This window comes from Pseudomonas sp. A-B-19 (assembly GCF_019947515.1).
Classification (GTDB): Bacteria; Pseudomonadota; Gammaproteobacteria; order Pseudomonadales; family Pseudomonadaceae; genus Aquipseudomonas.
Genome location: NZ_JAGYGN010000012.1, coordinates 1 through 57671, shown reverse-complemented (window position 1 = coordinate 57671; position 57671 = coordinate 1). Strand labels below are relative to the sequence as shown.

46 protein-coding genes and 1 pseudogene are annotated in these 57671 nt (G+C 58.4%); 26 read left to right on the top strand and 21 right to left on the bottom strand.

Annotated elements, in window-relative coordinates; translation table 11 throughout:
• The first annotated feature begins 61 nt into the window (after window positions 1–61).
• Entirely contained in the window at window positions 62–253 is a 192-nt protein-coding gene (locus KGA81_RS15305) for a ribbon-helix-helix protein, CopG family (RefSeq protein ID WP_223547034.1), read from the top strand.
• Between the two features lie 16 nt (window positions 254–269).
• On the opposite strand, the gene KGA81_RS15300 is transcribed toward KGA81_RS15305, so the two are convergent.
• Complete coding sequence (locus tag KGA81_RS15300; RefSeq protein WP_223547033.1) at window positions 270–1931, bottom strand: SulP family inorganic anion transporter; 1662 nt, start codon at window positions 1929–1931, stop codon at window positions 270–272.
• Between the two features lie 175 nt (window positions 1932–2106).
• Between KGA81_RS15300 and KGA81_RS15295 the strand changes: the two genes are divergently transcribed.
• Window positions 2107–2337 (top strand): hypothetical protein, encoded by a 231-nt coding sequence (locus tag KGA81_RS15295; protein ID WP_223547141.1) that lies wholly within the window; start codon window positions 2107–2109, stop codon window positions 2335–2337.
• Window positions 2338–2383: 46 nt separating this feature from the next.
• Window positions 2384–2586 (top strand): annotated as a pseudogene (locus KGA81_RS15290) (integrase); the annotation flags it as partial.
• Between the two features lie 138 nt (window positions 2587–2724).
• Here KGA81_RS15290 and KGA81_RS15285 read toward each other — a convergent pair.
• The gene (locus KGA81_RS15285; RefSeq protein ID WP_223547032.1) at window positions 2725–3030 is read right to left on the bottom strand and encodes a hypothetical protein; all 306 of its coding nucleotides are present in this window, start codon (window positions 3028–3030) and stop codon (window positions 2725–2727) included.
• A gap of 389 nt (window positions 3031–3419) precedes the next feature.
• Between KGA81_RS15285 and KGA81_RS15280 the strand changes: the two genes are divergently transcribed.
• Complete coding sequence (locus tag KGA81_RS15280; protein WP_223547031.1) at window positions 3420–4136, top strand: class I SAM-dependent methyltransferase; 717 nt, start codon at window positions 3420–3422, stop codon at window positions 4134–4136.
• 113 nt (window positions 4137–4249) lie between these two features.
• On the top strand, window positions 4250–4636 hold the full coding sequence (locus KGA81_RS15275; RefSeq protein ID WP_223547140.1) for a YkvA family protein: 387 nt from the start codon (window positions 4250–4252) through the stop codon (window positions 4634–4636).
• Between the two features lie 52 nt (window positions 4637–4688).
• On the opposite strand, the gene KGA81_RS15270 is transcribed toward KGA81_RS15275, so the two are convergent.
• On the bottom strand, window positions 4689–5009 hold the full coding sequence (locus KGA81_RS15270) for an isochorismate lyase (protein WP_223547030.1): 321 nt from the start codon (window positions 5007–5009) through the stop codon (window positions 4689–4691).
• A gap of 316 nt (window positions 5010–5325) precedes the next feature.
• Between KGA81_RS15270 and KGA81_RS15265 the strand changes: the two genes are divergently transcribed.
• Entirely contained in the window at window positions 5326–5877 is a 552-nt protein-coding gene (locus KGA81_RS15265; RefSeq protein ID WP_223547029.1) for a VOC family protein, read from the top strand.
• 61 nt (window positions 5878–5938) lie between these two features.
• On the opposite strand, the gene KGA81_RS15260 is transcribed toward KGA81_RS15265, so the two are convergent.
• Complete coding sequence (locus KGA81_RS15260) at window positions 5939–7888, bottom strand: sigma-54-dependent Fis family transcriptional regulator (protein WP_223547028.1); 1950 nt, start codon at window positions 7886–7888, stop codon at window positions 5939–5941.
• 940 nt (window positions 7889–8828) lie between these two features.
• On the opposite strand from KGA81_RS15260, the gene KGA81_RS15255 reads away from it, so the two are divergent.
• From KGA81_RS15255 to KGA81_RS15225, 7 genes are read left to right on the top strand one after another with little or no spacing between them, the layout of a single operon-like run.
• The gene (locus KGA81_RS15255; protein WP_223547027.1) at window positions 8829–9347 is read left to right on the top strand and encodes a transcriptional initiation protein Tat; all 519 of its coding nucleotides are present in this window, start codon (window positions 8829–8831) and stop codon (window positions 9345–9347) included.
• A gap of 50 nt (window positions 9348–9397) precedes the next feature.
• Complete coding sequence (locus KGA81_RS15250; protein ID WP_223547026.1) at window positions 9398–10978, top strand: GMC family oxidoreductase; 1581 nt, start codon at window positions 9398–9400, stop codon at window positions 10976–10978.
• A gap of 12 nt (window positions 10979–10990) precedes the next feature.
• The gene (locus KGA81_RS15245) at window positions 10991–11980 is read left to right on the top strand and encodes a thiamine pyrophosphate-dependent dehydrogenase E1 component subunit alpha (RefSeq protein WP_223547025.1); all 990 of its coding nucleotides are present in this window, start codon (window positions 10991–10993) and stop codon (window positions 11978–11980) included.
• A gap of 56 nt (window positions 11981–12036) precedes the next feature.
• Complete coding sequence (locus tag KGA81_RS15240; RefSeq protein ID WP_223547139.1) at window positions 12037–13116, top strand: 2,3-butanediol dehydrogenase; 1080 nt, start codon at window positions 12037–12039, stop codon at window positions 13114–13116.
• 24 nt (window positions 13117–13140) lie between these two features.
• The gene (locus KGA81_RS15235) at window positions 13141–14166 is read left to right on the top strand and encodes an alpha-ketoacid dehydrogenase subunit beta (RefSeq protein WP_223547024.1); all 1026 of its coding nucleotides are present in this window, start codon (window positions 13141–13143) and stop codon (window positions 14164–14166) included.
• Window positions 14167–14170: 4 nt separating this feature from the next.
• Entirely contained in the window at window positions 14171–14404 is a 234-nt protein-coding gene (locus KGA81_RS15230) for a lipoyl domain-containing protein (RefSeq protein WP_223547023.1), read from the top strand.
• A gap of 3 nt (window positions 14405–14407) precedes the next feature.
• Entirely contained in the window at window positions 14408–15112 is a 705-nt protein-coding gene (locus tag KGA81_RS15225) for a 2-oxo acid dehydrogenase subunit E2 (RefSeq protein ID WP_223547022.1), read from the top strand.
• A 197-nt stretch (window positions 15113–15309) separates the two neighbouring features.
• On the opposite strand, the gene KGA81_RS15220 is transcribed toward KGA81_RS15225, so the two are convergent.
• The 9 genes from KGA81_RS15220 to KGA81_RS15180 form a co-directional block, all read right to left on the bottom strand.
• The gene (locus tag KGA81_RS15220) at window positions 15310–15762 is read right to left on the bottom strand and encodes a chromate resistance protein ChrB domain-containing protein (protein ID WP_223547021.1); all 453 of its coding nucleotides are present in this window, start codon (window positions 15760–15762) and stop codon (window positions 15310–15312) included.
• Window positions 15763–15845: 83 nt separating this feature from the next.
• Complete coding sequence (gene chrA, locus KGA81_RS15215) at window positions 15846–17204, bottom strand: chromate efflux transporter (RefSeq protein ID WP_223547020.1); 1359 nt, start codon at window positions 17202–17204, stop codon at window positions 15846–15848.
• Window positions 17197–18141: a chromate resistance protein ChrB domain-containing protein gene (locus KGA81_RS15210; RefSeq protein ID WP_223547019.1), complete on the bottom strand. Its 945-nt coding sequence runs from the start codon at window positions 18139–18141 to the stop codon at window positions 17197–17199. The genes chrA and KGA81_RS15210 overlap by 8 nt, the downstream gene beginning before the upstream one ends.
• Window positions 18142–18432: 291 nt before the next feature.
• Window positions 18433–18921 carry a GNAT family N-acetyltransferase gene (locus KGA81_RS15205; RefSeq protein ID WP_223547018.1) on the bottom strand — a complete coding sequence of 163 codons (489 nt, stop codon included), beginning with the start codon at window positions 18919–18921 and terminating at the stop codon, window positions 18433–18435.
• Window positions 18922–19034: 113 nt separating this feature from the next.
• Window positions 19035–19778, bottom strand: a complete 744-nt coding sequence (locus KGA81_RS15200; RefSeq protein ID WP_223547017.1) for an SDR family NAD(P)-dependent oxidoreductase — start codon at window positions 19776–19778, stop codon at window positions 19035–19037.
• A 279-nt stretch (window positions 19779–20057) separates the two neighbouring features.
• Entirely contained in the window at window positions 20058–20888 is an 831-nt protein-coding gene (locus tag KGA81_RS15195; RefSeq protein WP_223547138.1) for an alpha/beta fold hydrolase, read from the bottom strand.
• Between the two features lie 214 nt (window positions 20889–21102).
• Window positions 21103–22017 (bottom strand): MBL fold metallo-hydrolase, encoded by a 915-nt coding sequence (locus KGA81_RS15190; RefSeq protein WP_411736559.1) that lies wholly within the window; start codon window positions 22015–22017, stop codon window positions 21103–21105.
• A gap of 93 nt (window positions 22018–22110) precedes the next feature.
• Entirely contained in the window at window positions 22111–23313 is a 1203-nt protein-coding gene (locus KGA81_RS15185; protein WP_223547015.1) for an NAD(P)/FAD-dependent oxidoreductase, read from the bottom strand.
• 217 nt (window positions 23314–23530) lie between these two features.
• On the bottom strand, window positions 23531–23923 hold the full coding sequence (locus tag KGA81_RS15180; protein WP_223547014.1) for a response regulator transcription factor: 393 nt from the start codon (window positions 23921–23923) through the stop codon (window positions 23531–23533).
• Window positions 23924–24351: 428 nt separating this feature from the next.
• Here KGA81_RS15180 and KGA81_RS15175 point away from each other — a divergent pair, with 428 nt between their 5' ends.
• The 6 genes from KGA81_RS15175 to KGA81_RS15150 all read left to right on the top strand — a co-directional run bounded on the left by KGA81_RS15175 (window position 24352) and on the right by KGA81_RS15150 (window position 33924).
• Window positions 24352–25287, top strand: a complete 936-nt coding sequence (locus tag KGA81_RS15175; RefSeq protein ID WP_223547137.1) for a LysR family transcriptional regulator — start codon at window positions 24352–24354, stop codon at window positions 25285–25287.
• Window positions 25288–25392: 105 nt separating this feature from the next.
• Window positions 25393–25833: a MerR family transcriptional regulator gene (locus KGA81_RS15170; protein ID WP_223547013.1), complete on the top strand. Its 441-nt coding sequence runs from the start codon at window positions 25393–25395 to the stop codon at window positions 25831–25833.
• A complete protein-coding gene (locus KGA81_RS15165; protein WP_223547012.1) occupies window positions 25814–26563 on the top strand; it encodes an SDR family NAD(P)-dependent oxidoreductase in 750 nt (249 codons plus the stop codon). Before KGA81_RS15170 ends, KGA81_RS15165 begins: the two co-directional genes overlap by 20 nt.
• A gap of 367 nt (window positions 26564–26930) precedes the next feature.
• Window positions 26931–32402 (top strand): AAA family ATPase, encoded by a 5472-nt coding sequence (locus KGA81_RS15160; RefSeq protein WP_223547136.1) that lies wholly within the window; start codon window positions 26931–26933, stop codon window positions 32400–32402.
• Window positions 32403–32558: 156 nt separating this feature from the next.
• Window positions 32559–33164 carry a lecithin retinol acyltransferase family protein gene (locus tag KGA81_RS15155; RefSeq protein ID WP_223547011.1) on the top strand — a complete coding sequence of 202 codons (606 nt, stop codon included), beginning with the start codon at window positions 32559–32561 and terminating at the stop codon, window positions 33162–33164.
• A 103-nt stretch (window positions 33165–33267) separates the two neighbouring features.
• Entirely contained in the window at window positions 33268–33924 is a 657-nt protein-coding gene (locus tag KGA81_RS15150; RefSeq protein WP_223547010.1) for a response regulator transcription factor, read from the top strand.
• Between the two features lie 141 nt (window positions 33925–34065).
• Here the strand turns inward: KGA81_RS15150 and KGA81_RS15145 are convergent, their stop codons facing one another.
• The 3 genes from KGA81_RS15145 to KGA81_RS15135 form a co-directional block, all read right to left on the bottom strand.
• Window positions 34066–34272 carry a co-regulatory protein PtrA N-terminal domain-containing protein gene (locus KGA81_RS15145; RefSeq protein ID WP_223547009.1) on the bottom strand — a complete coding sequence of 69 codons (207 nt, stop codon included), beginning with the start codon at window positions 34270–34272 and terminating at the stop codon, window positions 34066–34068.
• 81 nt (window positions 34273–34353) lie between these two features.
• A complete protein-coding gene (locus KGA81_RS15140) occupies window positions 34354–35007 on the bottom strand; it encodes a hypothetical protein (RefSeq protein ID WP_223547008.1) in 654 nt (217 codons plus the stop codon).
• 267 nt (window positions 35008–35274) lie between these two features.
• Complete coding sequence (locus KGA81_RS15135; RefSeq protein WP_223547007.1) at window positions 35275–35553, bottom strand: DUF2790 domain-containing protein; 279 nt, start codon at window positions 35551–35553, stop codon at window positions 35275–35277.
• Window positions 35554–36209: 656 nt separating this feature from the next.
• On the opposite strand from KGA81_RS15135, the gene KGA81_RS15130 reads away from it, so the two are divergent.
• On the top strand, window positions 36210–36902 hold the full coding sequence (locus tag KGA81_RS15130; RefSeq protein WP_223547006.1) for a response regulator: 693 nt from the start codon (window positions 36210–36212) through the stop codon (window positions 36900–36902).
• A gap of 63 nt (window positions 36903–36965) precedes the next feature.
• Here KGA81_RS15130 and KGA81_RS15125 read toward each other — a convergent pair whose 3' ends face one another.
• Window positions 36966–38462, bottom strand: coding sequence for a sensor histidine kinase (locus KGA81_RS15125; RefSeq protein ID WP_223547005.1), 1497 nt, complete (start codon window positions 38460–38462; stop codon window positions 36966–36968).
• Between the two features lie 72 nt (window positions 38463–38534).
• Here KGA81_RS15125 and KGA81_RS15120 point away from each other — a divergent pair, with 72 nt between their 5' ends.
• The 5 genes from KGA81_RS15120 to KGA81_RS15100 all read left to right on the top strand — a co-directional run bounded on the left by KGA81_RS15120 (window position 38535) and on the right by KGA81_RS15100 (window position 52263).
• Window positions 38535–38879 (top strand): hypothetical protein, encoded by a 345-nt coding sequence (locus KGA81_RS15120; RefSeq protein ID WP_223547004.1) that lies wholly within the window; start codon window positions 38535–38537, stop codon window positions 38877–38879.
• A gap of 298 nt (window positions 38880–39177) precedes the next feature.
• Complete coding sequence (locus KGA81_RS15115) at window positions 39178–49992, top strand: peroxidase family protein (RefSeq protein ID WP_223547003.1); 10815 nt, start codon at window positions 39178–39180, stop codon at window positions 49990–49992.
• 621 nt (window positions 49993–50613) lie between these two features.
• Window positions 50614–50889 carry a hypothetical protein gene (locus KGA81_RS15110; protein ID WP_223547002.1) on the top strand — a complete coding sequence of 92 codons (276 nt, stop codon included), beginning with the start codon at window positions 50614–50616 and terminating at the stop codon, window positions 50887–50889.
• 53 nt (window positions 50890–50942) lie between these two features.
• Entirely contained in the window at window positions 50943–51473 is a 531-nt protein-coding gene (locus KGA81_RS15105; RefSeq protein WP_223547001.1) for a hypothetical protein, read from the top strand.
• Window positions 51474–51726: 253 nt separating this feature from the next.
• The gene (locus KGA81_RS15100) at window positions 51727–52263 is read left to right on the top strand and encodes a GNAT family N-acetyltransferase (protein ID WP_223547000.1); all 537 of its coding nucleotides are present in this window, start codon (window positions 51727–51729) and stop codon (window positions 52261–52263) included.
• Between the two features lie 16 nt (window positions 52264–52279).
• Here KGA81_RS15100 and KGA81_RS15095 read toward each other — a convergent pair whose 3' ends face one another.
• The 4 genes from KGA81_RS15095 to KGA81_RS15080 all read right to left on the bottom strand — a co-directional run bounded on the left by KGA81_RS15095 (window position 52280) and on the right by KGA81_RS15080 (window position 56343).
• The gene (locus KGA81_RS15095; protein WP_223546999.1) at window positions 52280–53176 is read right to left on the bottom strand and encodes a DUF2950 domain-containing protein; all 897 of its coding nucleotides are present in this window, start codon (window positions 53174–53176) and stop codon (window positions 52280–52282) included.
• A gap of 26 nt (window positions 53177–53202) precedes the next feature.
• Window positions 53203–54693: a DUF3300 domain-containing protein gene (locus KGA81_RS15090; RefSeq protein WP_223546998.1), complete on the bottom strand. Its 1491-nt coding sequence runs from the start codon at window positions 54691–54693 to the stop codon at window positions 53203–53205.
• Window positions 54694–54858: 165 nt separating this feature from the next.
• Entirely contained in the window at window positions 54859–56136 is a 1278-nt protein-coding gene (locus KGA81_RS15085) for a tyrosine/phenylalanine carboxypeptidase domain-containing protein (protein ID WP_223546997.1), read from the bottom strand.
• Between the two features lie 69 nt (window positions 56137–56205).
• Complete coding sequence (locus KGA81_RS15080) at window positions 56206–56343, bottom strand: hypothetical protein (RefSeq protein WP_223546996.1); 138 nt, start codon at window positions 56341–56343, stop codon at window positions 56206–56208.
• 253 nt (window positions 56344–56596) lie between these two features.
• Here KGA81_RS15080 and KGA81_RS15075 point away from each other — a divergent pair, with 253 nt between their 5' ends.
• Window positions 56597–57169, top strand: a complete 573-nt coding sequence (locus KGA81_RS15075; protein ID WP_223546995.1) for a hypothetical protein — start codon at window positions 56597–56599, stop codon at window positions 57167–57169.
• Window positions 57170–57671: the final 502 nt, after the last annotated feature.

Below are 57671 nucleotides of genomic sequence, written 5' to 3'. Positions count from 1 at the left end.
GCACCGGACAAGGCAATTACAATTTGATTAACATCCAGCGACTTGAGCGATTGAATACTCCATGGAAAGCAAGACTGCGCGCCTCACTGTGCTCATTGATCCCGTCAAGAAAAAAGCGTTCGAGGAGCTCTGTGCAGCACAAGACCTGACGTCTTCGCAAGTTGTCCGTCAACTGATTCGTGACTACCTGGACACCCACGGTGCCAGCTATTCGACCAAGAGTAAGCATGCCGCCAGCACCAGGATGACCTGACACGGGCGGTAAGCCTCTAGAGCGTTGACGGACCCTCTGCAAGACTGACCGCTTTAGCCAGCGCGCTTGTGAAGTCGGCGTGGTAATGCTCCGTGCCGATTTTTTGCAAGATCCCCACCCTGTCGAGCTTGTTGAGCACCTTGGTGTTCGCTTCGCAGAGTTTCACCACGATATTGCGCTCGTGCAGCTGCTCAATGACCTCCTCCAGCACCTGCAAGCCAGTGATGTCCATAAACGGTACACGATTCAAGCGAATAATCAGCAGACGTGGGTCGGTATGGGTCTGTGCCAACACACGTTCAAAGGTCTCGGCCGCGCCAAAGAACAATGGCCCTTCAATCGTATAAATCAATGTCCCTGGCGGCAGGCGAGTGTGCCCGTTGGCCCTCAGTTCTTCTTCAAGCTCGTGCTCGACGACCTGTTGCACCTCCACAGAGGAGGCCATGCGACGCATGAAGTGCAGCATGGCAAGAATGACACCGATATTCACGGCGATCACCAGGTCGCTGAACACGGTGAGGCTGAAGGTGATGAGCAGGATAGCTACGTCTGCGCGTGGAGCCCGTTGGACCATGCGCTTGAAGTGCTTCAACTCGCTCATGTTGTACGCGACCACGAAAAGAATGGCGGCCAGGGCGCACAGCGGGATGTTTGAGGCCAGAGGTGCCAGGAACAGCACAATAAGCACCAGGGTGACCGCGTGCGTAATGCCGGCCAGCGGGCTCGTGCCGCCGTTACGGATATTGGTTGCAGTGCGGGCAATGGCCCCGGTGGCTGCGAAACCGCCAAACAATGGCGTGACCAGATTAGCCACTCCCTGACCGATCAGCTCCTGATTGGAGTCGTGCTTGGTGCCCGCCATGCCATCGGCCACCATGGCGGACAGCAGTGATTCGATTGCTCCAAGCATGGCGATAGTGAATGCCGGACCAATCAAATCGACGACGCGAGACAACGTGATTTCAGGCAGGCTTAACGCTGGAAGACCTTGGGGTATGCCCCCAAATGCACTGCCAATCGTGGCGACCCCCTCGAAATGAAAGGTTGACTGTATCGCTGTAGCGACTGCCATTGCGATCAGCGGGCCAGGTACCCGTTTGAATCCGGGAATCCTGGACGCGGTGATGACCAGCAAAAGACTAAGCACTGCCAGCAGGGTCGTGGCCATGTGAAGATCCGGCAGGGCCTGGAGCAGATGCCAGAGCTTTTCATGGAAATGCTCTCCACTGATCTTCGGTAAACCGAAAAAGTCTTTCCACTGTCCGACCCAGATGATCACGCCGATGCCCGCAGTGAATCCGACAATCACCGGGTCAGGGATAAACTTGATGATTGCACCGAGGCGGGCCATCCCCAGCAATAACAACATGGCCCCCGCCATCATCGTGGCGATTTGCAGACCGTCAACACCATGCTTGGCCGTGACCCCCGCCAGAATCACGATGAACGCACCGGTCGGCCCGGCAATCTGCAAGCGGCTTCCGCCAAAGAGCGAAACCAGCAGGCCACCGATGATTGCGGTATAGATGCCTTGCTCAGGCTTGACGCCAGATGCAATGGCAAACGCCATTGCAAGGGGGAGCGCCACGACCCCGACGATCACGCCAGACACCAAATTGCGGAGCCAATGCTCTCGCCTCAACAACCCCGCCTTCCATGCCTCACCTATCGCAATCATGGCTAGCTCCTCAGTCGATGCATGTGCATAATATTAACATACAGTGATAATTGAAATGCCCTTGATCCAGCGCTTCGTGCGTTTGGAGATGTTTATCGTGAAAGTTCAGATGGAGCTGGGCGGGCATGCACTGCAAATAGAGAATCTTGAGAACGCGCGTAGCGTGGTGACGGACATGAATCGTAAAACTGTGAAATCCAAACATGCCGAAGGCGTGACCTTTGACACCCATGTGATCGCAAACCCGACCAACCCCAAGGAGTGGATCGTGTTTTTCAAGAAGGACGCCGGGAGAAGCTATTTCCTGGTCGATGACAACGAAGAGGTCGAGTCTTTCGGGCATCTGGATGACCTGATCGCCGAGCTTCGAGAGCTGGGTCTCAAGACTGCTGAAATCCACTTTTAACCCTTGGGTCACACTCTGCAGACATGATCATGTCAGTGAGGGTCGAGTAACCAAGCTGCGAGTCCGAGACATCGCCCAGGGGAACATGTGTCGTCACGGGCCAACGTGATGCGGTAGAAAACCCGGCACCCAGTGCAATTTGAAATCACTGAGCAAACCCGAACGGTTCTGGAGGCCTGGATGCAAAAGGCCCGCCTTCGCAGCGAGGATTTCTTGTTTGCGTCCCGATTGCACGACTCAAACCACCTATTTGAATGCTTTGAGGAAGCGTGGGCCATCGCTCCTCAAGAGTCTTGATTCAGGTTAACTGACTTCCTCAGGGCGTGAGGCGGTCATTCGCGCAATCGTTGGATCGGTGTCCGAATACTCGTGGAATGAGTGTCCGGATCAGCGTGGAATCAGTGTCCGGATGTTGGTGGAATGGGTGTCCGGATGGTCGTGGAATCCGCACCATTTACCTTGGGTAGCAACCTTTGCTTCGTTAAATACGGGAATGGTTTCGGGCGAAGTATCCCACTTTTTTTCCCAATCGGGATCGGAGGTGATTAATAGTGAGCCACCAAACTCGCCGACGGATCGTCTTGATTCAGTGTCTGGGTGTGGATTGCCATTTGAATCCTTCCAGTAACCGGCATGCAGATTTGACCATGAAAGTGACATCGCGATGAAAGCGCAGAGCAATCGACGGTTCATGGGCGACTCACTATAAGTGGACGATATAAGTTGCGTAATGTTTGCGCCATTTGTGTCTGATGACGCGCCTTGTCCATGTGCAATGCCTTGGTCCGCTTGAGTGTAGCGGCAGAAAACGCAACATAGAGTCACGAGAACGAGTGACATGATTTTTGTGTTCGTAAGGTGCCATGAACAGGGTGTTCACGGTCCGGTCTTGGCCGATTTTTGACTATCGTGATCGACAGAGATCGACCCTTAGTTGACTGTCATTACAAGGCGGAACCAGTCTGAGAGAGGTGAGTTGATTTGAACCATTCATTCCTTGTAGGAATGCAATATATAAAATTAATGAATTTTTATTATTTCTGAAGGTGGCGTAGCTTGATTTGAGGACATGGAGAACCGCCTTGAAATCATCCCCTCTCAACTCAGCTGAAAAATTTGATACCTCACGGGCCAATGAGTACGGCCGTCAGAGCCGCATTGCACTAGCAGGATACGACGCTTGCCAAGACCTGGCGGCGTGCATGCTGGCGGCAAGCCTTGGCAATGTGGGATCGGCAAAAATACTTGTGGTGGGCGCTGGCGGTACTGCGCAGGAGATCATTGCAATGGCTAAGCTTGAGCCGGGCTGGCGTTTCACTGCCGTTGATCCATCCGGGCCTATGCTGGAAGCAGCGAAACAGCAGTTAGACGCAAACAATTTGCTCGGAAGAACGGCCATGCATCTTGGGCATGTTGAAGACTTGGCAGCAGGCGAGGCATACGACGCAGCCACTTTGATCGGTGTACTCCATCATCTCGATGGGGATGATGCCAAGCGAAGAATATTACGATCCATTCAGGCTCATCTAAAGCCGGGGGCGCCGCTGATTGTCGCAGGGAATCAATATGCGTATGCCAGCCAGCCGTTACTCCTCGCTGCCTGGGGGCAACGGTGGCGGCAGCATGGAGCCAGCCCGGACGAAGTGAAGGTCAAACTTGGGAAAATCCTTCAAGGCGCCGACCCTCCACATTCCGAAGCAGCGGTTCAAAAGCTGCTGAATGAAGCAGGATTCGGGAACGCTACCCGTTTCTTCAGTAGCCTTTTCTGGGGAGCCTGGTTGACGTGCAAAATGGCCTGAACATGGACGCGTAAGGGTCGCTTTTGGCCGTTTTCCGCCCGTCTCGACAGGCAAAAATCGACCGATTCAATCACCCAGAGCGCTACGCTCCTTCAGGTACTGACAATTACGACATGAAACGCATACTTGATCGTTTACGTGGCTGGGCCAGAAAGCTGAAACGGCAAACCATGGTTCTCTGGTTTTGCTATCAGCATCCGCAAACACCCTGGTTGCCCAAATGGATTTCGGTTTTTGTCGTGGCGTATGCGCTGAGTCCCATCGACCTCATTCCTGATTTCATTCCTGTGCTTGGATACCTGGACGACGTGATCATTTTGCCGCTTGGCATTCTGCTCGCGATTCGGCTGATGCCGGCGCAGGTGCTCGAGGACTGTCGGCTCGAAGCGAGTGAGTGGGAGAAAAGCCAAGTGAAGCGGCCAGCGAACCGATTTGCTGCAGTGATCGTTGTATCCGTCTGGCTCGTTGCTGCGGGTATTTTGGGGGCTTACTTCCTCTGATTGGAAGTCAGCGCCCCCACCGAGCGGTCAGTTTGAATGACGTCCCCTGGAGTCAGGTGTCGGATTGATGGGCCGCCCAGTGTTTCATCTCTTGTGCAATGAAGTAGTTCACCAGGTCACTGTACATTCTCTCGATCGCATCCGGGCTCAGGCCCTCAGCCTCGGCCCACTCGCGTCGTGTCGCCAGCATGGCCTTGAAACGCTCCGCAGCTCGCACCGAAGTCGCTGAAGTCTTGTACTTCGAGGCGGCCAGTACGTAGTGAAAACGTTTGCCCAACAGTTTGATGACAACCTGATCAAGGGCATCGATTTCGCGTCGAATATCCTCCATGCCTGCACACTCTTCGGGCTGCAACTGATTGATGACGTCCATGTGGGTGACTCCGTTTGCTGAAAAAATCGTGGGCCTTCGCAAGAAGTACCAGCGCGCTGTCTTCCATGAGTGATACAGCCTGAATACCATAAAATTCGCAGTCCGCCGCACGATGGGTGGTTTTTTTGGCTACGGCGGATCGGCTAACTGTTTGTTGTAACGCCTTGCAGTTGTAAAGGCCTTTACACCGCTGCTGACTACGGCGGGAGGGACTGCTATTCAAATCAATGGGTTAGTTTGTGGCATCGGGTGTGCAGCAGGGAATGTGTCAGCACGAAGCTGGCAAATCTCGTACAACAACAAGTGAGACTCCCTCATGACCCACAAGAACAACCTGAATGACGCTCTGCCGGGAATGCGTGGCATGCAGCATATCGGCATCACGGTGCCGAACCTGTCTAAGGCTGTTGCCTTCTTCGTCGAGGTGCTTGGCTGCGAGCCATACTTCACCTTTGGCGAGTTCCGTTTTGATGACGACTGGATGGAGCGGCACCTCAACGTGCATCCGCGCGCGTCTATTCGCGACTTCCAGATGGTCCGATGTGGCAACGGCACCAACCTGGAAATATTCGAGTACACAGCTCCCGACCAGAATCGTCGGTTGCCCCGCAACAGCGACGTCGGCGGGCACCATTTGGCGTTCTATGTGGACGACATGGCGGCGGCGGTGCAGTACTTGCAGTCTCGTGGCGTGCAGGTACTGGATGCTCCATCGACCTTCACCGATGGCCCGGCCAAGGGCCTGACCTGGGTGTACTTCCTGGCGCCCTGGGGGTTGCAGCTGGAGCTGGTGAGTTTCCCGGACGGGATGGGCTACGAGAAAGGCGTGACGCGCCTTCTCTGGGACCCGCGCACGCCTGAGCACTGATTCGACTTGAAAGCCCGGCCGGCCCGGCTCGGGCCGGTTACAGGCATCTGAAACTTTTGGTTTAGCTGTCCAGGGCGTTGGGAGGAACGATGTTGTGAAGCTTCATCCAGCGATATAGGGTCGGGCGTGACATGCCGAGCTCGCGTGCCGCGGCGCTGACATTCCAGCGCTGCCTGCGCAAGCAGTCCTCGATTTCGCGTGCGTGGGATGTCTGTTGTTCCTGTATGGGAACCGAATTCCTGGCCTGTTTTTGATTGACGCTCGGCAGGCATTCTTCGGGCAGGTCATTCACAGTGATTTCGTCCGTCTCCGCGGTGGCCAGCGCGTACTGCAACGCATTGCGCAGCTCGCGGATATTGCCTGGCCAGGCGTAGCCGAGCAGAGCGCTCATGGCGTCGCCCCGGATTCGTGCGGGAGATTGGCGCTGTTCACAGAGCTCTCTGAAAATGCGTTCTATCAGGTAGTTCTTGTCGGCCCGTTCGCGCAACGCCGGCAGGCGCAGGATCGCGCCGTTGAGGCGGTAGTAGAGGTCTTCGCGGAACTCGTTTCGTTCAATCAACTGTCGCAGGTCGCGGTGGCTGGCCGCGATGACGCGGATATTGACCTTGATCGGCTTTTCGCCGCCCAGTGGCATCACTTCCTGCTCGGCAAGCACGCGCAGCAGCCGCGTCTGCAGATGCAGCGGCATGTCACCGATTTCATCGAGGAACAGTGTGCCGCCATCGGCCTGCTGGATCAGCCCTCGCATACCCTTGCTGCGTGCCCCGGTGAAGGTGCCTGGCTGGTAGCCGAAGAGTTCGCTCTCTATCAATGACTCAGGCATTGCTGCGCAGTTGATGGCGACGAAGGGGGCCTTGCGCCTGTTGCTGCTGTCGTGCAAAGCGCGGGCAAGGCGTTCTTTGCCGGTACCGGTTTCGCCATTTAGCAGTACGTTCAGCGGCTCGCTGCACAGCCGCTTGGCACGGGCGAGCATCTTGCGCATGGCGGGGTCATCGTCGGAGAGGTCATCCAGCGGGCAGCGTTCCTGACTCGAACGTTGAGCTTGAGGGGCAACGGGCGCTCGGCTGGGCTCCATCAACGCGGCGAAGAACAGGGCGTTTTGACGGTGGGTACGGAAGGCGCGTACCTGGTCGGGGCTGGCGCGGGGGATGCTGAAGATGTCTTCAGGTTCGCAGTCGAACAGATCCTGGATACCGATCCGACGCGCCAGTGCCGAAGGCCGCTCCGGCAGCTGCAAGCCACATTCGGCGAGCAGTACACGGGCCGCGGTATTCGCCGCCAGGAGACTGCCGTCCCCGGCAATCGCCAGCAGGTACTGGCGATTGATCAGGACGAACTCGCGGGAACGGTCGAAGCAGAGGATATGAGCTTCACGGTAGCGGCGCAGGAAGTAGGCATCCTCGATCATTCGTGCGTACTGCTTGACCAGTTGCAGGGCGAATTGCTGGGAGTCCTTGGACGGTGGTGAATTCAATGCCGAGATATCCAGCACGGCCAGCAGTTGCCCGTGGGGATTGAAGATGGGCACTGCGGTGCAGGTCAGGGCGATGTGATGGGCGCTGAAATGATCATGGTGGTGGCAGGTCAGCGGCAGTTGCTCCTTGATACAGGTCCCCACTGCGCAGGTTCCTGCGTGGTTCTCGCTCCAGTCGGCGCCCAGGTACAGGCCGGTCTTGCGATGCGCCACCTCATCCAGAGGATCGCCGAGGAACTGCACGGTGATCCCTCGGCTGTCGGTGAGGAGAATGACGTACCCCAGCTCGGCGATGTGGCGGTACAGCTGCTCGACGCCTGCACGGGCCACGTTGATCAGCTCGTCCGCGTGATCCTGGTGTTCGCGCAATACCTGACGCGGAACAAACCGCGGTGGCGCGGGCTTGGCCGGATCCAGACCGTAATCCTGGATACAGCGCTTCCAGGAACGGGTGATGATGGATTCGTGCCCGGCGTTATCGCTGGCGTAGGACAGCACAGTGTCGATGTGCAGGCTGGGGGTCGAAAGGGTGCTCATGCGGCCTCCCGGACACGGGATGAGGGGCCCGTGACGATCTTGTTCTTGTTTGGCATCAGCACGTGGGGGGCGGGCTGGCACGGTTGCAATCACATTACGAGTTTAGCCCTGCGCTGTCACTTCTCCCGTTGAGCGCGGCTGAAGCACCGCCAGAAGACAGGTAAAGGGTCCTAATGCCGATCAGTTAAGCCGAGACACTGAACCCGTGGCGAGGGAGCTTGCTCCCGCTGGACTGCGCAGCAGGCCCATTTGTTGGGGCCGCTTCGCTGCCCAGCGGGAGCAAGCTCCCTCGCCACAGGTTAATCAGCGCTGGTCGATCCCTTAACTGACTGGCATTAGTAAATGGTCCCCCTTATTTGTGGTTCTTCATGCAATCCCGGGAAACACCGATAACGCAATACCTGTAGGAGCCGGCTTGCCGGCGATGGACTCAAGTACGCCGCGTTTATCCGGTTTACACGCGTTATCGTTAACGACCTTCGCTGGCAAGCCAGCTCCTACAAGAGCCGGGTTGCCGGCGATGGACTCACGTGCGCCGCGTTTATCCGGTTTACACGCGTAATCGTTGACGACCTTCGCTGGCAAGCCAGCTCCTACAAGGTGGCGTGCCCACGCTTTTTTTTGGTTCCTCACGGATTACCGGGAAAGACGCTGCGATCTCGCACTCAGTTCAGGTATCGCCAGCCTTTACGTATGTAAAACGCCTGGACGGATGCTTACAGGTGTAAAGCCTTCGCTTTACAGGTCATACGCGAATGAAGTTTTTTAAATTCTAAAAAGTCATTTAAAAACAGTTAGTTAAGATTGGTTTTTGGCATTGGCACACAAGTTGCCCCTTCACTGTCGAAGGGGCCGGAAAGGCACCCGGACTAATAACAATAACGTCGGCCACACCTGTTCCCACCTTACAGGCGTGCCGGCAAAAGCCTGGAGCTCTGCCATGCATGACTCTTCACCCCTGAGTGGCCCTCTGAGCCGTCGGCGCTTCCTCAGTCTATCGGGGCAATCGGCCCTGATCATCGGCGCTACTGCCGTTTTCAGCCAGCTCATTCCCGTCACCGCCATCGCCGACGACGTGTTGCCCCGGTTGCCCGCCGGGCTGCTGCAGATGGGGCGCGATATCTATCCCCATGACCGGCTTGGCGATGCACCGTATGCCAAGTCGCTGGTCGAGCTTCTCGGTAAACACCCGGACCTGGTCAACGATGGCTTGAAGGCCCTGCAGGGACGCGCCCACGCCACACAGGGTCGGCCTTTCGAAGAGATCGTCAGCGAGGACGATCGCGTTGCTCTGCTTCGCGAGATCGAGACTACGCCGTTTTTCCGCGAAACCCGCAGTGCGCTGATGTTTGGCATCTACGACAACAAGACGCTGTTCCCATTGTTTGGCTACGAGGGCTCGTCGGTGGAGAAAGGTGGCTATATCGCGCGTGGATTCAACGACCTCGACTGGCTCTGATCAGCCTTCTCTTCGCGGCTCCATCCATTCCAACAATGAGGGTTAACCCCATGGCAGCGAAATACTCCCAGGACGACAGCGATGTCGTCGTCATCATCGGCTCGGGCGCCGGCGGCGGGACCCTGGCTCACGCCTTGGCCAAGCAAGGAATCCGTACCGTGGTGCTGGAAGCCGGCAAGCGTTACGAGATGTCCGACATCGAAAACGATGAGTGGGCCATGTTCAACAAGATTTCCTGGCTCGACAAACGCATCGCCACCGGCAACTGGGACGTGGCGCGCAACCACCCGAACCTGCCGGCCTGGATCGTCAAAGCGGTGGGCGGCAGTTCCGTGCACTGGGCCGGCGTGGCCCTGCGCTTTCGCGACTTCGAGTTTCGCATGCGCACCGAGAACGGCGATATCAAGGGCGCTAATGTGCTGGACTGGCCGATCAGCTATGAGGAACTGGAGCCCTGGTACGTCAAGGCTGAGAAGCACATGGGCGTGACCGGTCCAAGCACCGGAATGCCTTATCACCAATGGCACAACTCCTTCAAGGTCCTGGCCTCAGGCGCCCAACGCATTGGCTACAAAGAAATCCAGTCCGGCCCGATGGCGATCAACACGCAGCCCTATGACAGCCGTCCTGGATGCATGCAGATCGGCTTCTGCATGCAGGGCTGCCGCATCGGCGCCAAGTGGTCGACGCTCTACACCGATATCCCCCGCGCCGAGGCTACCGGCAACTGTGAGGTGCGTCCGCAGAGCATGGCGCTTCGCATCGAACACGATGCCCGCGGCCGAGTCACCGGGGTGGTTTACGCCGACGCCGAGGGTCGCCAACAACGCCAGAAGGCCAGAGTGGTGTGCGTGGCCGGTAACTCCATCGAGTCGCCGCGCCTGTTGCTCAACTCCGAGTCCTCGATGTTCAAGGACGGCCTGGCCAACTCCTCCGGTCAGGTTGGGCGCAACTACATGTGTCACACCACCGCGGGCATCTACGCAGTGCTGCCCAAGCCGATTCACATGTATCGGGGCACCACCTGTGCCGGAATCATTTCCGACGAGTCCTACAACAACACTTCGCGGGGCTTCGTCGGTGGCTACCGGCTGGAAATCCTGTCCCTGGGCCTGCCGTTCATGTCCGCCTTCCTCGATCCGACCCCGCAGGGCTGGGGGCGTGCCTTCGCTTCGCGGATGGAACGCTACGACCATATGTCCGGCGTGTGGTTGTGCGGTGAGGACCTGCCCATGGAGAGCAACCGCATCACCCTCCACGGCGCCGAGAAGGACCAGTACGGCCTGCCTGTCCCGGTGGTGCACAAGGACGACCATGCCTTCGACACCGCCATGCGCAATCACGGCGTGGAGCAGACCCGCAAGTGCTACGAGGCGGTCGGTGCCACCGAGGTGATCCGCCTGCCGTCTTACCCGGCCAGTCACAACATGGGCACCAACCGCATGAGCGCCAAAGCTTCCGACGGCGTGGTGAACAAATGGGGCCAGAGCCACGACATTCCCAATCTATTTGTCTCTGACGGCAGCCAGTTCACCACCAGCGGCGGGCAGAACCCGACCCTGACCATTGTCGCCCTGGCCTTGCGCCAGGCCGAGCACATCGGCGCGCTGATGAACCAGCGCGCCCTCTGAGGAGCCAGTCCCATGACCACGCCCAGCAAAGCCCAGCGACTCTGGATGCTCGAGCAGATGCTCGTCAGCCGTTACCTGGAAGAGTCCATCGAACGAATCTACATGGAAGGCAAGACGCCTGTATTCAACATGGCCAATGGGCCAATTCCCGGTGAAATGCACCTGTCCAACGGTCAGGAGCCTTGCGCCGTCGGTGTCTGCGCCCACCTCGCGGTGGAGGACATCGTCACCGCCACCCACCGGCCACACCACATCGCCGTGGCCAAGGGCGTAGACCTGGACGAGATGGTCGCCGAGATCTTCGGCAAAAAGACCGGCCTGTCTGGCGGCCGCGGTGGCCATATGCACCTGTTCGACGCACGGGTGAACTTCTCCTGCTCCGGCATCATCGCCCAAGGCATGGGCCCTGCGGTGGGTGCGGCGTTATCGCGCCAGCTACAGGGTAAGTCCGGAGTCGCCGTGGCCTACCTGGGTGAAGGCGCAGCGAACCAGGGAGCCTTCCACGAAACCCTGAATCTGGCCGCGCTGTGGAAGCTACCGGTGGTCTTCGTCATCGAGGACAACGCCTGGGGCATCTCGGTGGCCAAGGCCGCTTCGACTGCCATCGAGCGCAACTACGTGCGTGCTGCCGCTTATGGCATGCCCGGCGTGTTCGTCCCGGGTAACGACGCCGATGCCATCTTCGCCGCAGCCGGTGAGGCCATTGCCCGGGCCCGTGCCGGTGAAGGGCCGAGCCTGATCGAGATCGAAACTCACCGCCTGGCCGGCCATTTCATGGGGGACGGTGAAACCTACCGTCCTGCCGGCGAGAAGCAAGCCCTGCTGGCAAAGGACCCGATTCCGGAGTACCGCCAACGCCTGCTGGATCTGGGCGTGCTGGACGAGGTCGGCGCCGCTGCGATTGAAGAACGTGCCCGGGGACGCGTCGACGCTGCGGTGCAGTTCGCCCGCGACAGTGCCTATCCGGCACCGCAAGAAGCTCTGGAAAGGGTGTTCGTGTGAACGGGGCCCGCCACAACAACGACAAGAAGGAGACTGACATGAACCGACAACCGACGATGAAGGCCGCAGTCTGGCATGGTCGACGCGACATCCGCCTGCAGGAAGTTGCCTGCCCGCCACAACCTCAGGCGGGCTGGGTGCAAATCCGTGTGCAATGGTGCGGCATCTGTGGCTCGGACCTGCACGAATACCTGGCCGGGCCGGTATTCATTCCCACTGATACCGCCCACCCACTCACCGGCCTCAAAGGGCAGTGCATTCTCGGCCACGAGTTCTGCGGCGAGATTGTCTCCCTGGGTGAGGGGGTTCAGAACTTTGCAGTAGGTGAGCGTGTGGCCGCCGATGCTTGCCAGCATTGCGGTAAATGCTGGTTCTGCCAGCAGGGCCGATACAACCTGTGCGAGAACCTCGCCTTCACCGGCTTGATGAACAACGGTGCGTTCGCTGAACTGGTCAACATCCCGGCAAATCTGCTGTACCGCCTGCCGGAAGGTTTCCCTGAAGAGGCCGGCGCGCTGATCGAACCTCTGGCCGTTGGCATGCACGCGGTGAAGAAGGCCGGCAGCCTCCTCGGCCAGACGGTGGTGGTAGTCGGCGCTGGAACCATCGGTCTGTGCACCATCATGTGCGCCCGTGCCGCGGGTGCGGCCCGGATCATCGCGCTCGAAATGTCCACGGCGCGCAAGGCGAAGGCGCTTGAGGTGGGGGCCACCCTGGTGCTTGACCCCAGCCAGTGCGATGCCATTGCTTCGGTGCGCGAACTGACAGATGGATATGGTGCCGCGGTTTCCTTCGAATGCATCGGCCACAAGAGCACTGCCAAGTTGGCTATCGATGTCATTCGCAAGGGCGGGCGCTGCGTGATGGTGGGCATCTTCGAGGAGCCCAGCGAATTCAACTTCTTCGAAATCGTCGCCACCGAAAAGCAGGTTATTGGCGCCTTGGCCTACAACGGTGAGTTCGCCGATGTCATCGCTTTGATCGCCGACGGCCGCCTGGACGTCACTCCGCTGATCACCGGGCGGATCGAGCTGGAACACATCCTCGAGCAGGGCTTCGAGGAGCTGGTCAACAACAAGGACCAGAACGTGAAGATCATCGTCAGGCCGTCCGCGCTTGCCGCTGCCCGTCACTGATCCCATCGACGGAGGAAACGAGACATGTCTGCAACAGTCAAAGAACGCAAACTCACCATCGCCCGCGCCATGGCCGAGGCGATGGCCCAGGAAATGCGCCTCGACCCACGGGTCTTCGTGATGGGCGAGGACATTGGCCAACTCGGCGGGGTGTTCGGCAACACCCGTGGCCTGCATGAAGAATTCGGCAGCGCGCGCATTCGTGATACGCCTATCTCGGAAACCGCCTTCATCGGCGCTGCCGTGGGCGCGGCCTCTGACGGCATGCGTCCGATTGTCGAACTGATGTTCGTCGACTTCTTCGGCGTCTGTATGGACGCGATCTACAACCTGATGGCGAAGAACACCTACTTCTCCGGCGGCAAGGTCAGCGTGCCCATGGTGCTGATGGCATCCACCGGTGCCGGCTACTCCGACGCCGGGCAGCATTCGCAGTGCCTTTACGGCACCTTCGCTCACCTGCCAGGCATGAAGGTGGTGGTGCCGAGCAACGCCTACGACGCCAAAGGCCTGATGACCGCCGCCATTCGCGATGACAATCCGGTCATCTACCTGTTCCACAAGTCGCTGCAGGGCATGGGCTGGCTGGGTACCGAGAAGGGCGCCACGGTGGCTGTACCGGAGGAACCCTATACCGTGGAAATCGGCAAGGCGAAGACGGTCCGCGAAGGCCGTGATGTCAGTATCGTCAGCCTGGGCGCCGGCGTGCATCACGCGCTGCGCGCTGCCCGGCAACTGGAGCAGCAGGGTGTCAGCGCCGAAGTCGTGGACCTGCGCAGTCTGGTGCCGCTGGACCGTGAGCACGTCATCGCCTCTGTGCGCAAGACCGGCCGACTCATCGTTGTCGACGAGGACTACCACAGCTTCGGTGTGAGCGGCGAAATCATCGCCAGCGTCGTCGAACACGACATCGGGATGCTCAAGGCGCGCCCGCAGCGGGTGGCTTTCCCCGACATTCCGATTCCTTTCACCCCGCCTATGGAGCAATGGGCGCTGCCTAGCGCAGCAAAGATCGTTGCGGCCTACCAGAACCTGAAGAACGAGGAATAACAACATGTCCAACTCAATCCTGATTCCCGCTGACCTCTGGGAAGGCGACGCCGAAGCCGTAATCACTTCCTGGCTGGTCAGTGATGGCGCCGAAGTTGCCCAAGGCGACCTGGTGGCAGAAATCATGTCGGAAAAGGCCCAGTTCGAGATCGAGGCGCCGGCTTGCGGTGTGCTGAAAATCCTCGAAGAAGAAGACGCGGTGGTCGTCAAAGGCGCGACCATCGGGTTGGTGGAGTGAGCCATGGGGCACATACAGAATGTTACTGCCGGTTCCGGTAGCACCGTGCTCTTGAAAGGCATGCGAAAAATGATCGCTGCGAAGATGAGCGAAAGCCTGCAGACTGCGGCGCAACTGACTCACCATGCTGAATGCGAGTTGACCAACCTGCAGGCGAAACGGGCGCAGTTGAAGGCTGCGGGTAGCCAGGTATCGCTCCAGGACCTGCTGCTGTTTGAGATCGTCTGTTCCCTGAAGAACCATCCGGGACTCAATGCAACCCTGCAGGATAACCAGATCACGCGGCATGGCCCGGTGCATCTTGGTCTGGCGATCCCGCTGCCGGACGATCTGCTGGTAGCGCCCGCACTGTTCGATGCCGACCAACTGGATGCGCAGGGCCTGGCACTTGCACGCCGGGCCCTGGTGGACAAGGCACTGTCCGGGAAGCTCTCGGTGAAGGAGCTGACGGGTGCCACGGTGACCGTGACCAACCTGGGGCTGTCGCGGGTGCGTTTCTTCACGCCCATCCTCAATGTCCCTCAGGTGGCCATTATCGGGCTGGGAGGCATCCAGCGTCGCCTGCAACGAGGCGCCGATGGTTCGTTGTCAGAGCGCGACTTCATGGGCCTTTCGCTGACCTTTGATCACCGGGCCGTGAACGGTGCTCCTGCCGCAGACTTCCTCGATGATCTGTGCCAGCGAATCGAAGGTGTAGAGCCACCATGAGCCGGATCAGCCGCGTCAGTATCCAGGCCGGCCTGGACGGCTGAGCGGCAGTTGCCCGGCCGTGTGTACATCGCAGAGCAGGAGTGGGGGTTGCTGCAATGGCGACCCTGCGACTCGTTTCTACCCGTGTTGCGGTCTGGAGCAACGGTGCCGCGCTTCCAGTCACGTGGCTCCTACGTTGATGCACGCTGGCTTTGTCACATTTGTGGAGGCCAGTTATGCGATTCACCTTGGCATTCCTTGCACCATGCATAGAGTGCGTCGTACAGGATGAGCCCATGCGAAAGCATTTCATGATCATCGCAATATCGCTGCGACAGTCCCAGTGAGATGGCGTACAACCCCGCCGATTGCGGCGTCAGATCCAGGCGGGAGGTATCGGCTCCACGGACGATCCTGGCCAACTGCTGCAAAGCGGGTTCATTGAGCTGGTACTTTTTCAGAAAGGCGTCGAAGCTGCACAGCTCGCCCTCATGAGTCAGTTCTACGCCGGGAATGTCGTAGGGCACAGCGTCTCTCTCCGTCGCCAACCGTAGTACGTCACCACTGGGCACGTATAAGAACTCGGGCTGCGGATCGATAAAACGCGCGATCAGCCAGGGGCAGGCGATGCGGTCAATCTTGGGCCGTTCACGGGTAATCCACCTCATGGAACACCTCCTGCCTGGTTGGGTAGGCTGGGTGATCTGGCGAACCCAATGCCCGCCAAAGACTGTTGATCCACTCGTGCGGTCTAGCGCAGCAGATGCACTGCCAAACCGACGAGCGCGCAGGCCATCAGCACCTGGATGACGCCCCGCTTGAAGCGCAACAAGGCAATCGCCGCGGCAATGGCGATCAGGGCTGAGGGCCAGTCGAGGTTGCCGCTGAAGCCTTTCGGCCAAAGTACGTGATAGCCGAAGAAACACGCCAGATTAAGGATCACGCCGACGACGGCCGCCGTAATGGCGGTGAGCGGTGCGGTGAATTTGAGTTCGTTGTGAGTCGACTCTACCAGCGGGCCACCTGCAAGGATGAACAGGAACGAGGGCAGGAAGGTGAACCAGGTGACCAGGGCGGCGGCCACAGCGCCCGCCAGAAATACTTGATCGGCACCGAATACTTGCAAGACATAGGCGCCGACAAAGCCGACGAACGCCACCACCATGATCAATGGCCCCGGTGTGGTTTCGCCTAGCGCCAGGCCGTCGATCATCTGCGTCGGCGTCAGCCAGCCATAGTGACCGACTGCGCCTTGGTAGACATAGGGAAGTACAGCGTAGGCTCCGCCGAAGGTCAGCAGCGCGGCCTTGGTAAAGAACCAGCCCATTTGGGTCAAGGTGCCTTCCCAGCCAAAGAGGGCGGTCAAAATCCCCATTGGCAACGCCCACAGTGCAACGCCGATCAGTGCGAGCGGCACCAGTTTCAACCAGCTGAATCGGGCATGCTCAGGGGCGGGCGTGTCGTCATCGATCAACGCCGGCCCATAAGACTTTTTGGCGGCGCTATGGCCGCCAGCCCTGAACTTCTCGGGTGCCAGGCGTCCACCGACATGGCCGATTAAAGCGGCACCCAGCACGATCAGCGGGAAGGGGACATTGAACGCGAAGATGGCGGTAAATGACGCTGCCGCTATCGCCCACAGCCAATTGTTCTTCAACGCCCGAGAGCCGATTCGATGGGCCGCCTGCACCACGATGGCGGTCACGGCAGGCTTGATCCCATAGAAGAGCCCGGCCACCACGGGCACTTCGCCGAACGCGATATACATCCACGACAGAGCGATCAGGATGAACAGCGAGGGCAGTACAAACAAAGCACCCGCAATCACTCCACCCCAGGTTCGATGCATCAGCCAGCCGATGTAAGTCGCCAATTGTTGAGCCTCTGGCCCTGGCAACAACATGCAGTAATTGAGGGCATGCAGAAAGCGTCGTTCGGAGATCCAGCGCCGACGCTCCACCAGTTCCAGGTGCATGATCGAGATCTGTCCGGCTGGCCCGCCGAAGCTGATGAAACCCAGCTTCAACCAGAACCAGAACGCCTCACGCAAGCTGATCGGCTTTGGCCTCGACAGATCCTCTTCAACCGCGGGTGCGAGAACCTTATTCATTGGGTTGTTCCTCTTTTACAAACCCGGCGAGCAGGCCGTCGAAGATGGCGCTCGCGGCAACCAGCAATTGGTCGTCGTGGAGAATGGTTTCGCGCAGCCCTGCCAGCACGCGCTCGATGCCGGCAGCCTCCACCGGTTGAATGCCTCCGACATCGAGGTAATGCACCAAAGCCGCAATGCGGTTCAGGCCTGGCGCCTGAAGTTCAAAGCTGGCTTGCAGGGTTTCGAAGGTCACGCGGTTGCCGACATGGCTGAAAACCGCATCATCGAAATCAAAGCCCAGGGCGTCGGCCGGGCAGTCCTGGGGGTGCTCGAGCCAGAGGATCCGGGCGTGGGGGTCAATGAAGCGGCGAATCAGCCAGGCACACGCCAGCCGGTCGACCCAGGGACGCTTGCGGGTTGCCCAGATACGGCCCTGATAATCGCCAGGATTGAGCGCCGTGATTGGGTGGTTGCTGCTGTGTGGCTCATCCGGCGACAGGGCTCTACTGACCGCCGTCTCTAGCTCCTGCAACGCCGAATCGATCTGCTGCTTCGGCTTGCCCGGGAAGTAATCGATGCTTGCCAGTTGATCGTAGGCTTTGCGCAGCTTACGAATTTGTCTGGTCGTCGCCAGCACGTTTTCAGCATTCAGCTGTCCACGGCATTCTTCGATTTGCGCACCAAGCTTGCCGTAATCATCGCTACGGTCGAACCACTCGACAAAGCGTTCACCATCTGGATCGACGACGGGCAGAACGAACGCGGTGCCATTGATGGCAAGGATGTCGCGCTCTACAGACGCCAGCACTTCACGACACAAGCCGGTGTCAGGCAGCAGGTAGGCGCCATCGCGCAAGACCGCAGCACCTGACGCTTTCAAGGCACGCCAGGCTCGCATGCGTTCGGTGGCATTCGCGGTGGGTAGGCCTAGAATCAAAGCCAGCCATTTTTTCATGTAGAGATCGCTATTTATTTTGTAATAAGAATTACATTATCTCTGTTCTACATGTTTGGAAAGCTGTCCTTGAGAACAGAGGATTCCGGTGAGCATGGATGGCGATGCCGGGATAGGCGCAAACAGCGCCTGTACGCGAGTGATGGTGACAGTGTCATAAGGAAAATCAATGCGCTTTCCCTTGCTGATCGCCCCAACTAGCGAGGCAGGGAGGGTATTCGGACTATCCGGCGTCAAATACGTTTTGAGTATGACCAGTCGATGAGTGAATGTTCGCTGTTGGCTGTGGACTCACTCTGTCGAGCTTCTGCTGCGCCTCATGTGTATGAGGGCCGATCGGCCGTTTCCCAAAGAAGGTCGCTCCTCAACGGCATAAGGCACAAACCCGAGCCTGGGGTAGAGCAGCAGCCCTGCCGTGTTTTCGTTGAAACAGGAAATCTGCACCTCGTTGGCTCCGTAACGCTCGAATGCCAGGCCGGTCATCGTCTCTACGATAAACGCGGCCACTCCTTTGCCCCGTGCACTCGGCGAGACGATGACATTGCCAATACAGCAGACGCCATTGCGTTGCGCTCGGTAGAAATTGGCAAACCCGACGACAGTCCCATTGATTTCTACGACGGTAGAGTCAAAGCGTTGGGATATCGCGGTCATCAACTGCGTTTCCGTTAGCGGGAAGTGCGCCTTTGGAAACATGAAAAACAACTCTTGAGCATTCTGAGGAAAGCCGCAGATCATTTTAACGTCGCCAGCCTTCACTGGCCTGTGGTTCAGCTTCATTGCTCGTCTCTAAGCTCCATGAATCAGTACTTTAGCTGAGTCCCAAGGCAGCTGTCTGAAAGGTTTTTTATTACACCGTATTGCGTGGTGCCCCACGCAATACGGTGGACAGGTCAGCCTAGGGTGTACCCACCATCTACCACCCAGTCTTGACCAAACACACTGCGTGCGCCTTGGCCGAGCAGGAAAAGAATGACGTCCGCCACGGCGTCGGGTTCAAGGAATTGACCTGACAGTAAGCGTTGCTTGACTGTGCTGGCAACGGCGCCCAGCGCTTCGTCATTGAGGCCAAGGGTGTTCCAGATCGGCGTGGCGGTGGGGCCTGGAGACACCATGTTGAGGCGTATGCCCTGGGGTGCCAGCTCAACGGCCAACGTGCGCACCTGCGCCCGTAGGGCAGCCTTTGAAGCGATGTAAGCGGCCAGGCCCGGAAAGGTGCTCTGCTGTAAAAACGTTCCGATAAACACCACGGACGCCTGGGTCGCAAGTTGCCCACGCAAGGTACTCAACGTACTGAGTGCGCCAGCGCCATTGACCGCCCACTGCTGGTCGAAAGCCATCAAGTCAAGGCCATCGGCCAGCTGGGCTATGCCGGCATTGGGTACAAGGAAATGCACAGGGCCGATTTTCGCGGTCAGTTGCGCCAGCCTGGTCTGGTCGTCCGCGAGGGTTACGTCGCCTGGCAGTAGAAACAGTTTTTCGCCAAACCGTTCGGCCAGTTCTCCAAGGCCAGCGGTATGGCGAGCCATCGCCACAACCTGTGCGCCGCGCTCCAGTAAACCTTGGGTGACAGCCAGTCCAATGCCCGTGCTGGCACCTGTGACGACGGCAAGGCGTTGATGGAATTCATTGCTCATGGGGGATTTCTTCAGAGGCAGCCAAAATTGGCGGATTGACTTAGTCAGTAAGCGTGCCAACTAAAAAAGATAAAAAAATCATATAAATAAGATAAATATGGTCATTATGACATCAATGCTTTTGTAGTCGTTTTGACATGAGCATAGTCATTCTGACTTGATTGGATAGGGGTGTTTTCAGCCGCAGGGTTGATGCGCAGGTGCAGGACTTCGAATCAAGCCAGCGCCTGCATTCAAGACGCCGCGACGGCGACGAGACCGCCGCCGCGACGTGAGTGCTCAACCGCGAATGAACGCCAACACATCAGCGTTGATCTGCTCCGAGTGGGTTGTCGGCATTCCGTGAGGAAAACCCGGATACGTCTTGAGCGTGGAATGCTTCAATAGTTTGGCCGAAAGCGGCGCAGAGTCGGCAAAGGGTACAATCTGGTCGTCCTCTCCATGCATGACCAGCGTTGGTACCTCGATCGCCTTCAGATCTTCGGTGAAGTCAGTCTCGGAAAACGCTTTGATGCAGTCGTAATGAGCTTTTGCACCGCCCATCATGCCTTGACGCCACCAATGGTCGATCATGCCTTGCGAAACCTTGGCGCCCGGTCGATTGAAGCCGTAGAACGGCCCCGACGGAACGTCCAGGTAAAATTGTGCGCGATTGGCGGCCAGCGCCGTCCGGAATCCGTCGAACACTTCCAGCGGTAAACCACCGGGATTTTTCTCTGACTTAACCATGATTGGCGGAACTGCGCTGATCAGCACCGCTTTGGCGACACGTCCTGGTTTGGCGCGAGCGGCGTAACGCGCCACTTCGCCACCACCGGTCGAATGGCCGACATGGATCGCACCCTTGAGGTCGAGAGCATCGGTCAGTTCGATGACGTCGGCGGTATAAGTGTCCATTTCGTTGCCCACCCAGGTTTGGGTCGAGCGCCCGTGGCCCCGGCGGTCGTGCGCGATCACCCGGTAGCCCTTGAGCAAGAAAAACATCATCTGGTTATCCCAGTCGTCTGCGCTCAACGGCCAGCCGTGGTGAAACACAATGGGCGTTGCGTCTTTCGGGCCCCAATCCTTGTAGAAAATCCTGGTGCCGTCTTTGGTGGTAATAAAGTTCATGGCGTGCATCTCCTGGTGATCTGATTGGTGTTGGGTTGCAGAGGGTTTGCCAGCTGCCTGCGTCAACTCGGAAAAGCTGGAAAGCGGTACCAACAAACTGGCGGCCACTACTACTGAACCCGTCAAAATGGCCCGACGCTGCAGATCTATCTCTCGATTGGAATCTTTCATAGTGGTCTGCCTTGGTTTTGATGGAGACGAAACTCACAACCGATCAGTAGTCCCAGAAGCCCGCGACCCAGCGAAAGGCATCACCGTCGAGAGCAACCCGGCCAACGGAGGGGAATGGCAGGTGAGTGGCCACGAACAATTCACCGCTGGCCGCTGCCTCGCGCAACAGGCGGACACGAACGCGAACCGACTCCTCAGGGTCATGTTCGAAGCCGTTGTGCCAGTCTGGATGTTCGAAGGCGACTGGGAACAGGGCGTCGCCTGCGAAGGTCAACCGCTCACTGCCAGAGGTCACGTAGACCACGCAGTGCCCGGGGGTATGGCCGCCGGTGAGCTTGGCGACCACTCCCGGTGCCACCTCGCACTCATCCTCGAACGTATGCACATTGCTGCGATATGCGCTGATGAATTGATTGGCGGTTGCCCGCAGTACATCCGGTACCGGTGAGGGCATGGACGTAAGGGAGAAATCGGGTGACTCCCAAAATGCGACTTCAGTGGCCGATACGTGGATTCTCACGTCGGGACGCAGCTGGCTCTTTACCTCGTCGACAAGCAGCCCGCCGATATGGTCCATATGCATGTGGGTAATTACCACGTCGGTCACGGCGGCAAGCTCGATACCGGCAGCCTTCAGTCGCTTGGGGAATTGCCCGGCCCGCGGAAAGCCGGGGAACTGACCTCCCAGTCCGGCGTCGACGAGGATGACCTTGTCGCCACTACGCACCACCAATACGTTCAACGCCCAATCGAACGCGTCCGGTCCCAGGAACATGTCCTTGAACCAGGCCGCACGGGCAGTTGGGTCGGCATTGGTAGACATCGTTTCGGTCGGCAGCGGCAGCACGCCATCGCTGACCACCAGGACGTCTATCTCGCCGATTCGAAGCGCATAACGTGAAGGCACCAATTCCTCGGACGCCGATTCACCGGTGAATGACGCATTGCTCAAGTTCATGTCAGTCATGGTTGTTCTCCCATTACTCGGTTCAGAAAACTCAGTTGAACGCCGCTCGGGTCCGAGAGCGACGGATTGATAACGGTGGCAACATCAGGCCACCGGAATCATCGGATCAGCTGCCGCCAAGGCAGTGGCCCGATCTGCTGCCGGCGGGTAGATCCACACGGAATTGATTTGCGTCTTGAGTTCCTTGGCCGGGTCCTTGACCAGTTTGAGCTGGCGATCCCAACCTTCGGTGTACACCGCACCCCAGCCGCCCAGATCGAGGCAGGTCACGTACTTGGGCTGACGGTAAGGTGTGGGCGCGATACCGAGCAGGTCCGCCGCGACGTTGTTCCCGGCATGACGTCCCAGGGAAATCGCATGCTGGCAGGACATCGCTGCGAAGTTGCCCAGGTCGTCGGTGGCCGCATAGGCGACATCCCCGGCGGCGTAGACATGCTCCTGGCCCAGCACCTTCAGGTTTGCATCGACATGCAGGCGTCCCTGGGCATCACGGGTACTGGACATCTGTTCGGTCAGCGGGCTTGCGCGAAAGCCGACTGTCCAGACCACTGTCTGGCTTTCAATGTGGCGACCGTCGGCGAGGGTCACGCCATTGGCGTCAATCGCTGTTACACCGGTATTGAGCACCCATTCGATTCCCAGATGCTCGGAGGCCTCGATGATCGATGGACGAATCCCGTCGCCCATGGACGCACCGATCGCAGGACCTCGATCGATGATGATCACGCGGATGTCCTGATCATCTCCGAGCACAGCGCGCAAACGCGCGGGCATTTCGGTGCCGGTCTCGATTCCGGTAAAACCGCCGCCAACGACTACCACGGTATTGCGGGCAACACTTTCGGGCCGACCGTTGAGGGACTTCAGGTGATTCTCAAGGCGCACCGCCGCTTCGATCTGGTCAACGTCGAACGCATGGGCCTCAAGGCCGGGTACCTTGGGGCGGACCAACTGGCTGCCAGCCGCAAGTACCAGGCGGTCGTAGGTCAACGTGTTCCAACGCCCGGTCTCATCGCGGTAACCCACAGTCCTCGCGAGCTCTTCGATATGCTCGGCGGTTCCCTTGACGAAACGCACACCAACCGAGTCGAACAATCCATCCAGTGGTGCAAACATTTTGTGCACGTCGCTTTCGTAGAAGCGTGGACGTATGCGCAATTGTGCCTGGGGCGCCAGCAGGGTGATTTCCACGTCATTACGACTGTGTTGATCCAATAGGCGAGCGGCGCTCAATGCACTCCATACACCACCGAACCCCGCACCAATAACCAGAATTTGCTGTTTCATCAGTTGTTCCTCAAAAGTTTTCAATGTTCTTGAAATTGTTCTTCAGGTTTTATGAGGCATCTATGTTGTTTTCAGCAGTTCATCCGCTGTGGGGGTATGTTATTGCAGGGTTTTAACGGGTGCACTCATGCGTCGGTTCAAAAACCACATACTTCAGTGGAGTTGATGTATACGAAGGTTTATATCGAGTGAAAGCTGGAGGCTTTAGCGATTTTTTTCAGCTGTTTTCGCGCAAGGCTGTTTTAATGTGATTCAGCAACTTATTTGCTTCACAAGGTTTTGGCAGATACGCAATCAGAGCAGGCGTGTTGGTGCCAAGGAGAGGGAGGGCATCAGGAAAAGCCGTGATGAAGATAGTGGGAATGTGAGCGCCCATCGCCGCGAGCTTCTTGTGTAGCTCCAATCCGCTCATTCCCGGCATCTGGACATCGGAAACCAGGCAATCAACGTCGGCAGAGGCATTGTTCTTGAGGAATTCCAAAGCGCTGGGGTAGGTTTGAACCTTGTATCCACTGGACCGCAACAAGCTTTCAAGCGCTCCCCGTACTGAGTCGTCATCATCGACGATGGCAATGGTTTTTGAATTGGATTTTTGCGTATCTTGCTTCATTTTGAGGCCATTACAATTTCGGTCGTTACTACAACATACGCAAAATAAAATGTTATAGAAGTATACGAACGTATAGTCCGCTAAGACCCAAGCATGACTGCGCTTGGCAGAAATTGTGTTAAATAAATCAAGTTGTATTTTTTTGCTGTCTGGTCGCGAGTGATAAAAAATTTACTTGAACAACTCTAGGGGCTGGATAATCCGATTTTTAGCGGCTTTTGTACTTGTTGATCCTGTAAGCCGGGTATACCCACGTACTAAGGCACCCAACCTAGGGGTGTACCGATTGAACTCAAGTACAAGTGACGCCTTGCCATTGCCCTGCATAAGCTGGAACTTCCTCGCTGGCCTCCAGCAATACGGGTGCGCTGCGATAACCATTTTTCGATTCTCTACCCAAGCGGCCTTGCGCCAAGACGGTGAACGTGATGAATAGAAATGATCTGCGGCGAGCCGACATCAATCTGCTGATTGTCTTCGAAACAGTCATGCACGAACGCAACGTCACCCGGGCTGGTGAACGTCTTTTCTTGTGTCAGACCACAATCAGCAGCGCCTTGGGCCGACTGCGTTCGATGTTCAACGATCCGCTGTTCATCCGCACCGGTAGGGTAATGGAACCCACAGCGCGCGCGGAAGAAATTCATGCGCGACTGACCCCCGCACTGGATGGCATCGCTGTTGCCTTGAGTTGTACGCAGGCATTCGACCCGCTCACCAGTAGCGAGACCTTTCATGTCGGGCTCTGCGACGATGTCGAGTACGCGCTGCTGCCACGCTTGATGAAGCACCTGCGCGATGAAGCGCCAAACATCACGCTGGTGGTGCGCAGAGTGGATCATCGGCAGTTACCTCAATTGTTGACCTCGGGAGAGATTTCCATCGGTATCAGCTATGCCCAGGAACTGCCGGCCAGTGCCCACTGTAAAAGGTTGCGGCCGATGCAGCCCATGCTGTTGCGCGCTGATTCAAATCCCGGCTGCCTGGAGCTGGAGGAGTTTTGCAAACGCCCTCACGTGGTGGTGTCTTCGATGGGAAACGTCGTCGACGACGCCGACCATGCCCTGAGCCTGATCGGTAGACAGCGAAAAGTAGTCCTGGCGGTTCCGCAATTCAGTGCCTTGCCCGCGCTACTCGCCGGCAGCGACATGATAGCGATTTTGCCGGAGTACGTAGCTCGGGCCATGGCACAAATGGAAGGGATGCGTGCCGAGTTTGCGCCATTGGATTTACCGACGCCGGACTTGTCAATGGTCTGGCGTGGCGCAACACACAACGACCCTCGGGAGAGCTGGTTACGCTCGCGTTTCTGTCGATACCTCAGCCAGCACCCGGAGCTGCCCGTGTCTCTGGCTGTAGCGTGAGTTGGCGCGACTTTGTTCTATGAAACCCCTCTGGGTGTCCTGCAAAACAGTGCTTGACCCTGACACTAGTGTCAGGGTCGTAGAGTCTCTTCGAGGAGGACAAAGATGAGAATTGGAGAACTGGCATCCCGTACCGGTGTGAGCCATCGAGCGTTGCGCCATTACGAAATGCAGAAATTGATTGAGTCCACCCGTCAGGAAAACGGCTATCGCGAATATGCACCAGCGGCCGTGGAGCGGGTGCTATGGATCAAGGAGCTTATTGATTGTGGTTTCAGCACCCGACAAATACACGGATTGCTTGCATATCTGCAGGACAGCGAGCCGGGCAGTGAACAATTTCGTCAGTGCCTGAAGCAACACATGGAGAAACTGAGTGCTCTGGATAGCTTGCTCGAATTGTTGATGGATAGAAGGCAGCGATTGTTTGACCGGCTGGAGCGTTACACCCAATCGGACCCAGCGACGAAAGCAGGCACTCACGCAAACAACACACACCTTGACTTGGAACTGGAGGGCTTAAGCAATGGGGAAGTTGCACGATAAAGTGGCGGTAATCACCGGTGGCGGCAGCGGGATCGGTTTGGCCATCGCACGTCGCTTCGTTGAGGAAGGCGCGCAAGTGGTAATCACCGGACGCCGGCAGGAAGCGTTGGATGAAGCTCTAACGACATTAGGTTCGCGCGTCACGGCATTCCAGGGAGATGTCAGTCGACGGGACGACGTCGAGCGTCTTTATAAACAAGTAGGGCAGTCGTATGGACGCATTGATGTATTGGTGGCCAATGCCGGCGTTATCCATCCTGCACCGTTGGAGTTCGTGACCGACGAGCAATATGAAAGTCAGTTCGATACGAATGTCAGGGGAGTATTTCAGATCACTCAAAAGGCCCTGCCGTTACTCAACGACGGAGCTTCTATCGTACTGGTTTCTTCTATCGCGCACTTTAAGGCGCTGGAAGGGCATTGCGTATACGCGGCGACAAAGGCTGCCGTACGGTCCTTTGCGCGCAGTTGGGCGTATGACCTCAAACATCGCGGTATTCGCGTCAACTGCCTTAGCCCAGGGCCCGTGAAGACACCGATTATCGGCAAGATGGGCGTACCCGATGAAAGTCTGGAGGCTTTTGAGAGGACGCTTGGCGAAATGATCCCCCTTGGTCGACTGGGTCGTCCCGAGGAACTGGCAGCGGCGGCACTGTTTCTGGCCAGTGCCGAAAGCAGCTTTATCACTGGCGTCGATCTTTGTGCTGACGGCGGGTTGGGCCAGATCTGACTGCTGACGGACATAGACAGTCGCAGGCCTGAATGACTTGGGGGCTGTCATACGCCAGATTTTATTGACCCACCCTGACCATTCTCTGCATCACCTTACGCGCGCAGGCGTTATGGTGCTGAAAGTCAACACAGCTCGCTAATGTTGAGATTGCGTGCAGTCGATGCACGTCTTTCTTATCACAAGCTACTCTAGAAGCTGGTCAAACGCTCGCCTCTGCAATTGCGCCATAAAAATAAACCCGGGCATCCAGTCGTCCGTCCTTGTTGCGTCGGTATCAGTATCATGGCGCGACATGTGGACAGCGCGACAGCAAGGTGCGGTAGTCAAGAATCTACGTAGAGTTACCGCTGCGATGGATAACAATGTGCAGATACTGTGGAACGATGGTGAGCGTATGTTCTGTCGGGAACTGCGCTCGGGTGTGAAAGGCGATCACAATGTTCTGGTTGCACGACCCGTTGCGGAACAACCGCTTCCGGCTTGTCTCGGCCGATTCGCCCATGAGTTTGGCTTGAAGGACGAACTCGATAGTACCTGGGCTGTGCGTCCGCTGGAGCTGGTGCGCGACGGTGGGAAAATGCATCTGGTGCTCGAGGATCCAGGCGGTGTGCCGCTTGCGCAGCTTCTGGATTCGCCTATGAATACGGCCACGTTTTTGCATCTGGCTATCAGTATCGCGATGGCTCTGGGTAAGCTCCACCAGCGCGGACTGGTCCATAAAGACATCAAGCCCGGCCATATTTGGGTGCACTGCAAAGACGAACTGGCCAGGCTCACCGGATTCGGCCTCGCTTCACAGCTACCACGCGAGCGCCAAGCCCCCGAAACGATCGCGGGTACGCTGGCCTATATGGCACCTGAACAGACTGGCCGGATGAATCGCTCAATCGATTCGCGAAGTGATCTCTATTCCTTCGGCGTCACGCTATACCAGATGTTGACCGGATCGCTGCCGTTTGTAGCCACAGACCCGATGGAATGGGTGCATTGCCATATTGCCAAAAAACCGCAGCCACCCAATATGCGAGTCGAATCCGTTCCCGAGGCGCTCTCTGATATCGTCATGAAGCTGCTCGCCAAGACGGCCGAAGAGCGTTACCAGACGGCCGCGAGTGTTGAACACGATCTGCAGCGCTGCCTGGCAGACTGGCAAGAGCTGCACTGCATCACTGCCTTTGCGCTGGGCGAGCAGGGTACTTCCGACCGGTTGCTGATTCCCGAAAAACTCTACGGTCGCGAGCATGAGGTCGACACGCTCGTCGCCTCCTTCAATCGAATCGTCGCAAGCAGCGCACCGGAGCTCGTGCTGGTCACCGGGTACTCCGGAATCGGCAAGTCCTCGGTGGTCAATGAGCTGCACAAGGTACTGGTGCCGCCGCGAGGGCTCTTCGCTTGCGGAAAGTTCGATCAATACCGGCGGGACATTCCCTACTCAACCCTGGTCCAGGCGTTTCAAAGTCTGGTCCGCACGCTGCTTGGAAAGAACGATACGGAGCTGGCGAACTGGCGTGATACGTTGCAGGAGGCGCTGGCACCCAATGCGCGCCTCATGACCGATCTCATTCCTGAACTGAAACTCATCATTGGCGAACCGCTACCGGTACCGGCACTAGACCCACAACAAGCGCAAAACCGTTTCCTGCTGGTGTTCCGGCGCTTTATCAGTGTATTTGCCCAACAGTCTCATCCACTCGCACTGTTCCTGGACGACTTGCAATGGCTCGATGCAGCAACGCTCGACCTGCTTGAAGATCTACTGACCAGCCCGGATGTGCGGTACCTGATGTTGGTGGGGGCCTATCGAAGCAATGAAGTGGATGTCACACATCCTTTAACGGGCACGCTTCAGGCTATTCGAAACGAGGGCGGCAGGGTTGCTGAAATTACGCTCGCGCCGCTCGCCAAACAGCACATTGAACAGTTGGTCGCTGAGGCACTTCAAACCGAACTCGCGATCATTGAGCCCCTGGCACAGCTGCTGCTCGAAAAAACTGCCGGTAATCCGTTCTTCGTGATCCAGTTTTTGCAAGCGCTCGCCGATGAGCATTTGCTGACGTTCGACCATCAAGCACGGCGGTGGCGCTGGGACCCGGATCGCATTCATGCCAAGGGTTATACCGACAATATCGTGGACCTGATGGTCGATAAGCTGGCCCGATTACCGGTTGAGACGCAGCAGGCACTGCAGCAGCTTGCCTGCCTGGGAAACGTTGCCGAGATCGCAGTGCTTTCAACCGTTCTGGGCATCCCCAAGACGCGGATCCGCACAGTGCTGTGGGATGCCATTCGCCAGGAGTTGGTCGAGCGCCTGGAGGGAGCCTATGGTTTTATGCATGACCGAATTCATGAAGCAGCCTATTCATTGATCCCCAAGGATCTACGCAATGAAGCCCACCTTCGAATCGGGCGCCTGCTCGCTGCACAGACGCCTCCTGAGAAACGGGAGGAAGCGATCTTCGACATCGTGGGTCAGCTCAATCGTGGTGCCGCGCTACTGACCGACGAGGGTGAGCGCGAGCAGTTGGCCGAATTGAACCTGATTGCCGGTCAACGCGCCAAGGCGTCGACTGCCTATGCTTCTGCGCTCAACTATCTGACCGTTGGCGCGCAGTTGTTGGAGGAGAATTACTGGGCGCGTCGGCATGGGCTGATCTTTGCACTGGAATTGAACAGGGCCGAATGCGAGTTGCTGACTGGGCAACTTTCAACCGCTGACATGCGCCTGACCGCGCTGTCCAAGCGTGCCATGACCGTAATCGAGCGAGCCAGTGTTGCGTGCCTGCAAATGGACGTCTGCCTGCTTCTGGATCGCAGTGATGGCGCGGTTGCTGTCTGCCTGGAATATCTGCGGCATGTGGGTATCGAATGGTCGGCGCACCCCAGCGATGATGAGGTGCGTTGTGAGTACGACCGCATCGGTTCATTACTGGGAAATCGGTCAATCGAGGAGCTTATCAATCTACCGTTAATGGAGGACGAAACTTCACTCGTGACCGTCAACGCACTGGGCAAGCTTTTCGCGCCGGCCTTGCAAAGCGATGCGAACCTGTCGTGCCTGTCGATCTGCAAGGCTGTCAGTCTTAGCCTTGAGTGGGGCAATTGCGATGCCTCCTGTGTCCTCTACGCGAATGTATTCAGGGTCGCCGGGCGACGGTTCGGTGACTACCAGATGGGATTCCGTTTTGGTCAGTTGGGTTGCGCACTCGTTGAACAACGTGGCCTGACCCGATTCGAGGCCAGTACTTATTTGTGCTTCTCCTGTTTTGCCGTGCGCTGGATGAAACACGTGGGCGAGTGCCGGGAGCTGTTGCACCGCTCATTTACGGCGGCCAATCGGATTGGTGATCTGCCCTATGGCGCCTACGCGGGCAATAACCTCACCGCCGATTTGCTTTTCGCCGGCGAGCTGTTGTCCGACGTTCAAGGCGAATCCGAACGGGGTCTGGTTTACGCCAGGAAGGTGCGCTTCGGGCTGGTGATTGATTTTATCATCACACAGTTGGTACTGATCCGAATGCTGCGAGGCTTGACGCCCATCTTCGGTCGTCTGGACGAAGGCGAGTTGAACGAGCTTGATACTGAAACCCATCTGTCCAGCAGCCCGGACCTGGTACTGGCTGAATGTTTGTATTGGGTGCGCAAACTGCAAGCTCGTTTTATGGCAGACGATCCTGAAGCGGCCGTGCATGCCGCCACAAAGGCGCAGAAGTTACTTTGGGTTTGTCAGTCGTTTTTCGAGGAGGCCGAGTTTTACTTCTATGACGCGCTTGCTCGAGCCCGATGGTGCGACAGTGTCTCGGTGGACGAGCGCTCGGAGTATTTGCTCGCCATCACGGCAGATCACCGACAACTCCAAATGTGGGCTGAACAGTGCCCGGAAAATTTCGCGAGCCGGGCCGCGCTGGTCGGCGCCGAGATCGCCCGCGTCGAAGGGCGTATGCTCGACGCCGAGTTGCTGTACGAACAGGCCGTGCACTTGGCGCAAAAGAGCGGCTTTGTCCATATCGAAGCACTTGCCAATGAACTGGCATCTCGTTTCTACGCGGCCCGTGGTCTTGGGAAAATAGCCCGTGTCTACTTGCAAGACGCCCGCTACGCGTACCTGCGTTGGGGGGCAGATGGCAAGGTGCGCCAACTTGAGGGACGGTATCCGTTGCTCAGGACCGAAGAACATACGCTCGGCCCGACAACCACGATAATCGCACCGGTCGAACACCTGGATCTGGCCACCGTCATAAAGGTCTCGCAGGCGGTGTCGGGCGAAATCGTTCTTGAAAAACTTATCGATATGATCATGCGCACCGCCATCGAACAGGCCGGTGCTGAACGAGGCGTATTGATTCTGTCAGACACCGGTGAGCACCGCATTGCAGCGCAGGTGAACACAGGCAGCAATTCCCTGCAGTTGAGCGATGAACCGATGACTTCGGTATGGCTGCCGGAGTCAATTGTCTACCATGTCCTGCGCACCAGAGAGAGTGTTTTTCTTGACGATGCTCTGACCGAAATCCCGTTTGCCGAAGACCCTTATATCCGCCGACACCACGTTCGCTCGATTCTATGCCTGCCCTTGATGAACCAGGCCAAGCTTATCGGTGCGCTCTACCTCGAAAACAATCTGACCACTGGTGTGTTCAGCCCGGCCCGAATCGCCGTACTGAAACTGGTGGCCTCACAGGCAGCCAGTTCCCTGGAGAATGCCCGCTTGTATCGCGAGGTCGCGGAACGTGAAGGGAAGATCCGGCGCTTGGTCGATGCCAACATCATCGGGATTCTCGTTTGGGATGCCAACGGTGACATCATTGAGGCCAACGATGCATTTCTTCGCATGCTGGGATACGAGCGAGAGGATCTTTTTTCGGGCCGCCTGCGCTGGAGGGATCTGACCACACCGGAATTTCGCGAGCTCAGTGAGCACTTTTTGGCCCAGGCTTTGCTGACCGGTTATGCCCAACCCTACGAAATGGAGTACTTCAGGAAGGATGGCAGTCGCCTGCCGGTGATTGTCGGCCTGGCGATGTATGAATCCAGCAGTAAAGAAGGGGTCGCTTTTGTACTGGATCTGACCGAGCGCAAGCAAGCGGAAGGAAAAATCCGCGAAAGCGAACAACGCTATCGCGAAGTACAAGCGGATTTGGCCCACGTGAACCGGGTCGCGACCATGGGGCAACTTGTGGCCTCGATTGCCCACGAAGTCAATCAACCGATTGCTGCGGCCATTCTTAATGCCGATGCCGCTTTACGCTGGTTGAACGTCCAGCCGCCTGAGATCGAAGAGGTCCGCAAAGTACTTGGGAGTCTCATCAAGGATGCCAATCGGGCAGCCGATGTATTGGGTCGAATTCGCCAGCATCTGCGCAAGGCTCCCCCGCACAAGGCGGCACTGGACATCAACGCCGCAATCCGCGAGATGATCGAATTCACCCGTGGCCAGATCATGAAGAGTGGGGCTTTGATTCAGACTCGACTCGAAGAAGGTTTGCCATTGATCGAAGGTGATCGGGTTGAACTGCAACAGGTGCTGCTCAACTTGATCATGAATGCGCTCGAGGCCATGAGTGGTGTGAGTAAGGGCGAGCGTCAATTGCACATCAGTGCATTGTCAGATGATGCTGGGTACGTGCTCGTCAGTGTGAGCGATTCCGGGCCGGGGTTTGTTTCGGAAAACACCGAGCAGGTTTTCGCTTCCTTCTACACCACCAAATCCACTGGACTGGGGATGGGCCTATCGATCTGTCGCTCAATTATTGAGGCGCATGGCGGCCGCTTATGGGCCAGCGCTAACCCGCCCCGGGGCGCCACCGTTCAATTCACACTGCCTGTCGCGCAGGGCTGAATCGAATACCCAGGGGGTTCCTGCGATCAGATACTCGATTTAATACTTAGGTTTAGGAAGTGACATATGAATGGTTACCTGAATTGATCGCACGTACAAATGAAGTCTCGCAGGCCTGGCGATATATTGCATATCAAGGGTTGTGGAGAATTCATCATGAGTACTTTAGCCAACAAGTTGAAAGGCGAACTTTTATTTTTTTGGTCGGCATTTGTTTTTTGCTTGATGTTGGTGGTAATGGATATCATCGGCTATCTGAAGGTGCTAATAGTCGAGTTTTTCAGGCCGGCAGAGCAACTCGCTGGTAATGAATTACCAAAAATATCTTTCGCACGGCCTCTGATCGTTTTGCAGGACAATGACCTGGAGTTTTTGCCCATAGGTTCTCATTTGATTAGCCCGCGCACGTTTTATTTGCATCACGGGATATATCTCGGGTTTGGCGAAGTAGCCCATTACTCAGGATTCAGCGGCTCATTCAAGCCCGGACCTGTCGAAGTGAGCAACCTTGCAGGCTTTGCAAACGGTAAACCGGTCTGGGTATTGCAGGAGCCTAGTGAGTACTCGAAGGATGAAATTGTCAGCCGTGCGCGTTCAAGAGTGGGTGAGAACCAATACCGGATTTTGACCAACAATTGCGAACATTTTTGCAGTTGGTGTCTCAAAGGGAAAAGTTGTAGTACGCAAGTTAGAGTGATCCTTCGTCGTCCATACTATCTGCTTTCTCTCGTGGCGGCGCTGGAGCTAAAGTTTATAGCATGATTCTTCAATGATTTTACTTGGCTGCAACATGTGTGGATGCCGATCAACGCGTGGCAAAGTAGCTGTGCTACACTTTTTCCTTTTGCTCAAAGGGGGAGTTTGCATGAACGGTAAGCCACCATCCAGCGAACAAGTCGTTAAAGATCCTGTGGTGTTCGTGGTGGATGACGACGCTTCCATGCGTGAGGCACTAAGTAACCTATTACGATCCGCCGGCATTAAGATCGAGACGTTCGCGTCCACTGCGGAGTTTCTTCAACAACCAAAGCCAGAGGGTGCCAGCTGTTTAGTTCTTGATGTACGGCTGCAAGGGAGTAGTGGTCTGGAGTTCCAAAGCCAGTTGGTCAAGTCTAACTCACATATTCCTGTTATTTTCATCACCGGACATGGAGACATCGAAATGTCTGTCAAGGCGATGAAGGCAGGCGCGGTGGACTTCCTGGCAAAACCGTTCCGTGAACAGGACCTATTGGACGCGGTATCTGCGGCGCTGCAGGCTGACGTCAGGCGCCGGGAGATTGAGCAACAATTTTCAGATTTACACGCCCATTATCAGACGCTGACAGTTCGTGAGAAAGAGGTAATGGCCTTCGCCGTTCAAGGCCTGATGAACAAACAGATTGCAGGGCAAATGAATTTGAGCGAGATCACCGTGAAAATCCATCGCGGGCATGCAATGAAAAAAATGCACGCCAAGTCGTTTGCTGACTTGGTTCGAATGGCAGAGTCATTAGGAGAGGACCTGATCGTTCCTCAATAGAAAGGCTGCTTACGACTGTGGATTCAACACACTGGATTTTGTGTAAGCGGGATTTCGGTTAAACAAGCAAAAGCAGCACCTTGGGTGCTGCTTTTGAGGGGAGGCTGCACATTTCTGTCAGCCCGGGGGGCGCTACACCGATCAGCTGTTGGTGCGATAGGCGGCCTTGGCCTTGCTTTGAGCGACAGCGGCTTCAGCCTTCTGTTTCTGGGCAACCTGGAAGGCTTTCATCGAGACTGTCCGGGCCGACTCCATGCGTGCGACGGTCCGGTCACCGCCACCTGTGGCCATCGCCAGAGAAGAAACGGACAGCGTGGCGACGACGAATAGAACTTTCATGGATTTCATTTGGGTATCCTCAAGTGAGATTTTTTAACAGTTAAAGCGCAATTCATGGGCTGGCGCTGAACGTCCTTGTTCAACCCGGATTCACCAGCCAGCCAGGGCGGCGTTGCCTGGTGTCCAGGTGCCTTGCTCCAGGCGGGCTTCGGCGTCTTTGTTTTTGGCCCAGACGGTGAGCAGTACCATCATCCCGAACCCACCGACGATGAGCACCGGATAGGCTGCCAGCAACTCCAGCAGGGAGTACTTCCAGGCCAGCGGACGACCCACACCCAACATGGCGGCATAGAACCACGACACGCCAGAGAACGCCCCCGAGAACAGCGCCAGCATGCGCAGGCTGAAGGAGAGTTTCAGTAACGAACCGGCTTTTTTCAGCGCCGGCAATACAGCGCGATGCAACACGAAGCCGTTAACGGTCAACAGCACAACGATGCCGATCTTGGCCTGTATTTTTGGATTGAGGAAATACTCCATTCCCTTGCCGGCATAATCGATCCCGACAATGGCAATGCCCGTAATCCAGAGCGCTACAAGTGCAAGCGATACGGTTTTTTGCAGGCTGTCCATGTGCGCGTCATCATGGTGACCTGATGTATCGCCTTTCAGAAGTTGCTTGACCATTGCAATGTCACTGGTCAACACCAGCCCGATTGCCACGCAGCAGGCGATAAGGTGAAAATATACAACGCCCAAACGCACATATTCCACGGTGGACGAAGAAAACATACTAAGTTCCATGGTGACCTCTTGGTTGTAATAGTGAATCGACCTGGCTCTCGACACGGCATAGTTGGCGTTTACCGTGGCTGATGGCAGTCAAGATCCAGCTATTACTATTAGTTAATCTTGCGGCATTATGCGGGCAAGATAATAGCGACTCATTGCGAATGAACTTTTAGTCATTCGAATGTTTTAATTTTCCAGTAACAACAAACATCATCCGCACTGGGTGCCCATTAAGCTTCTGGGGCGCAGGCGAGGCCCGGAACTCTATCGGCGGGCGGATCAGGCAATGCTGGTGGGGGCGGCAGGGCTTGCACCCCATTCGAGGAAACGAAGCTTGTGAATCTCGCCCTCGCTGTCTTCGTAGACCAGGGTCACCGGCACCATGCCGGTCTTGTCGGAGGTATCGGTGCGCTGAAGTACCCGTTTCACATCGATCTCCATCCCGTAGTGGTATTCGACGGCCGAGACATGCGCGCCGGGTTCCTGCAGGCTGTTCTGGTCGAAGACACTGGGTGCGAGACTGGATATCACGGCACTGACAATTGTGGCGATGCTCATAAGGCTGACCTCTTTTGTAGTTCGCTTGACAAGGACCTAATGTGACACGTGATGAGAGTGAAGTTCACTGCACCGCGACGAACGTGCCCGCCTGAAAAGCCTGTAGTGGCTGTAAACTCCCGGCAATTCCCCGCGCTTGACGCCTCTCGACCATTCGTCCTTTAACCCCCGTATTTGTTGGGTAAAGCCCGTTTTTGGAGGAGGTCATGACATGTCATGACGGATTTTTCGTGGGGTGGTTGTGACAGTACCTGGACCGAAAACGCCAGCTATCGAGTCAGAGGGAATGTAGGGTATTGGCTGTGGATTCAACCGGTCGCCTCAGGGCCTTCAGCCCCAGGCCAAAGCGCTCGGTATCTCCATATATGGGGCATTACACCCACCTGATCGGGCGTTTATCACCTGATTTGAGGAATATCCCCCCTTCACCCTTTCTTTCGCTTGAAGCACTCAGAAACAGCCTGTTAATTCATTTGAATTTTATCTTCGCCTATTGAAGTGGCTCATAAGTTGCAGACCCCAGAGTACCCGCAACAGCTGTCGTCCCGGACATCATGCAGACGGCCGGGCTTGCCGGATCGGGTATGGCGCGAGGGGTGAAAAATGAAACGTGCGACACCACCATGCAGCTGCATCGGCTCTTATAAGGAGTTCTTATGAGTTCCATGATCAAGATTGGCATCGTTGATGATCACCCGCTGTTAAGGGATGGGGTCACAATGGCGCTGAGGAAAATAGCTGACTTCCAGGTGGTCGGGCAGGGCGGGTCTGCCGATGATGCCCTGGAAATTACCGCTCGTTTTGCTCCGGATGTTTTGCTGATGGATGTCAATATGCCGGGCGATAGCTTTGCTGCCGTGCGAGCGATCTCCGCTTCTTCGCCGTCAGTCAGAATTTTGATGCTGACGGTATCCGAGTCCATCGAGGACGCCTATTCCGCCCTCGAAGCAGGCGCGCAGGGGTATGCGTTGAAAGGCATAAGCGGTCGTGAACTTGTACAGGCCATCAGACAGGTCGCCGGAGGTGAAACCTTCATTACACCCAAGCTTGCCAGCAAGCTCTTGGGCAGTTTCAGAAAACACGCGGGCGATAAGCAAAAGGTCGAACTGACCCATCGCGAAGAACAAGTTATCCGGGAGGTATCGAAGGGCCTGACCAACCGCGAGGTGGCTATCAAGCTTGAGCTCTGCGAGAAGACCATCAAGCACTACATGACGAATGTCATGTACAAGCTACGGGTTCGTAACCGGACGCAGGCAGTCGCAGCCGTGAGACGACATTGGGAGAGTGACCATATACCTGGCTTATGCAGTGCTCTTCAACGCCGCGACTTGAATGACAACGGCTAGACAAATAACGGGCCATAAGCATTTGCGGTTACTTGGCTGCGACGGTCGTTTTGATGCGGGCGATCAGATTTTGAACTGCGCCCTGGCTTTGGTTCCGGCATGGGGTGCCGATTCAATGATGAATATTCCGCCGAGGGATTCGACGCGATAGCGCATGCCGACAAGGCCCAGATGAGTCCTCTCTCGTCCTGGTACACTCGGCTTCTCGGTTGAAATACCTACTCCCGCATCCTCGACTTGCACTTGCAGTAGCCCTTCGGAGTGAGAAGCGCTGAGTTTTTGGCCTTTTCCTCCGGCGTGAAGATAGGCATTGTTCAATGCTTCCTGGGCGAAGCGGTAAATACAGATTTTATGCGCTATCGGTACATCGTCCGCAAGCGTATCAAGCTCCAGTTCGACTCGCGTCTCGGTTCGCTCTTCGTGCCGCTGGGCAAGCAATACCAGCGCATCGTGCAGGGTCAGATCATTGATTTGCGGAAGTGCCAGGCCGAGTGATATTTCCCGCACTTCGTTTAAAGCATCCTCGCCGGCACGTCTGATCATGTCGAGGACTTCCCCATCCGAGGCGCCTTGCGAATCTTCGAGCTCTTCAAGGCGAAGGAGAATAAGTGACAACAGCTGAGCGGGACCATCATGAAGATCTGCCCCGATCCGACGAAGAGTGAGTTCATTGATTTTTGAGAATTCGCGATTGGCTGTAGTGACTTTAAGCTGAAGGGCGGCATTATTCGAGTGCAGCCTGGCTTGCTCCTGCATGCGCCATTCAAGTGCTGTTTCTTGCTGTTTTATGATCTTGTCGTCACGCCGAACGATAAAAAATAACAACAAAAGCATGGCCATCGTTGCTGTACCAACAATCGCCCATACTTTCTGGCGAACGTTATTGATTTCGCGCTGTAGCGCTTGCGCGGTTTCGTAGAACTCACCCACCGCAACAATCTTTCCAGTACCCGCTTCGCGCAGTGGAGCAAAAATTTCATAGAACGGAATATTCAGGCTTCGCTCAAACGCATCGTCAGTATCGCCCTCAAGATCGTTGTCCAGTTCTGTATGGATCTTGCCTGCCAGCGCCTGTGAGATCTCCTCTGTCGGAAAATTTTTCTGGACCGCGGATTTGTCGGTGCTGTAGACAATCGTGCCGTCTGGAAGCCAGACCTTCACCGAGACGACATGTGTACTGAGCGAGGTGCTGGACAGCAGCTGATCTATGGTCTGAATCGTTTCATCGGGGAGTTCTTTGGCAGTGGTCAATCCCTGGACAAAAGGTTCGAGAAAGTTCTGCATATAACGCGCGCCCGTCTCTGCCGCGGTTTGAACCGTTGCGTCTTCGATACTCTGGCTTACGAGGTTTCCAACGAGCGTCATGGTCAAACCCAGAATGATTGTGGCGCAGATTGCGAACTGGGTTGAACGGCTTAAATGGCGCAATTTCGTACCTGTGATCTGTCTCCCGGGCACTGCGTCACTGGACGTTTGGCCAGCCTCCGATTCGACCAAGGTCTGATCCGATTCTTTGACCAAGGTCTCAGAATTTGGCTGGGCTTTCGTCTCTGTACACATCCGGGGACCACCTCAATACTCATTTTCAATGGAGTGTAAAGCTAGCGTTTAAGGTTGAGGGCGGGAGGGGCGATGAATAGTTTTAAAAGATTCTCGATCAATCCGGGTAATCGCTATTTCCGGCAAAAACAGCCGGGAGGTATTACCAATAGCAATGATTTCCTGACTCCGCCAGCTGGCGTGTGGAACCCGTCTCCAATACAGACTAGTCAATTCGTAGTCGATGCCAGCTTGCTCATGGATAAAAGGCTTGTTGACGAAGCCGCATGGACGCAGAACCGTGCCATCACCCCTCAGGAACTCCCGGACCATGGCGATCTTCGCGAGCCTGTTCCGGCCAATGCCTCTGATCGCTGGATGTGTGGCATCTGTGACAAGCCCCCTATGCCTGAGAGAGCCATATGGACAGATGCATAGAGCCCCCAGACGTGACGGGGCCATTAGTAAGTTACGCCATCTGTCCAACCCGCGCTCATGGGCCGTCGCCTCCTTGAGGCGCAATACCAGCCTGTAGTTACGGTTGTCACGGGGAATTGATCCTCAGTTGAGCACTGCTGATCGCACGCGATTCAGTAAGGGCTTCGTATGGCCGTGAAATCAGGTCCCGTCGTTCAATTTCTGTTTTTTGTTTATGGGGTTCAACACTAAACCACGCGTTTACAGCGGTGTTTTTTGCGTGTGGTTTCCTGATCAGTCAAGCATCGAGGAAACAGCCATGGCCAGTTTCAACAAGTCCGATCTCGAGTTCATTCTCGAACAAATTTTCATCGCCGAACGGCATGCGGCAGGCGCGAGTCTGGCTGACATGCTGCCGAACGTAGAAGTGCCCTTCGGCCTGCGCACCGTCTCCGGTTTCGGCAACAACCTGGCCAATCCCCAGTTCGGTGCCGCCGACAATTTCTTTCCGCGCTTGACGACGCCGGTGTTCAATACCGCGCAGGTCCAGCCGGTTGGCTTCTTTGGCCCGACCGATCCTGGCGGAACCACGCCGACCTCCTACCTGCAGACCAGTGGTGCTGTCTTCGACGCGCAGCCGCGAATCATCAGCAACCTGATCGTGGACCAGACCGCCAACAACCCGGCGGCGGTCGCGGCCGCAGCGGCCAATCTGGGTTCACAGGTGGTCACCAGCCCCGGTCTGGATGGCCTGTTCGGCACCGCCGACGACGTTTCCGTCTTCAAGATCCCTAATATCACGCCGGACGCGGCCTTGACTGCGCCCTTCAACGCCTGGATGACTTTCTTCGGCCAGTTCTTCGACCACGGCCTGGACCTGGTCACCAAAGGCGGCAGCGGCACGGTGTTCATTCCGCTGCAGCCCGACGATCCACTGTTCGTGCCTGGTAGCCCGACCAACTTCATGGTGTTGACGCGGGCCACCAATCTGCCCGGTGCCGACGGCATCCTCGGCACCGCCGATGACGTCCACGATCAGAGCAACACTACCTCGCCGTTTGTCGACCAGAACCAGACCTACAGCTCGCATCCCTCGCACCAGGTATTCCTGCGTGCCTATGAGATCAACGCCGCCGGCGATCCGGTCGCCACTGGCAAACTGATCACCAATCGTGACCTGGGTGTCGATGGTGTGTTCGGCACCGCCGACGACGTCGAAATCGGTGGCATGGCCACCTGGAAGGTGGTCAAGGCCCAGGCCCATGATCTGCTCGGGATCAACCTGACCGATGCGGATGTGTTCGATCTGCCGCTGCTGGCAACCGACGCCTATGGCAACTTCATCAAGGGGCCCAACGGCCTGCCGCAAGTCGTGATGAAGGGCGCGGATGGCATTGCCGGCACCGCCGATGACATACTCGTCGAAGGTAACCGGGCCGCACCCATCAGCCTGACGAATGCCGTGCGCACCGGTCACCAGTTCCTCATCGACATCGCTCACAGCGCCGATCCTACCGGTGGCCTGACGGCTGATGCGGACACCATCATCGGCGGCCCGCAAGCGCCCGGCACCTACGACAACGAGCTGTTGGATGCGCACTACATCGCCGGCGATGGCCGCGTCAACGAGAACATCGGCCTGACCACCGTCCACTCCGTCTTCCACAGCGAGCACAACCGGCTGGTTGATCAGACCAAGGAGACGGTGCTGGCCTCCGCCGACCTCGTCTTCCTGAACCAGTGGCTGATGCCCGACGCCCAACTGACGGCGTTGCCGGTGACGGCGGCCGACATCGCGGCCCTGCACTGGAACGGCGAGCGGCTGTTCCAGGCGGCCAAGTTCGGCACCGAGATGCAGTACCAGCACCTGGTGTTCGAGGAGTTCGCGCGCACCGTCCAGCCGCAAGTGGACGTCTTCCTGGCGCCCATGGGCAACGACACCACGATCGACGCGTCGATCGTCGCCGAGTTCGCGCACACGGTCTTTCGCTTCGGCCACTCGATGCTGGTGGAGACGGTCGATCGTTTCGATCCCAACTTCAACGTCGTCGGCGACGGCAATCCGATTGATCCGGGCAATCAACAGACCGGCCTGATCGCGGCCTTCCTCAACCCTCTGGCATTCGCGGCGAGCGGCCCTACCCCTGAGCAGGCGACAGGCGCCATCGTACGCGGCCTGACCCGCCAGGTCGGCAACGAGATCGACGAGTTCGTGACCGATGCGGTGCGCAACAACCTGGTCGGCCTGCCGCTGGACCTGGCCGCCCTCAACCTGGCGCGTGGCCGTGACGCCGGCATCCCGTCGCTGAACGCGGCGCGGCGCGAGTTCTACCACATGACCGGCGACAGCCAGTTGACCCCCTACACGAGCTGGGCCGATTTCGTGCAGCACATGAAGCACCCGGAATCGCTGATCAATTTCATCGCCGCCTACGGAACGCACTCGACCATCACTAGCGCTACGACGCTGGCGGGCAAGCGCGCCGCGGCTGCGGATCTGGTGCTCGGTAGCGCCACGGCACCGGCCGATCGCCTGGACTTCCTGCACAGTACCGGCGCCTGGGCCAGCACCGCCGGTGCGGACGGTATTCTGAACACCGCAGACGACGTGACCACCACCGGTCTGGACGCCGTCGATTTCTGGATCGGCGGCCTGGCCGAAGAGAAGATGCCCTTTGGCGGCCTGCTGGGCTCGAGCTTCAACTTCGTCTTCGAAACCCAGTTGGAAAACCTGCAGAATGGCGACCGCCTCTACTACCTGGCCCGCACCGCGGGACTCAACTTCGGCACTGAGCTTGAGAACAATTCGTTCGCCAATCTGGTGATGCTCAACAGCGATGCAACACACCTGTCGGCCAACATATTCCTGACGCCGGCCTTCACCCTGGAGACCGACCCGACCAAGCAGTTCAACCAGAGTGTGATTGCCGGGCCGGATGGCATACTGGTCGACAATCCATTGACACCAGTCAATGAAGCCGCCGACAACCTGCCCGGCAACGCCGACCCCTTTGGCCCGTCGATCCACCCGATCGGCTCACCACGGATTGACCATTTCACGCCGCTGGTGATCCGCGACAACCCCGCCACAGTGGGCCTGGATACCAACTACCTGCACTACACCGGCGGCGATACGGTCGTGCTGGGTGGCACGGTCGGCAACGATATCCTCATTTCCGGCGACTCGGACGACGACACCGTCTATGGCGACGCCGGCAACGACCGGCTCGACGGCGGCTACGGCAACGACAACGTCTTTGGCGGCACCGGCGACGACATCATCACCGACATAGGCGGCAGCGACACCCTGCGCGGCGAGGACGGCAACGACGTCATCCAGGCCGGCAACTCGACCCTCGGCCTCAACAACCTGGTCTTCGGCGGCGCTGGCAAAGACTTCATCATCACCACCGAAGACATCACCATGACCTTCGCCGGCGCGGGCGACGACTTCATCCTCGGCGCCACAGTCAACCTGTCGCCGCAGGGCGGCGAAGGCGATGACTGGATCGAGGGGGGCACCCAGGACGGTGCGGTCGGCGACAACAATAGCCCAACATTAAGCGACGATATACCTGGCAACGACATCTTCATCGGAAAAGGCGGATTCGATGAAATGATCGGCGAGGGCGGCGACGAAGTGTTCGTCGCCAGCGACGCTCAGGACAAGATGGATGGCATGTCCGGGTTCGACTGGACCACCTACAAAAACGACAAGTTCGGCGTGACCGTCGACATGGTCACTCCGTTCTTCAGTCCGTATCACCCGGTGCCCGATGCCGCGGGCAATATCGTGGGCGCGGTGGCGCAATCGGCCGATGCGGTCTATGACCGGTTCGCGGAAGTGGAGGGCCTGTCGGGGTCGTCCTTCGCCGACTTCCTGCGTGGCGATGAACAAAACGCAGCCATCATCGCCAACATCACAGCCAGGGGCAGCATTCTCACCAACTTCGATCTCGTCAGCGGCCTGCGGGCCTTCGTCGGCGCTGCTGCTGCTGGCCCCGACGGCATCGTGGGTACCGCAGACGATCAGTTCGGCGCGGGCAACATCATCCTCGGCGGCGATGGCAGCGACATCATCGAAGGCCGTGGCGGCAGCGACCTCATCGACGGTGACAGTTGGCTCAACGTGCGCATCAGCGTGCGCCAGAACATCGATGGCACCGGGCCGGAGATCGCCACCTTCGACGGCATGGAGCCCCTGATCCCGCTCATGCTGAACGGCACCTTCAATCCCGGCCAGCTCGTCGCCGTGCGCGAAATCCTGCCCGGTACATCCGTAGGCGGGGCTGCATTCGATACCGTCAACTTCATGGGACCTTTGGCGAACTACACGATCGCCGTCAACGGCATCGTCGTCGATCCCGCCGTTGCCCTCGACATCGCCGCCACCGACATCGTCACCGTGACCGACAATGTCGGCAAGGAAGAAACCGACCGTCTCACCCACATCGAGCGGCTGCAATTCTCCGATCAGGCAGTGGTCCTCGTGCAGGGGGTCAACGCCGAGCCTGTGGGCGCACTGACGGTCGATAACACCGCACCGACCGTAGGCCAGACGCTGACCGTGTCGGCGGCCGGCATCAGAGATGCCGACAACGCGGGCGGGGGGATCAACAACTCCATCAGTTACATATGGCAGGTTGAATTGGCACCGGGCTCGGGCGTCTTCGAGGACATCATCCTCGGGCCAGGCCGTATCGGTCTCGGATTTACAAGAGCGGACGCGCCCACTCTTACGGTGACGGCGGATCTTGCCGGCCTGGCGGTGCGGGTCAAAGGCTTCTATGCGGACGATAATGGCGTGACCGAGCAGGTGTTCTCCGCGCCGACCACCGCCATAGTGGCCGGCGTGCCGGCCCCCGCGCCGACGCCTTCGCTGATCGATCCGCAGACCACTGCCCCCAGCAACGGTGTGCGTTACACGCAATCGGACCTGGCGTTCATCCTTGACCAGATCAAGATCGCGGAACACCACGCGGCGGGTGAGAACCTGATTACTCTGCTGCCGAACATACGGGTGCCATACGGATTGCGCACGGTCGAAGGGACGGACAACAACCTGCTCCATCCCGAGTTCGGTGCCGCCGATACGGTATTCCCGCGCCTGACCACGCCGGACTTCCGCACGGCCGAAGCCGGCACGAGTTACACCCAGACCAGCGGCCTGGTGACCGATTCGCAGCCGCGCACCATCAGCAACCTGATCGTCGACCAGACCGCCAGCAACCCGGCAGCGGTCGCGAATACCTTCGATCCGGGTCTGGATGGCATCCTTGGCACGGCTGACGATGTCTTGAAAGTCGGCTCACAGGTGATTACCGGAACCCGCACCGACGGCACGACGTTCCAGACCTTCTTCAACTCGAACGTGAGCCCCGACGCGGGCCTGACCGCGCCCTTCAACCAATGGATGACTTTCTTCGGCCAGTTTTTCGACCATGGCCTGGACCTCGTCACCAAGGGCGGCTCGGGCACCGTGTTCATTCCGCTGCAGCCGGATGACCCGTTGTTCGTGCCCGGTAGCCCGACCAACTTCATGGTGCTGACGCGCGCCACCAATCAGCCCGGCCCCGACGGCATCCTGGGCACGGCCGACGACATCCACGAGAACAGCAACACCACCTCGCCGTTTGTCGACCAGAACCAGACCTACAGCTCGCATCCTTCGCATCAGGTGTTCCTGCGTGCCTATGAGCTCAATGCAGCCGGCGACCCGGTGGCCACCGGCAAGTTGATCGAAAATCGTGATCTGGGCGCCGATGGCGTGTTCGGCACGGCCGACGACGTAGGGATCGGCGGCATGGCCACCTGGAAGGTGGTCAAGGCGCAAGCTCATGACCTGCTCGGGATCGACCTCACCGATGCCGATTTCAACAACGTGCCATTGCTGGCGACCGACGCCTACGGCAATTTCATCAAGGGTCCGAACGGTTTTCCTCAGGTGGTGATGGTGGGCCCGGACGGCATTGCCGGCACGGCCGACGATGTGCTGGTTGAAGGCAATCCGGCGGCGCCCATCAGCCTGGTCAACGCCGTACGCACCGGCCATGCCTTCCTCAACGACATCGCGCACACCGCCGTTCCGATCGACGACGTGACCGGCGCAGCACTCCTGCCCGATGTGGACACTGTTGTTGGCGGTACGCCTGCGCCGGGCTTCTACGACAACGAACTGCTGGACGCGCACTACATTGCCGGCGACGGCCGGGTCAACGAGAACATCGGTCTGACCACCGTCCACTCCATCTTCCACCATGAGCACAACCGCCTGGTCGATCACACCATGGCGGTGGTTCTGGCGACAGCGGCAAGCGGCGACGTGTCGTTCCTGAACGAGTGGCTGCTGACGCCTGTCACTGCCGTTCCCGTCGACACCACGACCCTTGACTGGAACGGCGAGCGTCTGTTCCAGACGGCGAAGTTCGGCACCGAAATGCAGTACCAGCACCTGGTGTTCGAGGAGTTCGCGCGTACGATCCAGCCGATGGTCGATCCCTTCTTCGCCCCAGGCCAGGTGTACGACACCGCGATCGATCCGAGCATCGTTGCCGAGTTTGCACACACCGTCTATCGTTTCGGGCACTCGATGCTGCTGGAGCAGGTCGACCGGCTGGATCCGAACTTCGCCTCAAGCGATATCGGGCTGATTCAGGCCTTCCTCAACCCGATCGAGTTCGCGGGCAGTGGTCCGACCCCGGAACAGGCGGCCGGTGCCATCGTGCGCGGCGTGACCCGTCAGGTGGGCAACGAGATTGACGAGTTCGTCACCGAAGCCCTGCGCAACAACCTGCTGGGCCTGCCGCTCGATCTGCCTGCCATCAACCTGGCGCGCGGCCGCGATACCGGCATTCCGTCCCTGAACGCGGCACGGCGGGAGTTCTATCTGCCTACCGGCGACGCAGAGCTCAAGCCTTACACCAGTTGGGCCGATTTCGTGCAGCACATAAAACATCCGGAATCGCTGATCAACTTCATCGCCGCCTACGGCACGCACTCGACCATCACCGGCGCCCTCACGCTGGCGGACAAGCGCGCCGCGGCTGCGGACCTGGTGTTAGGCAGCGCGACTGCACCGGCCGACCGTGTCGACTTCCTGAACAGTACGGGAGCCTGGGCCAGCACCGCCGGTGCGGACGGTATTCTGAACACCGCGGACGACGTGACCATCACCGGTCTGGACAGCGTCGACTTCTGGGTTGGCGGGCTGGCCGAGGAGAAAATGCCCTTTGGCGGCATGCTCGGCTCGACTTTCAACTTCGTCTTCGAGAACCAGATGGAGAAACTCCAGAACGGCGACCGCTTCTACTATCTGGAACGCACCGCCTCGATGGACTTTGGCGCCGAACTTGAGAACAACACGTTCGCCAATCTGGTGATGGCCAATACCGACGCAACACACCTCTCGGCCAGGGTTTTCCTGACGCCGGCCTTCATCCTGGAAACTGACCAGACGCGTCAGTACAACCCGAGTGTGGTCGCCGGGCCCGACGGCATTGTCGGCACGATCGATGATCTGCCAGTCAACGCCGACCCCTTTGGCCCGTCGAACCATCCGATTGGCTCACCACGCAGTGACTTCCTCACACCGCTGGTGATCCGCGACAACCCCGGCACAGTGGGCCCGGATACCAACTACCTGCACTACACCGGTGCCGATACGGTCGTGCTCGGCGGCACACCCGGCAACGATATCCTCATTGCCGGCGACTCGGACGATGACACGGTCTATGGCGATGCCGGTAACGACCGGATCGATGGCGGCTACGGTAACGACCAACTCCTTGGCGGTACCGGTGACGACATCATCACCGACATCGGCGGCGACGACGTCATCCATGGCGAGGACGGCAACGACGTCATCCAGGGCGGCAACGGCCTGAACCTGATCCTCGGCCAGGCTGGCCAGGACTTCATCATCACCGGCGAAGACGCGGCCGACACCAGCGGCGGCCTGGGCAATGACTTCATCCTCGGCAGCAAGGCGAACGAATTCGCGAAAGGTGGCGAAGGCGATGACTGGATCCAGGGCGGATCCGCCGATGGCGTTGCCGGCGACAACTTCGACCCATTCGGCAATGACCCGATCATTGGTAACGATGTATTCATGGGCGATGGCGGACCGGACAACTTCGACGGGGAAGGCGGTGATGACATCATGATCGGCAGCCCTAGCGAGGCGGACCGTTTCATCGGGTTCTCCGGTTACGACTGGGCGACCTACAAGGATGATCCGGTCGGCGTGACCATTGGCCTCAACTCCAGTCAGCGTTTCTTCGATCAGCCGGCGGTGCCCGGTTCCACCGCGTCGATCCTTGCCCGTCTGGACCTGGTGGAAGGGCTGTCGGGGTCGGCACACGCCGATTTCCTCAGCGGCGATGATTCCACCGCGGTAACGCTCGCTATTGCTGGCGCCACGGGTAGTGTGCTTACCAACCTTGACCTCATCAGTGGTCTGCGGGCGTTCGTTGGTGCCGCTGCTGCTGGCGCCGACGGCATCGTGGGTACTGCAGACGATAAGTTCGACGGGGGCAACATTATCCTGGGCGGTGCCGGCAGCGACGTCATCCAGGGCCGTGCCGGCGATGACCTGATCGACGGCGACAAGTGGCTCAACGTACGCATCAGTGTGCGGCAGAACATCGATGGCACCGGGCCGGAAATCGCCAGCTTCGACGACATGACACCGCTGGTCCCGCTGATGTTGAACGGTACCTATAACCCCGGCCAGCTCCAGATCGTCCGCGAGATCCTGACGGCGCCTGGTCCTGACTTCGATACGGCGCTGTACTCCGGCAATTTTGCGGATTACACCGTGATCGAAAACGTCAATGGCACCGTTACGGTCACCGACAGTGTCGCTGGCAGGGACGGGATCGACACCCTCAGCAATATCGAGCGGTTGCAGTTCACCGATCAGGCGATCGTGCTGGGCGGTTTGAACTCGGCGCCAGTCGGTTCGCTGAGGATCGACGATCCTACGCCGGCTGTCGGACAGACGCTGACGGTATCGGCGGCAGACATCACTGATGCCGACAATACTGCGACCGGTGGCGCGATCACCAGCCCCATCAGTTTCTTCTGGCAGTTCGAACCAAGCCCGGGCTCGGGCGTCTTCGAAGACATCACCTTCTTTGCCGCCGGCGAGGTCGCGCGCGCGGAGGGTCTGACTGTCACGGTGGGCTCGGAGCTCAGGATCCCACCACCGGCGACCCTCATCGGCGCCGTGCCGGCTATCCCGCAACTCGTCGTGCCAACCGGACTGGCTCTGCGCGTCAGGGCGGTCTACAAGGACGCCAATGGCGTGCTGGAGGAGGTGTTCTCGGCGCCGACCGCACCGATCACGCCGGCCGGTACCGGCACCGTCAATGTCCTGCCGGTCGGCACTGTGCTGATCAGCGATACGGCTCCGACGCCAGGCTTTGCCTTGACCGCCACGGATGCGTTCACCGACGCCAACGGGACCACGACTTCGGTGATTACCCATCAGTGGCAGGTGGGGAGCGGCGCGATCTTTACCGACCTCGTCGGCGAGACAGGCACGACCTTCACGCCCAGCTCGTTGCAGACCGGTCAGCAATTGCGTGTCGTCGCGAGTTACGTCGATGACCTCGGCACACTCGAGCGGGTCACTTCTGCCGCAACGACAGTGGTCGGCGAACTGTTCGTCGGTACCGCCGGTGATGACATATACACCGGCACGCCAGGCGACGACTTGGCCAGCGGAGGTGCTGGCAACGACATCCTGAGCGGCTTGGGCGGCAACGACATCCTCAATGGTGACGCAGGCAATGACATGCTCATCGGGGGGACGGGTGCCGATACCATGGCCGGCGGTGTGGGCGACGATGTCTACGAGGTCACCGACCTCGGGGACGTGGTGACCGAGCTTGGCGGTGAGGGCAACGACACGGTCTGGACCTCGCTCTCGGGCTACACGCTGAGTGCCAACGTCGAAAATCTGTTTTTCGGCGGCAGCGGCGACTTTGCGGGCACCGGCAACGCGCTCGACAACACGCTCGTGGGCGGTGCGGGTAACGACGTCCTGATCGGTGGCGCAGGTGCCGACACGATGGCTGGCGGTGGCGGCAGCGATGTCTACGAAGTCACCGAGCTTGGGGACGTGGTGAGCGAGAACGCCGGTGCCGGCAGCGACACGGTCTGGACCTCGCTCGGCAGCTACGTCCTGGGTGCCAACGTCGAGAATCTGTTTTTCGGCGGCAGCGGCGACTTTGCGGGCACCGGCAACACGCTCGACAACACGATCGCGGGGGGGGCGGGTAATGACGTCCTCGTCGGTGGCGCAGGTAACGACATCCTCATCGGTGGCACAGGTACCGACACGATGGTCGGTGGCGTCGACAACGATGTCTACACAGTCGACAACCTCGGGGATGTGGTGACCGAGCTCGCCGGTTCTGGTAACGACACGGTCTGGTCCTCGCTCGGGAGCTACGTCCTGGGTGCCAACCTCGAAAACCTGTTTTTCGGCGGCAGCGGCAACTTTGCGGGCACCGGCAACGCGCTCGACAACGTGATCGCGGGGGGGGCAGGTAATGACATCCTCGTCAGTGCCGCAGGTAACGACCTCATCATCGGTGGCGCAGGTGCCGACACGATGACCGGCGGTGTCGGCAACGATGTCTACGAAGTCACCGACCCTGGGGACGTGGTGACCGAGCTTGGCGGCGAGGGTATTGACACGGTCTGGACCTCGCTCGGGAGCTACGTCCTGGGTGCCAACGTCGACAACCTGTTTTTCGGCGGCAGCGGCGACTTTGCGGGCACCGGCAACGCGCTCGACAACACGATCGCGGGGGGGGCGGGTAATGACGTCCTCGTCGGTGGAGCAGGTAACGACGTGATGAGTGGCGGCGTCGCCGGCAACGATATCTTCGCGTTTGCCCCAGGCTTCGGCACCGATACGATCCTGAACTTCGGAGCCAATCCGGGCGCAGGGCAGGACTTGCTGAATATAACGGGGATGGGGGTCACCAGCGCGGTGTTCGCGACCAATGTGAGCATAACGGCTGACGGGGCGGACACGGTGGTAGGGATTGGAACGGACTCCATCCGCCTGGTCGGTGTCAGCAGCGCGGCCGTTGATCAGACGGACTTCATTCTGGTCGTCTGAGGTCCTGGTCAGTACCGTCGCAGGAGGACGGAACAGTAGAGGGGAGGGCATGGATGCCCTCCCTTTCTCTTTTCAATCAAATGCCCATTAGTTATCGGGGGGGCCGGCAGCATTTACCTTCTGCCGCAAAGGTTCGTCAACGCTCTGGAATTATCAGGTGCTGGATTTAGAACACATGGGGATGGACTGCTACAACGATATGAAAAGCCCGACCGGGCACGGCAACCCCTGCAATCCATTCGTCGGTCCTGATGCTCTTTTGTTGAACTCGGGCAGAACGCATTTATCCAACAAAACTGTGGGAATGCTTCCCACTCAATGATGCCAACCGGCTCTCAGGGATCGTGCGGATACCGCAGTTGCTCGTGGTCGCTGCACATTTATGACCATGCCGGTTGACCGGCCGCTCCAGTGGGTGGCCGGGAACTCACTGGACGTTGCGTACGATACGGAGATGACGACGCAACGCCAAGCGGAGGTACATCATGCTGCTCAAGAAAACTTTGTTGGCTCTGGCAATCGGCGGGGTCCTGTCGGCATCGACTGTCCTGGTACCCGACTACATCGGTATGTTCTCCAGCGTATATGCCAAAGATGGCGGTAGCGGAGGCGGTGGTGGTCATGGCGGTCACGGTGGCGACGGCGGAGGCGGCAACGCTGGTAGCGGCCATGGAGATGGCGGCGGCCATGGCGCTGCAGGCAAAGGCGGTGCTGGTGCTGGTGCTGCGGGCAATGGCGGTGCAGGTGCTGGTGCTGGTGCTGCGGGCAATGGCGGTGCTGGTGCTGGTGCTGCAGGCAAAGGCGGCCCGGGGCGCGGCGACGCTGACCATGGGGCAGTGGCCGGGAATAGAGGCCCCGGCATTGCGCATGACAACGACGATGACCATGGTGGCATGACCGGGAATAGAGGTCCCGGCAATGCGCGTGACAACGACGATGACCATGGCGCAATGGCCGGGAATGATAGGGGCCCCGGCATTGCGCATGACAACGACGATGACCATGGTGGCTTGACCGGGAATAGAGGTCCCGGCAATGCGCGTGACAACGACGATGCCGATGACAACGATGCCGCGGATGCAGCCAGGGATGCTGCAAAAGCTGATGCAGATGCAGCCAGAGACGCCGCCAGGGCTGATGCGGACGCAGCACGGGACGCTGCAAAAGCTGCTGGCGTAGCTGCAGCCCGGGACGCCGCCAAAGCCGACGTAGCTGCAGCCCAGGGCGCCGCCAAAGCCGACGTAGCTGCAGCCAGGGACGCTGCCAAAGCTGACGTAGCTGCAGCCAGGGACGCTGCCAAAGCTGACGTAGCTGCAGCCCAGGACGCCGTCAAGGCCGACGTAGCTGCAGCCCAGGACGCCGTCAAAGCCGAGGTGAACGCAGCCAGAGAGGCTGCCCAAGCCAAGGCGAGGGAAGCCAGAGCGGCTGTGGCTGCGGCCCTGGACGCCCCGGATATCGACGCGGTTGAGGTCGAGAACTAAACCTGCACGTTCGGCAATGAATATGGCAGGCATACCCACGGAAAACGTCCCGGGAGCTTGAGGGACGTATGGCAAAGAGTCGCAAGCCCTGAAGCGTAGCCGGGCTTGCGACTTTTTTTTGAAGTCGTGTCGCCTTCACGAGTGATGAGCAAGCTGATCGGACTCTAGAGGGGGGATTGCCCGGTCCGGCAAGGTTGTTCAGGTATGAGATAAACTTGGGCTCTTTCGGCACAAGACTCGGCAGAGGTGATGAATGGAATCGTTTAGCGTCCGCGAGCTGAAAAAGACTGACGCTCAAGCGTTGCTGGCATTCGAAGTTGATAACCGTGAATGGTTCGAATCTCATATCGATGCGCGCGCCCCGGCTTTTTACTCGTTACAGGGTGTCGCCGATCACATCGAAAGCTATTTGTCAGATTTGGCCATTGGCGCCTGGCACCCGTTTGTCATCGAGGATTCCAGTCAAAGAATCGTGGGGCGAGCCAATCTGAAAAGCATCGACGCATCGACCCGTTCTGCGCAAGTCGGCTATCGGATTGCTCAGCGCGCGTGCGGGCAGGGGTTGGCCACGCTGGCGCTGAGGCATCTGATACAGGAAGCAAAGACGCGCTGGGGGCTAACGCAACTGGTTGCCTTTGCCTACAAGAAAAATGTCGGCTCAAGAAAAGTCCTCGAACGTTGCGGATTCCAACTGCAACAACCCTCCTGTAACGAAAATACGGGGAACGAAGACCGATTCGTCCTGTTGATCCAGATAGGATCCCCCGGCGATTCCGAGCGTCGGCAGTAGCTCGGTGACACCCCGGTCACTCCTGCGGTGCTTGATCTTCAGCCACCTCTTTCCAGCTGTCATCCGGATCGAAGCGCTTCATCGATTGCGCCAGTTTTTCACCACCGGGCCCCAGGTCTTTCTCGAACACCTGTCCTTCATGGCTGATCATGAAACTCATCACCCCGGTGTCATCGTATTTCGCCGGCCAGGCGATCAGGGCAAAGCCGCGGCTCATCTTGTCACCGATGAGGTAGCTGTAGGCGCCACCCGGTGCTGAAGGACCCTGGCCATCGAGGATGCGGAAGCGGTAACCATGCCACTCTTCGTCGGCAATGGCTTTGCCGAATGAAGGCCCCAGCGGGCTGATCTGGCCGCTGTCGTCTTGCGCCCAATACAGCCCATCGTGCTTGCCAGGGGTGCTGAAGATTTTCTGCGCGTACTCGAGTGCGCCATCACCGTCTCGATCGACTGACGCATAGTCCATCTGGGCGTCGTGATAGGCCAGCACCGATTGCACCGCGGCCAGTTCATTGCGGCCGATTTGACGGGCACGGATCTCGGCGCTGCCGGCCTTCAGGTCGAAGCGCCAACCGTTCTCGTTCTTTGTCAGGGGGATAGGCAGTGTCCAGTTCTCACTGCCGACCGCCAGGACCGCCTTGTGGTCGCTGGTGTTTTCTATGTGATGTCGCTCGCGGTATTGCTGCAAAAACGCATCCACATCTTCGCGCTGCACGCCTTCACGCGGGATGTAAGTGCGCCAATCACTGCCCAGAAGTTCCGTCAGGCGTGCCTGGTCGGAGTGTTCCGTGCCCAGTGCTGCGACAAAGGCTTCTGCGGCCTTTTCCGGTGTTGGAAAGGCCTGCTGCGCCGTCGCCATGCACGACCACAACAAGCCGGCTGCTGTCGCAAGGACATGTGGGAGCAAGCCCATGAGTCCCTTCACTCGAGGTTGGTTTTTCAACGACGGCCCCCCCTTTGACGCGCTGGTGGACTGGACGGCCGGCTGACCTGGTGACCGGCCGATCGCGCGGCACTTGGGCGCTGGGCTGATGCCTGGCTGGCCCGGCCGCGATTGGCCTGGACGTTGGCCTGGGACGGTGAGCGTGCGCCGGCGAATGCATTGTTGCGGGCACTGCCGGCACTGGCGGCCGGCCGTTGATTCGCCGTTTGACGCGTCTGCGCCTGGCCCTCTCTGCGCTGATTCAGCTGTGCGCTCTGGTTCCGGGGTTGCTGATTCTCCCGGGTGTTTCTGGCCGTGCCTTGGCCTCTGTCAGCCGCCTTCGGTCTGTCTGCTCCGGCCTGTAACCGATCGTTCCCCGCGGCAGCGGACTGGAGTTTGCGCGTTTGATCGCGGGCTTCGAGGTTACTGGTGGCAGGTCGTTCGATACCGTGCCTGTCCATTGAAGTGCGGGCGTTTTCACGGGCCTGGGCGCGCTGGGCAGTGTCCCCTCGATAGGCTACGCGCTGATTGGCACCGTTCAATTGGCGGCCGTACTGTGCACGGCTCGCGCTGTCTCGATAGGGCACGCCATTGCGGTGCACCGGGTTGTGCTGCCATTTGTTGTTGGTGATCCGGTTGTTGGCATTGATGTTGTTGTAGCGATTGACGTCGATGTCGACGTCATTATTGCCCCAGTCACATTCACCCCACAACGATCCAATGATCGCCACACCGGCACCAAACGCGAGCCCGGCCATCAAGGCCTGACCGGGGTAATAGGCGGGTGGCGGCGGATAGTACACGGGCGGCGACGCCGGGTAGGCCCAGGTGCCATAGGTGGTGGTCGGGTTATAGGTGGGGACGTACACCACCTGCGGATCGGCAGGTTGAATGATGATGGTGGAGCTGCTGGCCGGAGCCGGTTGAGGGGCTGGAGCCGGTGCCTGCGTTGTGGTCGCAGGTGCCGGTGTCGCGACATTCTGGATCGTCACGTTCTGATATTGGTTGCTCTGCAGGTTGCCAGCGGCCTGGGCCTGATGACGCAAGCGTTGTACACCGTTCATGACATCGTCGGGCTGCGCCAGGAAAGCATCACCCAGGCGTTGTACCCAGACGGGATCCTGCCCCAGCGTTGCCAGAACCTGCGGGAAGGCGACCAGCGCCTGCACGCTCGGATCCCAGGGCTGGTTCGCTACCTGTTTGACTGCCTCATCGCCCTTGGCGTCCGGGTGTGCTTTGGACCAGTCGACCGCCTCGCCGACTTCCCCCGGGTAGGTAGTGGCCATCAGTACTTGTGCCAACAGTGGGTCCGGGTAAAGCGCAATGGGTGCCAGCATTTGATCCAGCTGTTCCTGGGTAAACACGGGATCTTTGGCAGTCGCGGTGACGGACGCTGTATCGGCAGCATTGGCGGGTGCCGGTGCGGTCCCATCCGCGGCCTGTGTCAGGCAGGAAGATCCACTCAAAAACAGAACGGCTGACAACGCGTAAAAAAATGGAATGCGCATTGGCACCCCCTATGTGGTCAGGCAGGCTTGAAATGAGTGAGTCGCTGCCGCAGAGGTGAAAGCTGACTTTGCAAGCCACAGAGCCCAGCTTCGATGCCGCTTCCTAATGGTAGCAGCTCATTCGAACGACCCAGGTTGTCTTGAAAACGGCGTCAACCTGATCGATCACTGGGCGCTGGCATCGCTTTCGTGTTCTTCGGCGAATGCCATGAACACCTTCAGGTCCAGTACATCCAGCTTGATCCGGGCGATGAACGCCGAGAAGGCCAGATTGGCCGCGAGCAGGCGCAAGTCGCTGGCCCAGGCCGGAAGGTAGGTCGGTCCCTTGAGCCAACCGGACTCGAACAGTGGCGCCAGGCGTACGGTGTCAGCCAGGCTGAGGCGCCCGGCAAACAAATGCCCCACCAGTTCCGGCCGGTTATCGCGGATTGCAATGCGCAGCAGGGTATGAACGCCGAGCAACCCGGTCAGGTAAGCGGCATCCTTGGTGAACGCCGAACCGCCCCGCAGGTCGGCACCGCGGAACACCCGTTGGGTCGAGCGGAAGGATTCCTCTTCTGTCTGCCCGGCCGCCAGAAAACCTTCGAACACCTGGATGAAGTCGGCACCCTCCAGCGCCTGTTGGACGGCGAGCACGCGCAGGGCCAGACGACGCAAACGATTGATGTCCATGCTGCCGGTGAACAGTTCGGCCAGGGTGGCAATGCCTTCCTGAGTCTGGGTCGTGCGGGGCGCCCCCAGGCCCAGGCTTGTGAGGTTGGGCTGGCGCGCACCGTTCTGTGCCGTGGCGACATGCACGAAGGCCTCGTGTTGCAACAGCTGATGCTTGTCCAGCTCCGAAAACAGCGCGCTGGCCCGCAGGCGAATGCGGCTAGATCCGGCGATGGCCTTGGCGGCCAGGTTCGGATCGAGCACGACCGTGATCTGTCCGGCGCCGAAGAAACGGTCGAGTTCCGGTTGTATCCAGGCGGCGAACACCTTGGCCGGAATCTCGGCCGGGCAGGGTGGAATCCGCGCACTGCCGAGCAGGGCGTCGGTGGTCTTGAGGAAGAAACGGGCCGCGTCGAGCATGCTCAGTTGCAAGCGCGTGTAGTAGAAGTCCGGGCGCCGGTACAGCGCTGACGAATATTGGGTAAAGGCGGGAGTACCAATGGCCCCCAGCATGTGCCCGGCGGTGGCATAGCTACGGGCGGTCATGGCGAGGAAATTCCCGGCCGGATGCCCCACATCGCATTGGCTGATAAAGGTTTCCAGAGCAGCGATGTCGGCGCTGTGCTCGCGGCGTTGCAACTGGACCTTGGGTAACTCGGCCCGCCCGCGGCGCCATTTCGCCAGGAAGTCTTCCTCGATCCCGTCGGGCCAGGACAACGCATCCAGCACGCGGATCCTGCGGGTCAGACCGGGCAGGGCGGCATCGAGTTCGGACAGGGCGGCGGCGCTCATGGATAGCTCCTTGAGAGACGAAGTGGCGTTACAAAAGCTTAGTCGTCGCGCGCGGTTGTGTGTTGAGCACTACTCCATGACCGCCAGTGACAACAGCATCAGCAGTTTGAAGTCGTCCTCGTAGGCGATCCAGCTGGCTTGCACTTCGACCTGTGCGTCCAGCCCCGAGGCATGGGCGCCCGGTGCACGATTGGTGCCGCCGGACACCTGGGCCAGCAGCGGCCCGGCGTCATCGATGCAACGCTACAACGGTTTACAGCATCCCGACGATGAGGGGGGATGAGGCATTCATCCGCCACAGGAATGAATGCCTCAAAATACGACGAAAGTCGTATGGAGGTCGGTTTCGGCAAATGGTAGTAGACGATTATCTTGAAAGCGCAACTGCAAATTTGTATCATTCGTTTTCAATTTAGCGAAGCAGGGAACGCAGCGCCCAAACAATAATAAGGTCAAGGCAATGCTCAAAATGCTTCTCGTATACGGTCATCTGCTCGCTACGTGTATTGCCCTGGGGAGGGTGCTGCAGGCGGATCACAAACTTTGGAGTTGGCGCAAGGAAATACTGGACCAGGCGCGGCTCGAGTACCTTGGTGAAACACAGAAGATCGTCAGCCTTGCACTGCTGGCCCTTTGGGCAAGCGGACTGTTGCTGGTGCTCCAGGGTTACCTCAACGAGGGCGACGCGTATCTGCTCAATCAGAAGCTCTGGGCCAAGGTGACTATCGTCGCGCTGCTTAGCCTCAACGGTGCACTGTTGCATCGAGTTGGTTTCCCGCTGCTGCAAAAGGCTCCATTCGTCGCGCTGCGCACTGCAGGGCGCACGCGGCTCGCCTTGTTGGGTGCGCTTTCCATGAGCGGGTGGCTATTCGCCGCATTCCTGGGGGTGGCTCGAGCCTGGAATCACGTGTTGCCTTATCTGCATGTGATGGGCGTATTCGCTGCATTCTCGTCATTGGCTTGTTGCGTGGCACTTGTAGTCGCCGGCAGGGCGGGCAGTGTCGGTGCGCAAAAAAACTCGGTACCGGGGTAGCTGTCAACAGACGGTGGGAAGCCCGCTCCCTGAAGTGGCGGGCTTCTGCGAGTCCGGGGTTGCCTGAGTCGCCGTTACGTCTGTGCGATCACCGGTGATAGAGACCTCTCGACCACTCCTCCTTTTCCCATGACCCATAGGCGGTCTCCCGACAGTTCGATAGCTCTCACAGAGCCGTCGGTCGGCTTTCTTCTGCGCCGGTTGACCCGGGGCTAGAAAGGGTTAATTTAGATTGTGTGGGAAAAAATCCCACGCGAAAAACCCGAGAGAAATTTCAAGTTTGACGGATTACTCCCATGCCGCTCCCGGATCGCAGCGCGAATTGCGTTGGCACTGCTCGCGGTAAATCACCAGGAGAATGCACGATGAACACTTACCTGTTTTTCAAGAGAGGATTACTGGCGCTGGCAATCGGCGGCGTCCTCTCGGCTTCCATCGTTTTGGTACCAGACTCCATTTCCCATGACTCGAGTGCCTATGCCAAGGATGGTGGTGGTGGTGG

Bases quoted from the DNA above. Each gene is read 5' to 3' on its own strand.
- KGA81_RS15140 (WP_223547008.1), bottom strand. From the start codon at position 35,007: ATGGAACTTAGTATGTTTTCTTCGTCCACCGTGGAATATGTGCGTTTG.
- KGA81_RS15095 (WP_223546999.1), bottom strand. From the start codon at position 53,176: ATGGGCTTGCTCCCACATGTCCTTGCGACAGCAGCCGGCTTGTTGTGG.
- KGA81_RS15220 (WP_223547021.1), bottom strand. From the start codon at position 15,762: ATGAGGTGGATTACCCGTGAACGGCCCAAGATTGACCGCATCGCCTGC.
- KGA81_RS15250 (WP_223547026.1), top strand. From the start codon at position 9,398: ATGGCAGCGAAATACTCCCAGGACGACAGCGATGTCGTCGTCATCATC.
- KGA81_RS15175 (WP_223547137.1), top strand. From the start codon at position 24,352: ATGAATAGAAATGATCTGCGGCGAGCCGACATCAATCTGCTGATTGTC.
- KGA81_RS15100 (WP_223547000.1), top strand. From the start codon at position 51,727: ATGGAATCGTTTAGCGTCCGCGAGCTGAAAAAGACTGACGCTCAAGCG.
- KGA81_RS15090 (WP_223546998.1), bottom strand. From the start codon at position 54,693: ATGCGCATTCCATTTTTTTACGCGTTGTCAGCCGTTCTGTTTTTGAGT.
- KGA81_RS15205 (WP_223547018.1), bottom strand. From the start codon at position 18,921: ATGAAGCTGAACCACAGGCCAGTGAAGGCTGGCGACGTTAAAATGATC.
- KGA81_RS15230 (WP_223547023.1), top strand. From the start codon at position 14,171: ATGTCCAACTCAATCCTGATTCCCGCTGACCTCTGGGAAGGCGACGCC.
- KGA81_RS15195 (WP_223547138.1), bottom strand. From the start codon at position 20,888: ATGAACTTTATTACCACCAAAGACGGCACCAGGATTTTCTACAAGGAT.
- KGA81_RS15145 (WP_223547009.1), bottom strand. From the start codon at position 34,272: ATGAAATCCATGAAAGTTCTATTCGTCGTCGCCACGCTGTCCGTTTCT.
- KGA81_RS15125 (WP_223547005.1), bottom strand. From the start codon at position 38,462: ATGTGTACAGAGACGAAAGCCCAGCCAAATTCTGAGACCTTGGTCAAA.
- KGA81_RS15265 (WP_223547029.1), top strand. From the start codon at position 5,326: ATGACCCACAAGAACAACCTGAATGACGCTCTGCCGGGAATGCGTGGC.
- KGA81_RS15200 (WP_223547017.1), bottom strand. From the start codon at position 19,778: ATGAGCAATGAATTCCATCAACGCCTTGCCGTCGTCACAGGTGCCAGC.
- KGA81_RS15240 (WP_223547139.1), top strand. From the start codon at position 12,037: ATGAAGGCCGCAGTCTGGCATGGTCGACGCGACATCCGCCTGCAGGAA.
- KGA81_RS15115 (WP_223547003.1), top strand. From the start codon at position 39,178: ATGGCCAGTTTCAACAAGTCCGATCTCGAGTTCATTCTCGAACAAATT.
- KGA81_RS15130 (WP_223547006.1), top strand. From the start codon at position 36,210: ATGAGTTCCATGATCAAGATTGGCATCGTTGATGATCACCCGCTGTTA.
- KGA81_RS15295 (WP_223547141.1), top strand. From the start codon at position 2,107: ATGAATCGTAAAACTGTGAAATCCAAACATGCCGAAGGCGTGACCTTT.
- KGA81_RS15300 (WP_223547033.1), bottom strand. From the start codon at position 1,931: ATGATTGCGATAGGTGAGGCATGGAAGGCGGGGTTGTTGAGGCGAGAG.
- KGA81_RS15235 (WP_223547024.1), top strand. From the start codon at position 13,141: ATGTCTGCAACAGTCAAAGAACGCAAACTCACCATCGCCCGCGCCATG.
- KGA81_RS15170 (WP_223547013.1), top strand. From the start codon at position 25,393: ATGAGAATTGGAGAACTGGCATCCCGTACCGGTGTGAGCCATCGAGCG.
- KGA81_RS15255 (WP_223547027.1), top strand. From the start codon at position 8,829: ATGCATGACTCTTCACCCCTGAGTGGCCCTCTGAGCCGTCGGCGCTTC.
- KGA81_RS15120 (WP_223547004.1), top strand. From the start codon at position 38,535: ATGAATAGTTTTAAAAGATTCTCGATCAATCCGGGTAATCGCTATTTC.
- KGA81_RS15225 (WP_223547022.1), top strand. From the start codon at position 14,408: ATGGGGCACATACAGAATGTTACTGCCGGTTCCGGTAGCACCGTGCTC.
- KGA81_RS15190 (WP_411736559.1), bottom strand. From the start codon at position 22,017: ATGAACTTGAGCAATGCGTCATTCACCGGTGAATCGGCGTCCGAGGAA.
- KGA81_RS15305 (WP_223547034.1), top strand. From the start codon at position 62: ATGGAAAGCAAGACTGCGCGCCTCACTGTGCTCATTGATCCCGTCAAG.
- KGA81_RS15210 (WP_223547019.1), bottom strand. From the start codon at position 18,141: ATGAAAAAATGGCTGGCTTTGATTCTAGGCCTACCCACCGCGAATGCC.
- KGA81_RS15165 (WP_223547012.1), top strand. From the start codon at position 25,814: ATGGGGAAGTTGCACGATAAAGTGGCGGTAATCACCGGTGGCGGCAGC.
- KGA81_RS15245 (WP_223547025.1), top strand. From the start codon at position 10,991: ATGACCACGCCCAGCAAAGCCCAGCGACTCTGGATGCTCGAGCAGATG.
- KGA81_RS15085 (WP_223546997.1), bottom strand. From the start codon at position 56,136: ATGAGCGCCGCCGCCCTGTCCGAACTCGATGCCGCCCTGCCCGGTCTG.
- KGA81_RS15110 (WP_223547002.1), top strand. From the start codon at position 50,614: ATGGCGGTCACGGTGGCGACGGCGGAGGCGGCAACGCTGGTAGCGGCC.
- KGA81_RS15075 (WP_223546995.1), top strand. From the start codon at position 56,597: ATGCTCAAAATGCTTCTCGTATACGGTCATCTGCTCGCTACGTGTATT.
- chrA (WP_223547020.1), bottom strand. From the start codon at position 17,204: ATGAATAAGGTTCTCGCACCCGCGGTTGAAGAGGATCTGTCGAGGCCA.
- KGA81_RS15155 (WP_223547011.1), top strand. From the start codon at position 32,559: ATGAGTACTTTAGCCAACAAGTTGAAAGGCGAACTTTTATTTTTTTGG.
- KGA81_RS15150 (WP_223547010.1), top strand. From the start codon at position 33,268: ATGAACGGTAAGCCACCATCCAGCGAACAAGTCGTTAAAGATCCTGTG.
- KGA81_RS15285 (WP_223547032.1), bottom strand. From the start codon at position 3,030: ATGAACCGTCGATTGCTCTGCGCTTTCATCGCGATGTCACTTTCATGG.
- KGA81_RS15105 (WP_223547001.1), top strand. From the start codon at position 50,943: ATGGCCGGGAATGATAGGGGCCCCGGCATTGCGCATGACAACGACGAT.
- KGA81_RS15185 (WP_223547015.1), bottom strand. From the start codon at position 23,313: ATGAAACAGCAAATTCTGGTTATTGGTGCGGGGTTCGGTGGTGTATGG.
- KGA81_RS15275 (WP_223547140.1), top strand. From the start codon at position 4,250: ATGAAACGCATACTTGATCGTTTACGTGGCTGGGCCAGAAAGCTGAAA.
- KGA81_RS15270 (WP_223547030.1), bottom strand. From the start codon at position 5,009: ATGGACGTCATCAATCAGTTGCAGCCCGAAGAGTGTGCAGGCATGGAG.
- KGA81_RS15135 (WP_223547007.1), bottom strand. From the start codon at position 35,553: ATGAGCATCGCCACAATTGTCAGTGCCGTGATATCCAGTCTCGCACCC.
- KGA81_RS15260 (WP_223547028.1), bottom strand. From the start codon at position 7,888: ATGAGCACCCTTTCGACCCCCAGCCTGCACATCGACACTGTGCTGTCC.
- KGA81_RS15180 (WP_223547014.1), bottom strand. From the start codon at position 23,923: ATGAAGCAAGATACGCAAAAATCCAATTCAAAAACCATTGCCATCGTC.